50 protein-coding genes and 2 tRNA genes are annotated in these 45,487 nt (G+C 56.8%); 28 read left to right on the forward strand and 24 right to left on the reverse strand.

The window, feature by feature from the left end; genetic code table 11:
- The coding region (locus ACIQ0G_RS00740; RefSeq protein WP_397576253.1) for an ATP-dependent helicase C-terminal domain-containing protein at positions 1–1,000 on the forward strand (1,000 nt) is incomplete at its 5' end.
- Positions 1,001–1,056: 56 nt separating this feature from the next.
- Entirely contained in the window at positions 1,057–1,335 is a 279-nt protein-coding gene (locus tag ACIQ0G_RS00745) for an ETC complex I subunit (protein ID WP_324479731.1), read from the forward strand.
- Here ACIQ0G_RS00745 and ACIQ0G_RS00750 read toward each other — a convergent pair.
- Genes ACIQ0G_RS00750 through ACIQ0G_RS00765 form a run of 4 tightly spaced genes read right to left on the reverse strand, consistent with a single transcriptional unit; the run spans position 1,332 to position 3,975 of the window.
- A complete protein-coding gene (locus ACIQ0G_RS00750; protein ID WP_397576254.1) occupies positions 1,332–1,850 on the reverse strand; it encodes an NUDIX hydrolase in 519 nt (172 codons plus the stop codon). The two genes, ACIQ0G_RS00745 and ACIQ0G_RS00750, sit on opposite strands and share 4 nt — an antisense overlap.
- Entirely contained in the window at positions 1,847–2,536 is a 690-nt protein-coding gene (locus tag ACIQ0G_RS00755; protein WP_397576255.1) for a TPM domain-containing protein, read from the reverse strand. Before ACIQ0G_RS00755 ends, ACIQ0G_RS00750 begins: the two co-directional genes overlap by 4 nt.
- Before the next feature lie 11 nt (positions 2,537–2,547).
- A complete protein-coding gene (locus ACIQ0G_RS00760) occupies positions 2,548–3,345 on the reverse strand; it encodes a TPM domain-containing protein (protein ID WP_397576256.1) in 798 nt (265 codons plus the stop codon).
- A gap of 21 nt (positions 3,346–3,366) precedes the next feature.
- Positions 3,367–3,975, reverse strand: coding sequence for a LemA family protein (locus ACIQ0G_RS00765; protein ID WP_397576257.1), 609 nt, complete (start codon positions 3,973–3,975; stop codon positions 3,367–3,369).
- Positions 3,976–4,243: 268 nt separating this feature from the next.
- Here ACIQ0G_RS00765 and ACIQ0G_RS00770 point away from each other — a divergent pair, with 268 nt between their 5' ends.
- The 5 genes from ACIQ0G_RS00770 (at position 4,244) to ACIQ0G_RS00790 (ending at position 9,590) form a co-directional block, all read left to right on the forward strand.
- Positions 4,244–5,440, forward strand: a complete 1,197-nt coding sequence (locus ACIQ0G_RS00770) for a serine hydrolase domain-containing protein (RefSeq protein WP_397576258.1) — start codon at positions 4,244–4,246, stop codon at positions 5,438–5,440.
- A 144-nt stretch (positions 5,441–5,584) separates the two neighbouring features.
- On the forward strand, positions 5,585–6,694 hold the full coding sequence (locus ACIQ0G_RS00775) for a PotD/PotF family extracellular solute-binding protein (protein WP_397576259.1): 1,110 nt from the start codon (positions 5,585–5,587) through the stop codon (positions 6,692–6,694).
- 3 nt (positions 6,695–6,697) lie between these two features.
- Positions 6,698–7,609 carry an ABC transporter permease gene (locus ACIQ0G_RS00780; protein ID WP_397576260.1) on the forward strand — a complete coding sequence of 304 codons (912 nt, stop codon included), beginning with the start codon at positions 6,698–6,700 and terminating at the stop codon, positions 7,607–7,609.
- Positions 7,609–8,448, forward strand: coding sequence for an ABC transporter permease (locus ACIQ0G_RS00785; RefSeq protein ID WP_397576261.1), 840 nt, complete (start codon positions 7,609–7,611; stop codon positions 8,446–8,448). Before ACIQ0G_RS00780 ends, ACIQ0G_RS00785 begins: the two co-directional genes overlap by 1 nt.
- An 11-nt stretch (positions 8,449–8,459) precedes the next feature.
- The gene (locus ACIQ0G_RS00790) at positions 8,460–9,590 is read left to right on the forward strand and encodes an ABC transporter ATP-binding protein (protein ID WP_397576262.1); all 1,131 of its coding nucleotides are present in this window, start codon (positions 8,460–8,462) and stop codon (positions 9,588–9,590) included.
- Positions 9,591–9,618: 28 nt separating this feature from the next.
- On the opposite strand, the gene ACIQ0G_RS00795 is transcribed toward ACIQ0G_RS00790, so the two are convergent.
- From ACIQ0G_RS00795 to ACIQ0G_RS00810, 4 genes are all read right to left on the reverse strand, one after another.
- A complete protein-coding gene (locus ACIQ0G_RS00795) occupies positions 9,619–10,407 on the reverse strand; it encodes an FKBP-type peptidyl-prolyl cis-trans isomerase (protein WP_397576263.1) in 789 nt (262 codons plus the stop codon).
- 202 nt (positions 10,408–10,609) lie between these two features.
- A complete protein-coding gene (locus tag ACIQ0G_RS00800) occupies positions 10,610–12,001 on the reverse strand; it encodes an aspartate aminotransferase family protein (protein ID WP_397576264.1) in 1,392 nt (463 codons plus the stop codon).
- A gap of 209 nt (positions 12,002–12,210) precedes the next feature.
- A complete protein-coding gene (locus tag ACIQ0G_RS00805; protein ID WP_397576265.1) occupies positions 12,211–12,945 on the reverse strand; it encodes a gamma-glutamyl-gamma-aminobutyrate hydrolase family protein in 735 nt (244 codons plus the stop codon).
- A 27-nt stretch (positions 12,946–12,972) separates the two neighbouring features.
- Positions 12,973–14,133 (reverse strand): isovaleryl-CoA dehydrogenase, encoded by a 1,161-nt coding sequence (locus tag ACIQ0G_RS00810; protein WP_183941404.1) that lies wholly within the window; start codon positions 14,131–14,133, stop codon positions 12,973–12,975.
- Positions 14,134–14,218: 85 nt separating this feature from the next.
- Here ACIQ0G_RS00810 and ACIQ0G_RS00815 point away from each other — a divergent pair, with 85 nt between their 5' ends.
- From ACIQ0G_RS00815 to fdxA, 4 genes are all read left to right on the forward strand, one after another.
- The gene (locus ACIQ0G_RS00815) at positions 14,219–15,472 is read left to right on the forward strand and encodes an NAD(P)/FAD-dependent oxidoreductase (RefSeq protein ID WP_397576266.1); all 1,254 of its coding nucleotides are present in this window, start codon (positions 14,219–14,221) and stop codon (positions 15,470–15,472) included.
- Positions 15,473–15,476: 4 nt separating this feature from the next.
- On the forward strand, positions 15,477–18,236 hold the full coding sequence (locus ACIQ0G_RS00820) for a helicase-related protein (RefSeq protein WP_397576267.1): 2,760 nt from the start codon (positions 15,477–15,479) through the stop codon (positions 18,234–18,236).
- 15 nt (positions 18,237–18,251) lie between these two features.
- Complete coding sequence (locus tag ACIQ0G_RS00825; protein WP_395637197.1) at positions 18,252–18,500, forward strand: RNA-binding S4 domain-containing protein; 249 nt, start codon at positions 18,252–18,254, stop codon at positions 18,498–18,500.
- Between the two features lie 107 nt (positions 18,501–18,607).
- A complete protein-coding gene (gene fdxA / locus ACIQ0G_RS00830; protein ID WP_183941401.1) occupies positions 18,608–18,946 on the forward strand; it encodes a ferredoxin FdxA in 339 nt (112 codons plus the stop codon).
- On the opposite strand, the gene ACIQ0G_RS00835 is transcribed toward fdxA, so the two are convergent.
- Genes ACIQ0G_RS00835 through lipB form a run of 3 tightly spaced genes read right to left on the reverse strand, consistent with a single transcriptional unit; the run spans position 18,943 to position 21,221 of the window.
- Positions 18,943–20,235 carry an NADH:flavin oxidoreductase/NADH oxidase family protein gene (locus ACIQ0G_RS00835; RefSeq protein ID WP_324479748.1) on the reverse strand — a complete coding sequence of 431 codons (1,293 nt, stop codon included), beginning with the start codon at positions 20,233–20,235 and terminating at the stop codon, positions 18,943–18,945. The genes fdxA and ACIQ0G_RS00835 overlap by 4 nt on opposite strands.
- Positions 20,232–20,528 (reverse strand): hypothetical protein, encoded by a 297-nt coding sequence (locus ACIQ0G_RS00840; protein WP_397576268.1) that lies wholly within the window; start codon positions 20,526–20,528, stop codon positions 20,232–20,234. The genes ACIQ0G_RS00835 and ACIQ0G_RS00840 overlap by 4 nt, the downstream gene beginning before the upstream one ends.
- Positions 20,529–20,543: 15 nt before the next feature.
- Positions 20,544–21,221 (reverse strand): lipoyl(octanoyl) transferase LipB, encoded by a 678-nt coding sequence (gene lipB / locus ACIQ0G_RS00845; protein ID WP_397576269.1) that lies wholly within the window; start codon positions 21,219–21,221, stop codon positions 20,544–20,546.
- Between the two features lie 78 nt (positions 21,222–21,299).
- Here lipB and ACIQ0G_RS00850 point away from each other — a divergent pair, with 78 nt between their 5' ends.
- Complete coding sequence (locus ACIQ0G_RS00850) at positions 21,300–22,043, forward strand: hypothetical protein (RefSeq protein WP_397576270.1); 744 nt, start codon at positions 21,300–21,302, stop codon at positions 22,041–22,043.
- Here ACIQ0G_RS00850 and ACIQ0G_RS00855 read toward each other — a convergent pair.
- From ACIQ0G_RS00855 to petA, 8 genes are all read right to left on the reverse strand, one after another.
- Positions 22,033–22,620, reverse strand: coding sequence for a GNAT family N-acetyltransferase (locus ACIQ0G_RS00855; RefSeq protein WP_397576271.1), 588 nt, complete (start codon positions 22,618–22,620; stop codon positions 22,033–22,035). The two genes, ACIQ0G_RS00850 and ACIQ0G_RS00855, sit on opposite strands and share 11 nt — an antisense overlap.
- 6 nt (positions 22,621–22,626) lie before the next feature.
- Positions 22,627–23,484, reverse strand: a complete 858-nt coding sequence (hemF, locus tag ACIQ0G_RS00860; RefSeq protein ID WP_397576272.1) for an oxygen-dependent coproporphyrinogen oxidase — start codon at positions 23,482–23,484, stop codon at positions 22,627–22,629.
- Entirely contained in the window at positions 23,481–23,942 is a 462-nt protein-coding gene (locus ACIQ0G_RS00865) for a tRNA (cytidine(34)-2'-O)-methyltransferase (protein WP_397576273.1), read from the reverse strand. The genes hemF and ACIQ0G_RS00865 overlap by 4 nt, the downstream gene beginning before the upstream one ends.
- A 196-nt stretch (positions 23,943–24,138) precedes the next feature.
- Positions 24,139–24,714, reverse strand: a complete 576-nt coding sequence (locus ACIQ0G_RS00870) for a calcium-binding protein (RefSeq protein WP_397576274.1) — start codon at positions 24,712–24,714, stop codon at positions 24,139–24,141.
- A 138-nt stretch (positions 24,715–24,852) separates the two neighbouring features.
- Positions 24,853–24,926 (reverse strand) — tRNA-Gly (locus ACIQ0G_RS00875).
- A 121-nt stretch (positions 24,927–25,047) separates the two neighbouring features.
- Positions 25,048–25,911, reverse strand: a complete 864-nt coding sequence (locus tag ACIQ0G_RS00880) for a cytochrome c1 (protein ID WP_395628740.1) — start codon at positions 25,909–25,911, stop codon at positions 25,048–25,050.
- A gap of 18 nt (positions 25,912–25,929) precedes the next feature.
- The gene (locus ACIQ0G_RS00885) at positions 25,930–27,222 is read right to left on the reverse strand and encodes a cytochrome bc complex cytochrome b subunit (protein WP_397576275.1); all 1,293 of its coding nucleotides are present in this window, start codon (positions 27,220–27,222) and stop codon (positions 25,930–25,932) included.
- Between the two features lie 14 nt (positions 27,223–27,236).
- A complete protein-coding gene (gene petA / locus ACIQ0G_RS00890; RefSeq protein WP_397576276.1) occupies positions 27,237–27,887 on the reverse strand; it encodes a ubiquinol-cytochrome c reductase iron-sulfur subunit in 651 nt (216 codons plus the stop codon).
- 285 nt (positions 27,888–28,172) lie between these two features.
- On the opposite strand from petA, the gene ACIQ0G_RS00895 reads away from it, so the two are divergent.
- Complete coding sequence (locus ACIQ0G_RS00895) at positions 28,173–29,546, forward strand: class II 3-deoxy-7-phosphoheptulonate synthase (protein ID WP_397576277.1); 1,374 nt, start codon at positions 28,173–28,175, stop codon at positions 29,544–29,546.
- A gap of 59 nt (positions 29,547–29,605) precedes the next feature.
- Here the strand turns inward: ACIQ0G_RS00895 and ACIQ0G_RS00900 are convergent, their stop codons facing one another.
- The 3 genes from ACIQ0G_RS00900 to ACIQ0G_RS00910 all read right to left on the reverse strand — a co-directional run bounded on the left by ACIQ0G_RS00900 (position 29,606) and on the right by ACIQ0G_RS00910 (position 31,676).
- Positions 29,606–30,301 carry a response regulator transcription factor gene (locus ACIQ0G_RS00900; protein WP_397576278.1) on the reverse strand — a complete coding sequence of 232 codons (696 nt, stop codon included), beginning with the start codon at positions 30,299–30,301 and terminating at the stop codon, positions 29,606–29,608.
- A gap of 149 nt (positions 30,302–30,450) precedes the next feature.
- Positions 30,451–30,525: transfer RNA gene (locus ACIQ0G_RS00905), tRNA-Gln, on the reverse strand.
- A gap of 62 nt (positions 30,526–30,587) precedes the next feature.
- On the reverse strand, positions 30,588–31,676 hold the full coding sequence (locus ACIQ0G_RS00910; protein WP_397576279.1) for a branched-chain amino acid aminotransferase: 1,089 nt from the start codon (positions 31,674–31,676) through the stop codon (positions 30,588–30,590).
- A gap of 60 nt (positions 31,677–31,736) precedes the next feature.
- Between ACIQ0G_RS00910 and ACIQ0G_RS00915 the strand changes: the two genes are divergently transcribed.
- The 4 genes from ACIQ0G_RS00915 (at position 31,737) to ACIQ0G_RS00930 (ending at position 34,576) form a co-directional block, all read left to right on the forward strand.
- Entirely contained in the window at positions 31,737–32,246 is a 510-nt protein-coding gene (locus ACIQ0G_RS00915; RefSeq protein WP_397576280.1) for a MarR family winged helix-turn-helix transcriptional regulator, read from the forward strand.
- Entirely contained in the window at positions 32,246–32,572 is a 327-nt protein-coding gene (locus ACIQ0G_RS00920) for a phosphoribosyl-ATP diphosphatase (protein WP_397576281.1), read from the forward strand. The genes ACIQ0G_RS00915 and ACIQ0G_RS00920 overlap by 1 nt, the downstream gene beginning before the upstream one ends.
- Position 32,573: 1 nt before the next feature.
- Entirely contained in the window at positions 32,574–32,951 is a 378-nt protein-coding gene (locus ACIQ0G_RS00925) for a histidine triad nucleotide-binding protein (RefSeq protein WP_397576282.1), read from the forward strand.
- Between the two features lie 65 nt (positions 32,952–33,016).
- Positions 33,017–34,576: an amino acid permease gene (locus ACIQ0G_RS00930; RefSeq protein ID WP_397576283.1), complete on the forward strand. Its 1,560-nt coding sequence runs from the start codon at positions 33,017–33,019 to the stop codon at positions 34,574–34,576.
- A 67-nt stretch (positions 34,577–34,643) separates the two neighbouring features.
- Here the strand turns inward: ACIQ0G_RS00930 and ACIQ0G_RS00935 are convergent, their stop codons facing one another.
- Together ACIQ0G_RS00935 and radC are read right to left on the reverse strand one after the other, a co-directional pair.
- The gene (locus ACIQ0G_RS00935; RefSeq protein ID WP_397576284.1) at positions 34,644–35,897 is read right to left on the reverse strand and encodes a multidrug effflux MFS transporter; all 1,254 of its coding nucleotides are present in this window, start codon (positions 35,895–35,897) and stop codon (positions 34,644–34,646) included.
- Between the two features lie 47 nt (positions 35,898–35,944).
- Positions 35,945–36,640, reverse strand: coding sequence for a DNA repair protein RadC (radC, locus tag ACIQ0G_RS00940; protein WP_397576285.1), 696 nt, complete (start codon positions 36,638–36,640; stop codon positions 35,945–35,947).
- A 321-nt stretch (positions 36,641–36,961) separates the two neighbouring features.
- Between radC and ACIQ0G_RS00945 the strand changes: the two genes are divergently transcribed.
- The 11 genes from ACIQ0G_RS00945 to ACIQ0G_RS00995 form a co-directional block, all read left to right on the forward strand.
- Positions 36,962–37,279, forward strand: a complete 318-nt coding sequence (locus tag ACIQ0G_RS00945; RefSeq protein ID WP_324477757.1) for an AtpZ/AtpI family protein — start codon at positions 36,962–36,964, stop codon at positions 37,277–37,279.
- A 37-nt stretch (positions 37,280–37,316) separates the two neighbouring features.
- Positions 37,317–38,111: a F0F1 ATP synthase subunit A gene (locus ACIQ0G_RS00950; RefSeq protein ID WP_397576286.1), complete on the forward strand. Its 795-nt coding sequence runs from the start codon at positions 37,317–37,319 to the stop codon at positions 38,109–38,111.
- A 42-nt stretch (positions 38,112–38,153) separates the two neighbouring features.
- Positions 38,154–38,381, forward strand: a complete 228-nt coding sequence (locus tag ACIQ0G_RS00955) for a F0F1 ATP synthase subunit C (RefSeq protein WP_125229901.1) — start codon at positions 38,154–38,156, stop codon at positions 38,379–38,381.
- 58 nt (positions 38,382–38,439) lie between these two features.
- Positions 38,440–38,934, forward strand: a complete 495-nt coding sequence (locus ACIQ0G_RS00960) for an ATPase (RefSeq protein ID WP_397576287.1) — start codon at positions 38,440–38,442, stop codon at positions 38,932–38,934.
- Complete coding sequence (locus ACIQ0G_RS00965) at positions 38,927–39,571, forward strand: F0F1 ATP synthase subunit B (protein WP_397576288.1); 645 nt, start codon at positions 38,927–38,929, stop codon at positions 39,569–39,571. The genes ACIQ0G_RS00960 and ACIQ0G_RS00965 overlap by 8 nt, the downstream gene beginning before the upstream one ends.
- 110 nt (positions 39,572–39,681) lie before the next feature.
- Positions 39,682–41,619: an excinuclease ABC subunit UvrC gene (uvrC, locus tag ACIQ0G_RS00970; RefSeq protein WP_397576289.1), complete on the forward strand. Its 1,938-nt coding sequence runs from the start codon at positions 39,682–39,684 to the stop codon at positions 41,617–41,619.
- Between the two features lie 55 nt (positions 41,620–41,674).
- On the forward strand, positions 41,675–42,565 hold the full coding sequence (locus ACIQ0G_RS00975) for an alpha/beta fold hydrolase (protein WP_397576290.1): 891 nt from the start codon (positions 41,675–41,677) through the stop codon (positions 42,563–42,565).
- 62 nt (positions 42,566–42,627) lie between these two features.
- On the forward strand, positions 42,628–42,948 hold the full coding sequence (locus ACIQ0G_RS00980) for a hypothetical protein (protein ID WP_397576291.1): 321 nt from the start codon (positions 42,628–42,630) through the stop codon (positions 42,946–42,948).
- Between the two features lie 37 nt (positions 42,949–42,985).
- Positions 42,986–43,576 carry a DNA repair protein RecO gene (locus tag ACIQ0G_RS00985; RefSeq protein ID WP_397576292.1) on the forward strand — a complete coding sequence of 197 codons (591 nt, stop codon included), beginning with the start codon at positions 42,986–42,988 and terminating at the stop codon, positions 43,574–43,576.
- 138 nt (positions 43,577–43,714) lie between these two features.
- Positions 43,715–44,761: a 3-isopropylmalate dehydrogenase gene (gene leuB / locus ACIQ0G_RS00990; protein ID WP_397576293.1), complete on the forward strand. Its 1,047-nt coding sequence runs from the start codon at positions 43,715–43,717 to the stop codon at positions 44,759–44,761.
- 178 nt (positions 44,762–44,939) lie between these two features.
- On the forward strand, positions 44,940–45,487 hold a 548-nt coding region (locus ACIQ0G_RS00995), incomplete at its 3' end, for a PLP-dependent transferase (RefSeq protein ID WP_397576294.1).

The following is a 45,487-nucleotide window of genomic DNA, read 5'->3' on the forward strand; positions in this document are numbered from 1 at the left end:
CAGCGGTGCTGGCGGACAAGAACCGCTCAGCATCGGCGGCCTCATCGCCACCGCCTATCCGGATCGCATTGCCAAGCGCCGCGATAACAAAGGCGAAAAATGGATTAGCGCGATGGGGCGCGGGTTGCAGTTGGACACCGCGTCGCTTCTGGCACGCGAAGAATGGCTCGCGGTGGCCGATGTTCAAGGCGCTGCATCGGGCGCACGCATATTGTCCGCCGCGCCACTGACGGAAGCGGAGATATTTAGCCATTTCGCCGAGCGGATAACGCAGGAAGAGACCCTATCTTACGATAAGAACGCCGACCGTGTGGATGCGCGGGCGCAGCGGCGGATTGGTGCGATCGTCTTAAGCGAAGGTCGCGTGGAAAAGCCCGACCAGACGGCCGTGGCGCGTGCCCTCATGGCCGCAGTGCGCGAAATGGGTGTGGGCGCGCTGCCATGGTCAAAAGCGGCGCTCGCGCTTCGGGAGCGCGCACAATTTGCAGGCATAGCGGCGGTCAGCGACGAGGCATTATTGGAAGCGGCGGAGCAATGGCTTTTGCCGCTGCTGATGGGCGTGAACCGGCTGCGCGATGTGTCACCCTCGGCATTATCAACAGCGCTCGACAATATGCTGGGCTGGGATCAGCGCACGCGCATTGACCAAATCGCGCCAGCATCCTTTGTCAGTCCCGCAGGAACGACACATGCCATCGATTATGCAGCAGAGGCCGGGCCAACGGTTGAGCTGCGCGTACAGGGCTTGTTTGGCCTTGATAGCCATCCCACGGTTGGCGCGGAGCGCATTGCGTTGGTGTTGAGCCTGACGTCGCCTGCTGGTCGTCCCATCCAGACCACCCGCAATCTGCCAGAGTTTTGGCGGGGTAGCTGGCGGGACGTGGCCAAGGAAATGCGGGGCAGATATCCGCGGCATAACTGGCCCGATGCGCCGTGGGAGAGTGTGGCCAGCCTGAAGACGAAAAAGGCCCAAGCGCACGATGTGCCCCGCAACGCTTGACGAATCCATTGCCGTTCGGGCAAGGCAACCGCGAACATAATTTTCAGGAAATATCCATGTCTGCCCGTATTTTTCAGCGTCCCAAAAATGCCATGCAATCGGGCCGTGGCCGCACGAACGAATGGGTGCTTGAATTTCAGTCGAATGAACCGCGCAAGGCCGACCCGTTGATGGGCTGGGCAGGTTCAGGCGACACGCAATCGCAGGTCCAGTTGACCTTTCCAACGCTGGATGCCGCGCGCGCTTATGCCGACAAAAAAGGCATCGCCGCGACCTACATTCCCACACCGCCCAAGACCCTGAAGCTTCAGGCTTATGCGGATAATTTCCGTTAAAACAGCATCCCGGGCAGCATCAGCAGCTTGACGTCGACAACGCAGCCCTCGTCGCGCTTCGATTGAACGAAGCGTGGCAAATCGTGCAGGGCGACGCGATGCACGATGATATTCTCGCCATCAACACCGCCGCCTTCGCTTACTTTCGTAAGGCCATGTGCGCGCACGAGTGAAAAGCTTTCGCTGACCATGCCGGGGGATGAGAAAAACTCGCCGACGATTTCAAGCCTGTCTGCCCGATAGCCGGTTTCTTCCTCAAGCTCGCGTGCGGCCGACGTAAGCGTGTCCTCGCCTTCCTCATGGTCGCCAATAAGACCAGCGGGAAGCTCGATGCAATTAGCGCCAAGTGGTACGCGATATTGTTCGACGAGCAAGACATGGTCATCTTCGACCGCTAGGATGACGCCGGCCTTAATACCGCGCGCGCGACTGACATATTCCCATTTGCCGCGTGTCTTCGCCGTGATGAAGCTGCCTTGCCACATCACGTTTTCGACGTCTTCGTCTGCATTCATAACTGGATGAGCCTGTCGGGTAGTTCGTTGGGGTTTTCGCTGCCTTTGGGGAAATGCTCCGCCAAAACAACACCCATTTGCGCAACGGCGGCGGCAACACCCTGTCCGGGGTTGCCCGCCTTCACATGGTCAAGCAGCGCGACCATCGCATCGCCCCACACCTCTGGCGCGACCTTTGATGCAATGGCTTCGTCCGCAACGATTTCGGCCCGATGTTCCAGCATCGACAAATATAATAATACGCCGGTGCGGCCGACGGTCTTGGATTCGGTTCCGACCTTAAACAGGCTGATCGCATGGTTACGCACCCGCGCCAATTTGGTCGCTTTGGGTGTTAGCCAAAGACGCAAAGGCATCCATTTCAGGATCAGCCACGTCCCAACCCATTTCAGCGCAACCGCGGTCAACAACAATGCGACATATTCGTTGGTCGTATATTCATGGCCCCAACCACCGGTCAGGCGGTTGATGAGACCGATGTAGATGTCCGGGAAGGTCGCATAGGTTGCAAGCGCCACAAAGGCGACGCCGCTTGCCCATGCAATGCCGATGTCTTCATAATGGTCGGACAGATCGGTGACGATGGTCACGATTTCGCCGCTTGTGTGATGCTCGGCATCCGCGACTGCCGCCGTTACCAACGCGTGGTCGGCTTCGGTCATCCGGCTAATTTTAGTTAAGGCCATAACGATACTTTCTACCAACCACCCGAAGCACCGCCGCCGCCGAAGCTGCCGCCGCCTCCGCCAAAACCGCCGCCGAAGCCACCACCAAAGCCGCCTCCACCGCCGCCCCAGGATGATCCGCCACCGCCCCAGATGATGACCGGAGCCATGCCGCCGCGCCGATGCTTGCGTCCGCCGCCGTTCGTCGATCGGATCATGGGCAGAAATACAAAGAAGATCATGAACAGGATGAAGATGATCGCGCCAAACGGTATGCCTTCATCCTTGCCCTGACGTTGCTGCGCCGCTTGCGCAATTTTGGCGGCTTCGTCGGCTGGTAACTCAAGCTGTGTGACGATGCGGTCGACCCCTGCGTTGATACCGCCCGCAAAATCGCCAGCCTTGAAAAGTGGGGTGATGTCGTTGCGAATGATGGTCGATGACAGGCCGTCGGTCAGGACGGGTTCAAGACCATAGCCAACCTCGATACGCATTTTGCGTTCATTGGGCGCGACTATCAGGATGGCGCCATTGTCCTTTTCGGTCTCGCCTTTGCCATCTTGCCCAAGCGCCCATTGGCGGCCAAGCCGATATCCATAATCCGATATTTCATAGCCTTCGAGGCTGATCAATGTGGCCACCACCAATTGTCGCTTGGTGCGCGTTTCCAGCCCCTGCAACTTGGCGGTCAACACTGCTTCTTGCTGCGGATCGAGCAAGTCCGCCTGATCGACAACGCGGCCCGAAAGCGCGGGGAAGTTTTGCGCAAGCGCTGCCTGACCGGTTACGGCCAAAAGCAGCGCTGTCAGCAGGCCAAGGGCCTTTTTCATGTGTGTAATCCCAACAAGGGGTTAGTTTGCGGGGGCCATATCAAGCGTCGGTGCAGTTTCGGCACCTTGCGTGGTGGCTTGATATGGGACCATCGGTTGCGCGCCGTGAATGATCTTCGCGCCGATGATATCGGGGAAAGTGCGGATGGTGGTGTTATACGCACGCACAGCCTCGTTATAATCGCGCAAGGTGATGCGCACGCGGTTTTCCTGGCCTTCAAGCTGATCCTGTAGCTTCAGATAGCCTTCTTGGCTCTTCAACTGCGGATATTGTTCAACCGATACGAGAAGGCGCGAGAGGCTGCCCGACAATTGGTTTTGCGCAGCCTGAAAAGCGGCCATCTTGGCCGGGTTGGCCAGATCATCAGGATTGACCTGAATATTTGGCGATGTCGCGCGCGCACGGGCCTCGATAACTTCGGTCAAGGTTTTGTTTTCCTGCGCAGCTGCGCCTTTGACGACATTTGCCAGGTTGGGAATAAGGTTGGCGCGCTCTTGAAACGCGGCCTGAACATCGGCCCATTTTGCCTTGGCATTTTCCTCAGCGGTCGGAACGCTGTTGATACCGCAGCTTGCAAGAGAGAGGGCCGCAGCGGTTAATAGCAAAGATTTTACAACTTGGTTACGCATCGAAAGAGCTCCTCCAACGGGCTGTCGCCCAGATTTCAGCCGTTTAACCGGCGTGTATTACATACATAAGGCGCAGCTATGGCTTTCGCAATGTCTGCTATCGGCAATATGCCATGTTTTGCTGTCGGGCATTGTAAAGAGATGCGCTGCCCAATGAATGTGACGATAAATTCATTTCGCTTTCGCGTCATTATCTGATGTATTGCGAAGGTAGATTCAGGGGCGGCGGAAATAACGTTGCTCAAAAAATAACCACTGGGGGAGCAAGATGAAAAAATGGATACTCGGTATAATTATTGTGATCGCGGCTGCGGCTGGCGGTTTCTGGGCGAGCGCGGACAAGGATATGAAAGCGCTCATCGCCAACCTGCCGACGGACGCTAACGTGCTGTTCTGGAGCGTTGAGCAGCGCGACGCCGGTTTCCGCGCATTGGACCGCATTCCCATATTGGCGAAATCAAACATCATCAAAGCGGGTGATACGGTCTATCCCATGCCCAAGGGCGAACCGCTGACCATTGATATGGATGTTGATGCTTATATGAAGGCGCAGCGTACGGCTGGCCTCGTCATTGTCCAAGATGGCAAGATCCGTGTTGAAAAATACGGTCTCGATTTTGACGCACAGGGCAAGTGGACAAGCTTCTCTGTTGCCAAGTCCTTCACCTCGACATTGGTCGGCGCGGCCATCAAGGATGGCTATATCAAAAGCGTCGACGACATGGTCTCGGCCTATATTCCCGACCTAAAGGGTTCAGCGTATGACGACGTGACGATTGCACAGCTGCTGACGATGACGTCGGGCGTGCGATGGAACGAGGATTATGCCGATCCCAAATCTGACGTCGCATTGTTCAACCTGCACAAGCCCGAAAAGGGCATGGACGTTACCGTCAGCTATATGCGCAATTTGCCGCGTGAAGCGCCCGCCGGAACGAAGTGGGTGTATAAGACCGGCGAAACCAACCTGATCGGCGTGTTGGTCAGCTCCGCCACCAAGAAAAAGCTGTCGGATTACCTGTCGGAAAAAGTCTGGGCACCTTATGGCATGGAACAAGACGCAAGCTGGCTTTTGGGTTCAACCGGGCATGAAATCAGCGGCTGCTGCATTCAGGCATCGACCCGTGACTATGCCCGTTTTGGCTTATTCGTTATGGGCGGTGCCAAGATAAACGGGCAGAGCATATGGCCGGATAACTGGTTGGCATCTGCAACAGTCAAACATGCCGACATCGGTATGGCTGGCAGGGGCTATGGCTATCAATGGTGGACCTATGATGACGGCAGCTATGCCGCCCAAGGCATTTTCGGGCAGGGCATCTTCATCGATCCCAAACGGAATTTGATCATCGCGTCCAACAGCAATTGGCCAAAGGCGACGGATCCCGAAACCGTGGGCGAAGGGCGCGAAGCGTTCTACAAGGCGGTCCAAGCTGCGGTCGACGCCGACGCGAAAAAGCCCTGAATTCCGAACCATGTTGCGGTGCACAATAATTGCGTTAAATCGTAATAAAATTGCGCCGCAACATGCGGAAAAAAGTGTCTTTTCTAAGTCCCATTAATAGTCCAGCATGTGCATGTTACGATATGCTTCTGCTGGAGAAAAATCATGGACTTTAAGACGTTTTTACACGCGGGCAGCAACCGCCGGGCCATGTTGAAAGGGATGGGCGTTGCCGCTGTTGGTTTTTCGCTGACCGGCGCGCTTGCAGGCTGCGGTGAGAAGGAAGCGAAGAAGCTTGCCAATGGCGAAGAGGCGAAGCTGAACTTCTACAATTGGGACACCTATATCGGTGAAACCACGTTGGAGGATTATAAGGACAGCGCTGGCGTAGACGTCAACATGACGCTGTTCGCCAGCAATGACGAACTGTTCGCTAAGCTGCGCGCCGGAAACCCGGGCTATGACGTTATCGTCCCATCCAACGATTTTGTGGAGCGTATGGCCGCGGCCGATATGCTGATGCCGCTTGATCAGGCGCAAATTCCGAACTTCAAAAATGTTGCCAAAGATTATCAGGATGTTCCCTATGATCCGGCCCGCAAATATTCGATGCCATACACCTGGCTGGCGCTTGGCATTGGCTATCGCAAGTCCAAGGTAAAGGCGGTACCGGACAGCTGGAAAGTGCTGTTCGACAGCGATGAATATAAAGGCCGCATCGCGGTACTGTCCGAGGCGGGCGACATGTTCCGGCTTTACGGGAAATATATGGGCAAGTCAGTGAATGCCCTTACCGATGCCGATTTGAAGGCCATCGAAGCCATGATGATCAAGCAAAAGCCGAACATCAAAGCCTTCCACGAAGACAATGGTCAGGACTTGTTGCTTAAGGGCGAAGTCGATGTGGTGCTCGAATATAATGGCGACATTGCGCAGGCGATGGTCGAAGATTCCGACATTGGCTTTGTCATCCCCAAAGAGGGCAGCCAGCTGAACTCCGACAATCTTTGCATTCCCAAGGGCGCGCCGCATCCGAAAAATGCCCACGCATTCATCAATTATTTGCTTGATGCCGAAGCCGGCAAGAAGATCACCGAAACGATTTTGTACCCAACGCCAAATGACGCCGCAAAGGCGCTGATGCCTGACGCGTACAAGAACAATCCGGTCATTTTCCCGCCAGCAAATGTTTTGGCGAAATGCGAATATGCAAAGTTTAATCCAGAGCTTCAGCCAAAATATGAGGAGGCGTTCACCCGCGTGCGGGCCGCCTAAAATATGTCGGGGGCGCTGCAAGACTGGAAAAGCCAGAAGAAACCATTTGCCGCCGTTGTGACGGCGCCGGTATTCTGGCTCGCCCTGTTTTTTGTGGCGCCCATGGCCATTGTTTGGCTGTACAGCTTTGGGCAGAATGCCGGGCCTGCCGACATTGAAATTTCGGGCACGCTGGACAATTACAAGCGCGCGACCGAGTGGCTGTATGTATCAATTTTCCTGAAAAGCTTTGCGGTCGCGGCGCTCACCACGCTCTTGTGCCTCATCATCGGCTTTCCGGTTGCGATGGCAATTACCTTCGCCGCGCCAAAATGGCGGCCATGGCTGTTGCTTGGCATCATGCTGCCCTTTTGGACCAACCTGTTAATCCGCACTTATGCGTTGATGGCGCTGATGGGCACCAACGGATATATGAACAAGGGCTTGGCCGGATTGTGGGAAGGCGCAAGTTGGCTGCGCACGATTGTCGGCATGCAGCCGCTCGACGCGTGGACGCCCGTGCAGTTGCTCTACAACAATTTCGCGGTCGTGCTTGGGCTGGTCTATGTCCATCTGCCTTTCATGGTATTGCCGCTCTATTCTGCGCTCGACCGGCTCGACAAAAGCCTGATTGAAGCCAGCCTCGACTTGGGGGCAGGGCATTTCAAAACCTTCATGCAGATCGTGGTTCCGCTGGCCACGCCGGGCATAGTCGCGGGTGTGATGATTACCTTGATCCCTGCACTTGGCGCCTATCTCACCCCTGACTTGATGGGCGGGACAGACAGCCAGATGATCGCCAATGTTATCGAACGGCAATTCAAGCGCGCGAATGACTGGCCATTTGGCGCGGCGCTCTCGTTCCTGCTTATCTATGCAATGTTCATTCTGATCGCCTTCCAATCGATGCGTTCGAACAAAGTGAAGGAGGCGTGATGATGTTCAATCGCACCCCCATCGCGCCATTGGAATATACCAGAAAGCTGTGGATGCGCAGTTGGGTCGGATTGACCATGCTGTTTCTATACGCGCCGCTCATCATATTGATGGTCTTCAGTTTTAACGACAGTAAGCGCAATGTCGTGTGGAAGGGCTTTACCCTCAAATATTATGAGAAAGCGCTGAACAACGACAGTCTGGTGGAGGCGTTGCTCAACTCGCTCACCATCGCTGCGCTTGCGACGATCATCAGCCTTGTGATTGGCGCGCTTGCGGCGGTTGCGCTCTGGCGGTTCCGGTTTCCGTTCAAGGGGCTGGTTGAAGGGACCATGTCCCTGCCGATTATCGTTCCTGAGATTTGTTTGGGCGTCGCATTTCTGATCTTTTTTGCGAAAGTCGACTGGCCCACCGATTTGCCATGGCCGCTCAATCTTTCCGCGATCACGATTGCGCATATCACATTCTGCTTCCCATTCGTCGCCATGGTTGTGCGTGCGCGCTTGGCGAGTTTTAACAAAGAAGAGGAAGAGGCCGCAAAAGACCTTGGCGCGACGGAATGGCAGGCGTTTCGCGATGTCCTGCTGCCGCACATACGGCCGGCGTTGGTGGCGGGCGCGCTTTTGGCTTTCACGCTCAGTCTTGATGATTTCGTCATCACCTTTTTCACCAGCGGTCCGGACACGATTACCTTCCCGGTGAAGGTATATTCGATGGTCCGTTTCTCGGTCACGCCAGAGGTGAATGCCGCGTCGACAATCCTCATCCTCCTTACTGTCATCCTGACCTTCATCGCGCTGAAATTGCAGGGCGTGAAGGGCATTGCGGAAACCCATTAGAGATCATGCTTATGACCCAAGCCAAACAGCCCATCATTCAAATCCGCAATGTGTCCAAACGCTTTGGCAAGGTGACCGCTGTCGACAATATCAGTCTAGATATTCTCGCAGGCGAATTCTTCGTTTTGTTGGGACCGTCCGGCTGCGGCAAAACCACGTTGCTGCGGATGATCGCCGGCTTTGAAATGCCGACCGAGGGGCAGATCATTATCGACGGGCAGGATATGAGCCTTGTGCCGCCGAACAAGCGGCCCGTGAACATGGTATTCCAAAGCTACGCCGTTTTTCCGCACATGAACGTCACCGACAATGTCGGCTATGGCCTGCGCATATCCGGCGTATCAAAAGGCGAAATGCGCGACCGCGTTGCCGAGGCGCTTGAGCTGGTGAAACTGGGCGGATTTGAAGACCGGATGCCGGACCAGATGTCGGGCGGGCAGCGTCAGCGTGTTGCACTCGCGCGTAGCCTGGTGATGCGGCCAAAGGTGCTGTTGCTCGATGAGCCTTTGTCGGCGCTCGACGCCAAATTGCGTGCGCAGATGCAGTTTGAATTGGCTGATCTGCAGGACAAGGTCGGCATTACCTTTGTCACGGTCACGCATGATCAGGATGAGGCATTGTCGATGGCAAGCCGGGTTGCCGTCATCAACAAAGGCGAAGTTGCGCAGCTCGCGCCGCCAGCTGATCTGTATGAATATCCCGCCAATCGCTTCGTGGCCGATTTCGTGGGCTCCGTGAACATTTTTGAGGGCAAGTTGACGCTGGACGAGCCAGACAAGGCAGCCGTCGATTGCCCCGGCCTTGGCAAAATTTACCTCAATCATGGTGTCACCGGACCGCATGGCGCCGACGTCTGGGTCGCGCTGCGTCCGGAAAAGATTTACCTGCATGTGCCCGGCGAAGGCAAAGCCGTTCGCGCAGCCGCCCAAGACGCGCCCGATGGCCACAACCTCGCGCGCGGCACGATTAAGGGCATGAGCTATCTTGGCGATATCACGCTGTATGAAATCCTGCTGGAGGGCGGACAGATGATCCGCGTCAGCCGTCCGAATCTGTCACGCCATGATCAAGAGGATTTCACATGGGATGACAAGGTCAGCATGCACTGGCGTGCGGACAGCCCCGTGGTCCTATTAAGCTAGACACGACGCCCGTCCGCCGCGAACTACCTTAATTGTCAGCGGTTGGCGCAGGCCGGACATCCAACAATGTCACGATGATGTTGCTTTCGGGACCGGAATCGGCGGACTTGGGCATGCAAAAGCGATAGGTTGACCCTGCCTGCATCATTTTCAGGCCCTCGCCGAACACGGGCGATGCTTGGCTCAACGGAATTTTTTCCCATTCGCGCTGCTGCTGCACGACGCCGGTGCCAGCATCAAAAACAGTGAAGTCAACAAGCGCGATGTCGCTATCGGTCGCGCTCTTGCCCGCGCCGGCCTTGATAAGGTCAAAGCCAAGTCCGCTTGCCGTGGTTTGCGAACAACTGCGTTCTGCCACGGGAATGACTGGCTTTGGCGCTGGATTTTTGAAGGACAGCAAGTCGACTTCGAACACCAGATCTGCATTGGCCGGGATGGGGCCGGTGCCCGCTTCGCCATAGCCAAGCTTCGACGGGATGCAGAGACGGTAGCTGCCGCCAGCCTGCATCAATTGCAGACCTTGCGCAAAGCCGGGGATGACGCCGCCAACGGGGAACTGTGCATTCTGCCCGGAATCAAACTCGGTGCCGTCAGCGGTCAACATGCCCTTATAATTGACCATCACGCGCGATTCAGCGTTCGGGCGCTCGCCTTTGCCGGCCTTAATCACGGTATAGGACAGGCCTTCTGGTGTCGTGGTTGTGCATGTGAGAACGGGTGGCTTCAGCTTCGCCGCAACAGGGGCCGCGGCGTGTGCAGGCGCAAATTGAAGAAGCAGGGCAGGGGTGAGGGCCGCCGTGAGGGCGCGCTGGAGCATTTTGGATGTCATGGGGCCAAGGTAAGCATTGGATGTGGTTTGTCTAGCGTGAACACCTTACCGTAGTGCTGATCATCCAGACCCGTCACCCTGAACTTGTTTGTGCGCTGCACGCCTTCGGCTTCAGGGTCTTACTTATCGGCCGCCGCAAGTAAGATGCTGAAACAAGTTCAGCATGACGGAAATAGAAGGACTAAATATCCTACCCGATTGCGCGCAACTTCGGTTCGGCTTCATCCAGTGACGTGCGAATGATGCCAATCAAATCATCGATCTGCGATGGCGTGATAATCAGTGGCGGGCACATCACGATGCTGTCGCGGATGCCGCGGACCATCAGGCCGTTGCGGATGCAGATATCGCGCACCATTGGCCCTGCCGTGCCTTCAGCGCCGCCGAAACGCGCGCCTATGGCCTTGTCGGCAACAACCTCCACCGCGCCCAGCAAGCCAACCGAGCGGGCTTCACCGACCAGAGGGTGGTCGCTCAATGTCGCCAGCTTTTCGGCAAGATAGGGGCCGGTTTCGTTCCGGACTTTCTCAAACAGTCCCTCGCGCTCCATGATCTCGATATTGCGCAAGGCGACGGCGGATGCGACAGGGTGGCCCGAATAGGTGTAGCCATGGACGAAATCGCCACCGCTTTTGATGACCTTGACGATCTCCGCGCTTACGGCGACAGCGGAAATCGGCAGGTAACCCGACGACAGCCCCTTAGCCATGGCGATGATGTCTGGCTTTACGCCAACGGTTTCGTGGCCCCAAATATTGCCCGTCCGGCCAAAGCCGCAGATAACCTCATCACAGACCAACAATATGCCATATTTACGGCAGATTGCTTCCACCTGCGGCCAGTAATTGGCTGGCGGAATGATGACGCCGCCTGCGCCCTGGACAGGCTCACCAATGAAGGCGGCGACATTTTCCGGGCCTACTTCTAATATCTTTTCCTCAATGGCTTGCGCGCATGCTGTGCCGAAATCTTCGGGCGTCATGTCGCGGCCTTCATTGTACCAATAAGGCTGGCGGACATGTTCGATACCCGCCATCGGCAAGACGCCGGGGGCAGGGAAGCCTTGGCCGTGCATGACCTTCATTCCGCCCATGCTGACGCCCGCCACGGTGGAACCATGATAGGCATTGTGGCGGCTGATAACGATGGTGCGGCTATGTTCGCCCTTCACCTGCCAATAATGGCGTACCATCCGCAATATGGTGTCGTTGGCTTCGGAACCGGAGCTGTTGAAAAATACATGCGGCAAGCGGCCACCTGTTAGGCTCGCAATCTTTTCGGCAAGCAAGATGGCAGGTGCGTTCGCGGTTTTGAAGAAGCTGTTATAATATGGCAGCTCAAGCATTTGTTCGCGCGCAACCTCAGCAAGCTCATCGCGGCCATAGCCCGCGTTGACACACCACAGGCCGGCCATCCCGTCCAATATGCGATTGCCGTCGCCATCATGGATATAGCAGCCTTCGGCATGGGTGATGATGCGGCTGCCGCCCAGGTCTTCGATTTCCTGCCAGTCGGCTTGCGCGGGCAAATGGTGGGCGATGTCTAAACGGCGAAGTTCGGCGATGTCGTAATTGCGAGGCATGAAAAGATCTCCTTAATATTCCCCTCCCGCAAGCGGGAGGGGTTAGGGGAGGGTGGGAGCCGCAGGCGATCTATCTGATCTAGCCGTTGCAGGCCCACCCCCAGCCCCTCCCGCTTGCGGGAGGGGAGCAATAGGGCAGCGCCCGAATTCAATTCAGGGCGAAAAGCCTATCCGTGCTTGATAGCGGTTATAACGGGTCACGGTTCTGTTCACAGATTACCTCTTAACGCCTTTCCCAAAAGGTGGAAATAGGTTTGCGAATCCACGTCATTTTCCGTGCCCCATTCGGGGTGCCACTGGACCGCAAGCAAGGGGGCGCCATTGGGTCGGGCGCTATAGGCCTCGATCAGTCCATCGGGTGCGCGCGCCTCAACCGTCAGCCCATCCGCGAGCGTGCCAATACCTTGAAAATGCACCGAGTTTACGTCCAAAGCGCCTTTGGCATAGGCAGTGGACAGCATGCCACCGTCCGCAAGTTCAACAGGGTGGCGGTGGTCGAACATGGCATCGAAATCGACATCATCGGGTGCATGGTGACGGATGAGCGTATCGTTGGCGCTCGTGTCACGGCGCAATGTTCCGCCCAAGGCAACGTTGATTTCCTGAAAGCCGCGGCAAATGCCAAAGACCGGCTTGCGCGCGTCAATCATGCGGTCGACCATGGACATCGCAATCTCGTCGCGGCTGTCGTCGAAAGGACCGTCGCCGCCTTCGTCGCCATAAAGCCGCGTTGCGACATTTGAGGGGCTGCCGGTCAACAATATGCCGTCTATGCGCGGTGCGACTTCAGAGGCGGTCATCAGGTCGGGCAGTGAGGGGATGATTAACGCCGCCACATCGGCATAGGTCATGGCCGCGCGGATATATCGGTTCATCACGGCTTGAGCGACTTCGCTGCCGACCATGCGGTTACACGCGATGACACCCAATACCGGACGGCTCATTCTGCTGACTCCTGCGTCATCTCTTGCTCACGCCGCTCCGATCAGCTCCCGGCCAATCAACATCCGGCGGATTTCATTTGTTCCTGCACCAATGTCGAGCAATTTGGCATCGCGCCAGTAACGCTCGACGGGCCAATCCTTGGTATAGCCAGCGCCGCCCAATGCCTGAATGGCTTCGCCCGCCACCTTCACGGCGTTTTCGCTCGCCAACAATATTGCGCCTGCTGCGTCAAAGCGGGTGGTCTGCCCGGCGTCACATGCGCGCGCCACATTATAGACATAGCTGCGGGCAGAATTGAGCGCGACATACATGTCCGCAATCTTCGCCTGCATCAGTTGGAAACTGCCGATGGGTTTGCCGAATTGCTTGCGTTCGCGCACATAGGGCAAGACGACGTCGAGGCAGGCCTGCATTACGCCAAGCTGAAGCCCGGCGAGCACAACACGTTCATAATCAAGACCCGACATCAACACGCCCACGCCGCCATGCAGTGGGCCCATCATTTGTTCTTCGGATACAAAACAGTCGTTGAACACCAGTTCCGCCGTCGGCGATCCGCGCATCCCGACCTTGTCGATTTTCTGGCCGATGGAAAAACCCTCCATGCCTTTCTCAATCAAAAAGGCGGTGATGCCGCGCGATGCAGCCTCAGGCGCGGTCTTGGCATAAACAACCAATGTGTCTGCATAAGGCGCGTTGGTGATCCAGAATTTCGTGCCGTTCAGGATGTAACCGCCCTGAACCGCTTCGGCCTTCAGCTTCATCGACACAACGTCCGAACCGGCGCCGGTTTCGGACATCGCCAAACTGCCGACATGTTCGCCCGAAATCAGCTTGGGCAGATATTTCGCCTTTTGCTCGGGCGAGGCCCAACGCGCGATCTGGTTGACGCACAGATTGGAGTGCGCGCCATAAGACAGTCCAATGGATGCAGACGCCCGGCTGACTTCCTCAACGGCGACAACGTGTTCCAAATAGCCAAGGCCAAGGCCGCCATCTTCTTGCGCAACCGTCATGCCGTGAAGCCCAAGCGCACCCATGGCTGGCCATAATTCTTCCCGCGGAAACCAGTCATCGGCATCAATTTTGGTGGCCAAGGGCGCGATTTTATCCGTCGCAAAGCGCTTGGTGGTATCGCGGATCATGTCGGCATTTTCGCCGAGAGCAAAGTCTAAAGTCATCGCCATCCTCTGCCATTTATTTGATAGTGCCGCAAGCATGGGACTAGCCAGTTGCTGACCTTTTGCTTACCGCAGTTTTGATATTTTCTGAATGAGCGAATCTTTAACGATGCATTATGACATTCTCATCGTCGGTGGCGGCCATGGCGGTGCGCAAGCGGCCATCGCATTGCGGCAGGCAAAATTCGAAGGCAGCATCGCTATCGTCAATGCCGAACCTGAATATCCTTATGAGCGCCCACCATTGTCCAAGGACTATTTTGCGGGCGACAAGGCGTTTGAACGCATCATGATCCGGCCTGCTGCGTTTTGGGCGGAGCGTTCGGTGGATATGCTGCTCGGCCAGCGCGTGGAGACGGTGGATGCTGCCGCGCATTCCGTCACGACGTCTGACGGCACAGTCATCACCTATGGCCATATGATCTGGGCCACAGGCGGCGACCCGCGGCAATTGCCGGTCACGGGCGGTAATCTGCGCGGCGTGCATGTTGTCAGGACCCGGGCCGATGTGGATCACATGGTCGAAGGCCTGGATGATGTCGCGGACGTTGTGATTGTCGGCGGCGGCTATATCGGGCTTGAAGCCGCAGCGGTGCTGCGCAAAATGGGTAAGAAGGTGACCGTGCTGGAGGCGATGGATCGCGTGCTTGCGCGGGTTGCTGGCGAGCCGCTGTCGCGCTTTTATGAATCCGAACATCGCAGCCATGGCGTCGATCTGCGTCTGAACGTCGGCATTGCGGCGATTGAAGGCGACGAAGTCGCCACGGGCGTGCGTTTGGCCGATGACGAAGTTATCCCCGCGCAAATGGTTATCGTTGGCATTGGCATCATCCCGTCGGTTGCGCCTTTATTGACGGCGGGTGCCGCTGGCGGCGCTGGTGTTGATGTTGACGCTTATTGCCGGACATCCTTGCCAGATATCTTTGCCATTGGGGACTGCGCTGCCCATGCCAACAGCTTTGCCGGCGGCAATGTCATGCGCGTGGAATCGGTGCAGAATGCCAATGACATGGCCAATGCTGTGGCAAAAAGCGTAATGGGTGCGCTGACCGAATATCATGCGGTGCCGTGGTTCTGGTCAAACCAATATGACTTAAGGCTGCAAACCGTTGGCATCAGCGCTGGCTATGACACAACGGTGTTGCGCGGCGAACTGGACGCACGCAGCTTTTCGCTCATCTATTTGAAATCGGGCCGTGTCATTGCCCTCGATTGTGTGAACGCGACCAAGGATTATGTGCAGGGCCGCGCCTTTGTGACAGAGGGCTTGTCGCCTACGCCTGAGCAATTGGCAAACACCGAAGTTCCCTTGAAAGAACTCGCCGCCGAATTGACAGCCACCTAAACTTTTGCCTCCAGTCCGTTCAGCCCTCACGGCCATTTTAGGTCCAACGAACACCGGCAAGACCCATCTCGCTGTTGAGCGGATGTGTGCCCATTCGAGCGGGATGATCGGCTTTCCTTTGCGGTTGCTGGCGCGGGAAATCTATGACCGGTTGGTGGCGATTAAGGGCGCGCAAAATGTCGCGCTGATTACGGGCGAGGAACGGATCGAGCCACCGCAGGCGCGCTGGTATTGCTGTACGGTCGAAAGCATGCCGATCCACAAAGAATTTGCCTTCGTCGCGATTGACGAAGCGCAACTGGGGGCAGACCCCGAACGCGGGCATATTTTTACAGACCGCATTTTGCATGCCCGCGGGCGTGAGGAAACGATGATTTTGGGTTCGGAAAGCCTGCGCCCGATCATCCGGTCGCTGCTGCCCGATGCGGAGATCATCTCTCGCCCGCGCTTTTCCACGTTAAGCTATGCCGGCGCAAAGAAGCTGTCTCGCCTTCCCAAACGCTCTGCCATCGTCGCGTTTTCGATTGAGCAGGTGTATGCGGTCGCCGAAACTTTGCGCCGGATGCGCGGCGGCGCTGCGGTGGTCATGGGCGCTTTGTCGCCGCGCACCCGCAATGCGCAAGTGGCGATGTTTCAATCGGGCGAGGTTGATTATCTCGTGGCCACCGATGCGATTGGCATGGGGCTGAACCTTGATGTCGCGCATGTCGCCTTTGTCAGCCTGTCGAAATTCGACGGTTCGCGCCGGCGCAGGTTGACCGTGGCCGAAATGGCGCAAATTGCGGGCCGGGCTGGACGGCACCAACGGGACGGAAGCTTTGGCACGCTCGCGGGCGAAGGCAGCGAGTTTACCCCCGAAGAAGTGCTGGCGATTGAGGGGCACAGCTTCCCGCGGCTGGACTGGCTATTTTGGCGCGAAGCAAAGCCAAGATTTAACGACATCGGGACGCTGATCGCCGATCTTGAGAAAAAACCGGGCCGTCCGGGCCTGTTACCCGCGCCCAAGGTCATCGACCTGTTGGTACTCAAGCGCTTGGCCGAAATGCCCGATGTGAAATCGCTCATCCGGCACCCGGTTGATGTGGCGCGGTTGTGGGAAGTGGCCTGCTTGCCCGATTTCCGGCAAATGGGTGAGGAACATCATAGCCGCTTTGTCGCGTCCTTGTGGCAATATCTGGGGCAGGGCGAGCGCGTCATTCCGCACGGCATCTACGCAAATGAGCTGGCACGGCTGGATAATATCCAAGGCGATGTCGACACGCTGTCCGCCCGAATCGCAGCGGTGCGGACTTGGACCTATATCGCGCACCGGAACGATTGGCTGGCCAACCCCCCGGCAATGGCCGAACGCGCGCGGGCGCTCGAAGAAAAATTATCGGACGCATTGCACGATGCCCTGCGTCAGCGGTTTGTCGACAAACGCACATCGATGTTGCTGCGCAAAGGTGCTGGCGATGTCGGGCTGTTACCCGTTGAAATCCAGCAGGATAATCGCGTTCTTGTCGATGGCGAGGACATTGGGACTTTACAAGGATTTGCCTTTCGGGTTGACCCGGCGGCAAAAGCGGGTGACCGTAAATTATTATTGGCTGCCGCAGAACGACATCTGGCAGCGCATTTGAGACAAAAGGCAAAGGACGTATCTATGGCAGAGGATAGCGAATTCTCGCTCGCAGCCGATGGGGAGGGTAAACCTTCGATCTTCTGGAAGGATGACCTTCTGGGCACATTGACCAAGGGGCGTACGCTGCTGCAACCTGCATTTACGCCAATGAAGGCCGTCGCCGGATTGGAGGGCGATGCCCTGCGCGAGATTGTCACGCGCGCCGAAAGCTGGATTGAAAGCCAGCTGGCAAAGGCGATGGGCGGGATTGTCGGATTGCTCGACTTGGCCCAGCAAGCCGATGTCGACGGCAATGTCCGTGCGCTCGCTGTTCGGCTTGCCGATGAAGGCGGGATTGCGGGTCGGCATTATCTTGCAGACGCCATCGCCGCGCTTCCCAAGGAAGCCCGCGGTGCTGCACGCAAGGGCGGTATCGTTTTCGGCGCGCTCGATATTTATCACCACGCCGCGTTGAAACCCGCTGCCGCCAAATGGCGCGCTGCCTTGTTTGCCGCACGCGACAGCCGTGCCATGCCTGTGCTGCCACCCGAAAGCGCGGTGCATTTGAAAACATGGAATTTTGCGAACCCGTCGGAGGCCAGAAATGCGGGCTATCGCCGGATCGGTGATGAATATGTGCGTATCGATTTGGCGGAACGCGTGATCAAAAAAGCGCATGAAGCGCGCGGGCAGAACAATGTTTTTGGCATGGACATGGCCTTTGCAACCTCGCTGGGTATTAGCGAGGCCGGTTTGAAAGCGCTGATGCGCGACGCCGGTTTCCGCCCCGCTGAGGCAGTGGTTGTAGCGGAGACTGCGGCTGAAGAAACGCCCATGGTCGACGAAAGCACGCCAGTCGAAGCAACGCCAGCGCCCGAGCCTGAGGCCGCAGTTGAAGCAATAGTCGCCGACGCCGTTGGACCAGAGCAAACCGCGCCAAAAGAAACCGCGCCCGTCGTGCTGACGCATTGGCGCTGGGTGGGCTTGCCCAAACCCCGCCCGCCCGAACAGCGCAGGCCGCATGCTTCTGCAGAACGAAAGCCGCACGCGTCGGCAAAGCCGAAGGCTAAGCCCGATCGCGCGCCGCCAGCACCAAAGCCAAGTGCGCCGCCGTCTGCATTGGCTTTGCAATTGGCTGCGCTCAAAGGCCTCAAGCTCTAAAAGGTCGGGCAAGTCTTGCGGATCGACAAGCTGCTGTTCTTTCTGCGATTGGCCAAAAGCCGTTCGCTCGCGTTGAGTTGGGCAGAGGCTGGCCATATAAGGTTGAATGGCCGCCGGATCGAAAAGGGCAGCGCCGCGGTTCGCGTTGGCGATATTATCACCATGCCATTGGGCGAGGCTGTTTTGACTTTAAAGCTGCTGTCTGTCCCTGTTCGGCGTGGTCCTGCATCAGAGGCGCAGCTTTTCTATCAACGTATCGACTAAAAAATTGGCGACTCGGTGCAATCCGGCGTTGACTTCCCCCTGCGCCACGCAATAGGCAGAGGAAATGAAACGGCTAATCCGCCGTTGTGTATGGGAGAGTTCCGCCAATGACTTATGTCGTTACCGATGCCTGCATCCGCTGCAAATATATGGACTGCGTTGAAGTATGTCCGGTGGATTGCTTCTATGAAGGCGACAATATGCTCGTCATCAACCCAAATGAGTGCATCGATTGCGGCGTGTGCGAACCCGAATGCCCTGCAGAAGCGATTTTGCCAGACACCGAAAGCGGTTTGGAACAATGGCTTGAACTGAACGCAACCTACAGCGCAGAATGGCCGAATATTACTTCAAGCCGCGAGCCGCCTGCAGACGCAGACGAGCACAAGGGCGAAGAAGGCAAGTTCGACAAATATTTCAGCGCTGAGCCCGGCGAAGGCGATTAAGCCTTCGCGGCACGCCGCTCTTTAAGCCAGCTTCTTTGATAGGATTCTACTTCACGTAGAGCCTCAAAGACCGTGACGGTCGGCTTCGTCCGGCCGGTACGCCCCAGCGCGTATATCTGGCTGTAAAACCAATATTGGGTCGCAAAACCTTCAATCCCGCGCACGGCCTTTATCTTGCGTAGGCTGGATAACCACTCAGGCAACAACTTAAGCTGGTTTTCAACCTTGGGCAGCATGGCCAAGCCGCCGAGCAGCCGCTTTGGCGCTTCGGGCATCACGCATAATGGCCGCGCCAATCCGATAACATCGGCCGCCTTGTTGCGAAGCGCCTGTTCCATGGCCGATGCGCTGCGGAAACCGCCCGTGACCATCAATGGAATGGTCAACTCGCTCTTCATCGCTTTGGCAAAATCAACGAAATAGGCTTCACGTGCGAGTGTGGTTTCCGCGACGGCTTGCGTCTCTTCGGCTTCCATCCCCTCGATACCCAATAGCTTGGGCTGCTCATACGTGCCGCCCGATATCTCGATCAGATCCACGCCAGCATCCTGCAGCCAGCGGGCCACCTGAAGGCTGTCTTCAAAAGCAAAGCCGCCGCGCTGGAAATCCGCACTGTTCAGCTTGACCGAAATCGGGAAATTAGGGCCAACCAAAGTCCGGACGGTGTTGACGGTGAACATCAGGAAACGGGCGCGGTTGACGAGGCTGCCACCCCAGCGATCGGTGCGTTGGTTTGACTTTGGACTGAGGAATTGTGAGATCAGATAGCCGTGCGCTGCATGGATTTGAACGCCCGTGAAGCCGGCATTTTGGCAATGCAGTGCCGCTTGGCCGAACCGGCCAATCAGGTTTAGGATTTCATCCTCGGTCAATGCAACCGGCATTCCAAATTGTCCGCCGGGCAGGCCCAGCTTGACCGCTGACGGCGCCTTGGGGCGTGGATTGATGCCCCGCATGGTCTGGCGGCCCGCATGGCTTATCTGCGCCCAAAAATGGTTGCCATTGCGAGTCGCGGCCTTGGTCCATGATTTGAGCGCATCCATCATCGCCTCATCCGGCTGTCCGCTGAAAAAGACGTTTCCGGCCCGTTCCAGATGGTCGGCGTCAATATGGATGTTGCCTGAAATCTGGAGGCCAGCGCCTCCATCAGACCAGATGCCGTACAGGCGCTGCAACTCGGGCGTCGGCACACCTTGCGTGTCCGCTAGCCCCTCGGTCATCGCGGCTTTTGCTATTCGGTTGTTGAGTACGGCCCCACAGGGCAGTTGTATGGCGCTACTTAAGATCACTTTGGCTCGCTTGGCTCTTCAATTTTTGGTTCATCTGAACCATCGGTTTTGGGTTCATCGCTTTCTTCCGGCGTTGCTTTTTCAGCTTCTGTATCGGCACTGACGGGCATAGCTTCAACAGGTGCCTCATCGGTGGATTCGTCGGTGTTAATCATGTCGTCACTGATCGTGCCTTTTAGGCTTTCGAGATTGTCCATCCGCGTTTCGGTGACCTGATTGTCTTCTTTGCCACCGCCACATGCGGACAATGCCAGCAAGGCTGCAAAGGCAGGTGCTATGATGGTGAAACGCATATCGTCCTCAGTTCTCTATTCCGGCGCGACCGTACAATTTCCGCCCGCTTTGGCAAGGTTAATGAGAAAGTCGGGGAAGGTGGCGCGCAAGGCTGCGTCGAAGTCCTGCATTGATGCTTCAATGCCAAGGTCCGCGAGGCTTGTGACCGGATATTCGGATATCCCGCACGGGACGATGCCACCGAAATGATTCAAATCCGGCGCAATATTCACCGCAAAGCCATGCATCGTCACCCATCTGCGGATGCGCACGCCGATTGCGCCGATTTTTGCTTCCTGACCATTTTTGGTGTCGCACCATATGCCAACACGGCCCTCGGCGCGGCGTGCCTCCACCCCGAAACGGCCAAGCGCGGCGATAACCCAGCCCTCAAGCGCATGCACATAACAGCGGACATCTTTGCAATGCTTGGCAAGGTCGAGCATGACATAGCCCACACGCTGCCCCGGCCCATGATAAGTGTAACGTCCGCCGCGTCCGGTATCGAACACGGGAAATGCGGTGCTCAGCAATTCTGCCGGATCTGCGCTCGTCCCGCCTGTGTATAATGGCGGGTGTTCCAGCAACCAGATAAGTTCCCGTGCGTTTTCGTCGCGTATGGCGGCCTGCAATGCTTCCATACGGGCAACGGCTTCGGGATAGGGGGTTAGCCCTTCGGAAACGTCCCAATCAATATTGCCATCGATCTTCATGCGCGGTGCTTAGCATGGTGCAAGCCGCTTGCCACCGGATATGTCAGCCTCTACCCCGCGATCTGTCAGGGAGTGTATATGCAAAAGAAGCTTGATTATCGTGCGGTGGCAAAAGATGCGCGTGCTTCATTCGCGGCGCACCGTGAAGCCATCATCGCCATTGCGGGCTTTTTCATTTTCATGTCGAACTGGATCGCGGGCTATCTCGCGCCACCGCTCATCCTTGAAAGCTTTGACGATACGCCTAAAGTCATCGCGGCGTTCAGCGGTTATTTCGAGGCGAATTGGCCAGTCTTGTTACCGGCGATGCTTGTCACAATGTATAGCAGCCTTGCGCTTTATGTCCTGATTTCGGGGCGCAAATTGGCAAAAGTGGGCGACGCGCTTGTCATCGCGGCCGCATTGTTCCCGACATATTTGACTGCGACCATATTGACCGGCTGGGCGACATTTGCGGGGTTCTTGCTGTTCATCATTCCCGGACTTTATCTCACGGGCCGCTTTGCCGTGCTGCCCGCGGTCATCGCGCAAGATCCGGCGCTTGGCATCATAGACGCGGTGAAGCAGACTTGGGCGACAACCCGCAAATGCGGTTGGGCCATAGTGATACTGACGCTGTTTATTGCGGTGGCTATACGCCTGGTTTCCGGGATCGTTGGTGATGCCGTCGCCGGGATATGCCAAGCAATTGCGGGCGAGGGCGGCGTTCCCATCGTCCAAGCTGCGGTCAGCGCGTTTTTCGCAGCGGTTGAGGCCGTTATTTACGTTATCGCTGCAACGGCAGTTAATCGTCAGCTTGGGGCACAGACGGCTAACCAATAATGGGAACATGCGGCGCTGCATCGCGCGGGATGAGCCCGCTGATCCGCGGGTCCGCAAATGTCTCCAATTGCCGTTGATAGGCAATGAACCCGGCCTTTTGATAGAAGCTTAGCGCGGTTGGACCGTCCAGCGTGCATGTATGCACCCACATGCGCTGCACGCCCGCCTCTGCCCAGCCGAGCTGAAGCGCCATGGCCATCAACCATTTGCCATGGCCCTTGCCGCCGAGTTCGGGGATCAGGCCGAAAAAGGCGATTTCACATGCGCCATCGGTTCTGAAGTCGAGTTCCAATATGCCGACTTCAATCCCGTGCCTGTCCACTACCGCCCAAATCCGGACCTTGGGGTCGTGAATGGTCGCAATCAGCGTCTCGTCGTCCATCTCAAGGCGTGAGAACCACAGCCATGGCTCACCAATGCGGCGATAGAGCGTCCGGTATTTTTCCGCATGCGGGGCGTGCCATGGCTCTAGCCGCAAATCTGACGCAGGCAGCGCGCGCAATGGCGGACGCTTGGTCATTTCCAGCGAGGTTACAATGGCACCAAGGTCGCCATCGGCAATCGGGCTATACGGCATTTTGGGTTAATCCCAGGCGACGTCGGGCGGAAGGCTCATCAAAATCGCGTCAACATTTCCACCAGTTTTCAGGCCAAAGGTGGTGCCGCGGTCATATACAAGGTTGAATTCGGCATAGAGCCCGCGCCAGCGCCGCTGCGCTTGCTTTTCTTCGGCGGTGAATGGCTGATTCATCCGGCGGCGCACCAGCTTGGGGAAGATATCGAGGAAAGCTTCGCCGACATCGCGGGTCAGTGCAAAATTCTGGTCGAAAATGGCATCACTGCTGTTTTCGAGATGATCGTAGAAAATACCACCAACACCGCGATGCACGTTGCGGTGGGGGATCCAGAAATAATCCTCCGCCCATTTGCGATAACGTTCGTACACGTCAGGGCCATAAGGCGCGCAGGCCGCACGCAGGCGCGCGTGAAAGTCGGCCGTGTCTTCTTCATAGGGGATGGGCGGGTTGAGATCCGCACCGCCGCCAAACCAGCTTTTCGTCGTCACGAGATAGCGCGTGTTCATATGCACCGCCGGCACATGTGGATTGGCCATATGCGCGACGAGGCTGATGCCGGTCGCGAAAAAATTGGGATCTTCAGCCGCGCCATGAATGGTCTTGGCAAATTCGGGGTTGAAGCTGCCACCTACGGTCGAGACGTTTACGCCGACCTTTTCAAAGATTTTACCCTTCATCACACCGCGTACGCCGCCGCCGCCGGGCGAACCGTCATGGTCGTGGCGATCCCAAGGGATATATTCGAAAGATGCGTCTGATCCGGCTTCGCGTTCGATGGCTTCAAACGCCGCACAAATGCTGTCGCGCAGCGATTCGAACCAACTGCGCGCGGTTTGCTGCCGATTGTCGAGGACCAGAGTCATACTGCACCTTCCGGAAATTGTTGGGTCTGCCGAAGACCTTCTGCCAGCGCGATGCCAGCCGACACCGAAATGTTCAAGGACCGAAATCCAGCGCCCATGGGAATATACACGCGTTCGTCGGCGCGGGCATGCACTTCGGGCGGTGCGCCGCTGCTTTCGGACCCCATCAGGATGACATCATCGGGCCGAAAGGCGAAGGCGGGCAGGGCGGTTGACGCCTTGCTCGACATCAGCACCAACCGCGCACCGTTCAATGTTTCAAGAAACGCTGACCAGTCGGTGTGGCGCTGTATCTTTGCATGCGCGACATAATCCATACCGGCACGCCTCAAGGCACGTTCTGAAAAGGGAAAACCGCAAGGTTCAATGATGTCGCATTGGACGCAAAAGCATGCGGTTGTGCGTAATACCGCCCCGACATTGCCGGCCATGTCCGGTTGATAGAGCGCGATGCGCATGAAAACTCTCCGATGGAAACCAATTGTCGATGATTAGACCGTATGTGGCCTTCATGGCAACCGCGCCCATGGGCCAAATGTTCACATGCGGCGCCGTTAGCTTTTATATCTTAAACGACATTGTCGCGCGATTGCCGCCCTCGGCGCGATTGTGCAGCACGACATCACCGCCATGGGCCCGGTCGATGCTCCGTCGTTAGCCGCCGTTGGGCTGGGCAGGGGCCATTGGTCCGTTCCAGCGACCCTTGCGTCCGGCCTTGCGCTCGTCGGGGGTTATGCTGCCATCTTTATTGGTATCGGCTTTGGCGAAACGGGCTTCAGCGGCTGCACGGAATTCTGGCTGTGATATCGCCTTGTCACCATTGCTGTCCGCACGCGCCATTATATCCATGCGTCCGTCACGGCCACCTTCGCGCTCATGACGCTTGCCCATCTTGCGATGCTCCATGCGCTTTTTGCGTCGGTCAGCGCGGCGCTCCCCGCGCATGTCATGTGCGGCCATGAATTCAGCTTGGCTGACCGAACCGTTTTTGTCGGTGTCGATTGCGGCAAAACGCTTGGCCAACATCGCGGCCTTGTCGCCTTCATTCAGCGTGCCATCATCATTGGCGTCCATCATCTCAAAGCGCGCATCAGCAGCGGCCATGGCTTCTGCTTTGGTGATAATGCGGTCGCCGTCTTGGTCTGCCCTTCCATCGGGCGCGGCATATATTGCTGAAGCTGACATTGCTGAAAAGGCCATCAGGCCAGCATAAATTGGAAGTTTCTTCATCCTAATCGCTCCTTGTGATCGTCCGCGGGACTACAGATGTAGCGCATATAGTCTGAATATTTCGCAACAGTTTGTCGAGGCAAAGCGTGCTTTGTCGCAAACTGTAACGGCATGGGATGATTTGAAGCTGGGGAAAGTTGGAGCGGGTAAGGGGAATCGAACCCCTCTAGCTAGCTTGGAAGGCTAGTGCATTACCACTATGCTATACCCGCGACTGGCCATGGGCCGTCTTGAGCGCCGCTATTGCCATTATACGGCCCTAGCGTCAACGCCCAGATTGTAAAAGAAAGGGCCGCAAAAGCGGCCCTTTCCAAAAACTATGCTGTTTTTTTATCAATGCTTCTTGTCTGCCCAGATCGTTTTGTAGGACATCCAAGCAAGCACCGTGAAGACCAGGAGGAAGCCAAGGGCTGCCCAACCTGCGCTCTTACGGTTTTCCATCTTTGGTTCCGCAGCCCAGGTCAGGAATGCAGAGACGTCTCTCGCCATCTGTTCCTTGGTAGCCTTCGTACCATCGTCATAGGTAACCTGGTCATCGGAAACGATCGGTGCCGCCATTGCGATGTTCAGGTTCGCAAACCATGGGTTGAAGTGCAGGCCGGCAGGTGTCGCCGCTTCAGGGAATTCCTTCAGCAGTTCTTTGCCTTCTTCGTTCTTGTAGCCAGCTTGGTCACGATAGCCGAGCAGCAATGAATACACATATGCTGGGCCATTTTCACGCGCCTTTGTGATCAGCGAAAGATCTGGTGGAAGCGCGTTGTTGTTGGCCGCACGTGCTGCAACTTCGTTCGCAAATGGCGAAGGAATTTTGTCCGCAGGAATAGCCGGACGTGTCGCAGGCTCACCCGTTTCGGGGTTGATGCTTGGAACTTCGGTCTTCCATGCCTTTGCAAGCGCTTTGACCTGTTCTTCGCTGTAACCCAAGGCCGCGAAATCGCGGAACGCGACCAGATTCAAGCTGTGGCAAGCGGCGCAGACTTCAGCATAGACCTTCAAACCGCGCTGCAATTCACCGCGGTCATATTTGCCCAACGGACCGTCATGGGCAAATTTAACGGGCAAAGACTCTTCGTGGAACTCGGCCTCAACCGAAGGAACGGCTGGTTCCTTGATTGCAGTGATGACGGTGTCCCCAAGGCCGAGCAACAGCATGCCGCTGAAAAACAGGCCTACCAAAAAAGCAACTAAACGAACCATGATTATGCTTTCCCTGTTTTACGCAGCCGCTGGAAGCGGTTTGCCGGTGACAGCTTCGGTGATTGAATTTGGCAGCGGAAGCGGCCGTTCAATGCGCGAAACGATTGGCAAGATGATCAAGAAGTGGGCGAAATAATACGCTGCCGCAAGCTGGCTGAGTACAACCCACTGGGTATATGGAGGTTTGCCACCGCAATAGGTCAGGATGACGATACATGGGATCAGACCATACCAGAAGAATTTGCGGAACAATGGACGATAATGTCCCGAACGCACGGGAGACGTGTCCAGCCAAGGCAGGAAGAACAATAGCAAGATCGAACCGAACATTGCCAGCACGCCCATCAATTTAGCTGGGATGAGGATGATGCCGGTGAACGGAATGCCAAAGTCGACCGTGAACGCCTTCAAAATCGCGTAGAAGGGCAAGAAATACCATTCAGGCACAATGTGCGCTGGCGTCGATAGCGGGTTCGCCGGAATATAGTTGTCCGGGTGGCCAAGCATATTTGGTGCAAAGAAAGTGACCGCCACGAAGAAGATCAAGAAGATCCCAAGGCCGAAGCCGTCTTTTGCGGTGTAATAGGGGTGGAATGGAACCGTGTCCTGCTCACCCTTTACGCTCACGCCCGTTGGGTTTGAAGACCCTGGAATGTGCAATGCCCAGATGTGCAAGATGATGACGCCGGCAATGACGAATGGCAGCAAATAGTGCAGCGAGAAGAAACGGTTCAGCGCGGCTTGGTCTGGCGCAAAACCGCCCAAGAGCAACTGACGCAGTGGTTCACCCACCAATGGAATGGCGGAGAAGAAGCCCGTGATAACCTGTGCACCCCAGAAGCTCATTTGGCCCCATGGAAGCACATAGCCCATGAACGCAGTCGCCATCATCAACAAGAAGATGGTGACGCCCAGCAACCAGATCATTTCGCGTGGCGCTTTATATGAGCCATAGAAAAGACCGCGGAAGATATGGATATAGACCACGATGAAGAAGAAGCTTGCGCCGTTCATGTGCGCATAGCGAATAAACCAGCCCGAATTCACATCGCGCATGATGTGTTCAACGCTGTTGAACGCGCCGTCGACACTTGCATAATAATGCATGGCCAACACGATGCCGGTCACAATCTGGATCACCAAAGCGACGCCCGCAAGGACGCCGAAGTTCCAGAAGTAATTGAGGTTGCGGGGTACCGGATATCCGGCGCCGACCGCGTTATATACAAGGCGTGGCAAAGGAAGACGTTCGTCGACCCATTTGCTCACCGTACCCTGCGGTTTATATTCTTGTGCCCAAGGGAAGCTCATTGCGTTTTAGCTCCTCAACCGATTTTGACGACTGTGTCAGAAATGAATGCGAATTCCGGAACGACAAGATTTGTCGGGGCTGGGCCCTTCCGGATACGTGCGGCGGTATCATAATGCGAACCATGGCATGGGCAGAAATAGCCGCCATATTCACCCTTAACTTCCCCAGCTGCGGCACCAAGCGGCACGCAGCCCAAATGGGTGCAAACGCCAAGGGTAATCAGCCAATTTTCTTTGCCTGGCTTGGTGCGATCGGCAAGGGTTTGTGGATCGCGCAGCGAACCAACATCAACCTTGCTTGCTTCTTCGACTTCGGCAGGGGTCAGGTTGCGGATGAATACCGGCTGTTTGCGCCAACTGGTCTTAATGGCCTGACCTGGCTGGATAGCGGCAACGTCAACCTCGATTGAGGCGAGTGCGAGCACGTCCGCGCTTGCGCTCATTTGCGATACCAATGGCATCGCAACCGCTGCTGCACCTACGCCCGCGAAGCTGACCGCGGCGACGTGAATGAAGTCACGGCGACGAACGCCCGAACCTTCTGCGCCATCATGATTCTGCGTACCAGCTGCAGCTTTCGTTGCGACTGAAGCGGCCGGCGCAGCCGCCGGCTTTTTTACTGCCGGCTTTTTCGCCGTGCTTTTTGTCTTTTTGACTGTCGACATAATCTGCCCTTTTTGCGTTGCGGCGGTTAAACCGCAATAGCGTCGAAATCCCGTCTCTTCCCGAACTGAAAAGCATTTCGCCTCACAATTGGGTCGATTCAGCGGGCCTGATAGACGCCTTTAACGGCTTTTGCCAACAGGGAATTTGGCACCGCGCATACCAAATCACGCCATGGCGATTGCATTTTGCAAAACCGGCGTAAATTCGCGGCTAATGCTTGCTTCTCGCAACATATTACGCCTAAAGGGCGCGTCTTTTGAATGAATATTGTTGGAGTAGATCGCATGGCGACACCTTGGACGCCGGATAGCTGGAGAAACGCGACGGGCATTCACATGCCTGAATACAAGGATGCAGAAGCATTAGCGGTAACCGAAGAGACGCTGCGCAACTATCCGCCGCTGGTTTTTGCAGGCGAGGCGCGCAATTTGACGGCGGATCTAGCCAAGGTAGCCGACGGAAAGGCGTTTCTGTTGCAAGGCGGCGATTGCGCCGAAAGCTTTGCCGAATTTCATCCCAACAATATCCGCGATACATTCCGCGTCATTCTGCAAATGGCGGTTGTGTTGACCTTTGCTGGCAAAATGCCTGTCGTGAAATTGGGCCGGATGGCTGGCCAATTTGCCAAGCCACGCTCAACCCCCACTGAAACAATCAATGGCGTCGAGCTGCCCAGCTATTTCGGCGACATCATCAACGACATTGAATTTGTTGCCGAAGGCCGCGAGCCTGACCCGGCACGGATGATACGTGCATATAGCCAGGCTGCGTCAACGCTGAACCTGCTGCGCGCGTTCTCCAACGGTGGTTACGCCAATCTGCAGCAGGTCAATGCGTGGACGCATGATTATATGGGCCGCTCGCCATGGGCGCAGAAATATAAGGAAACGGCTGATCGCATTAGCGAGGCGCTGGCTTTCATGGAAGCCTGCGGCATTACGCCAGAAACTGTCCCGCAGATTAAGGGCACGAGCTTTTACACCAGCCACGAGGCATTGTTGTTGCCGTATGAGCAGGCAATGACACGTCAGGACAGCCTGACCGGCGATTGGTACGATACATCGGCGCACTTTCTGTGGATTGGCGATCGCACCCGCTTTGACGGTTCGGCGCATGTCGAATTCTTGCGCGGCATCGGGAACCCCATTGGTATCAAATGCGGGCCAAGCCTTGAACCCGACGCACTGTTGCGCATGTTGGATGGGTTGAACCCGTCGCGCGAAGCGGGCCGGATCACGCTGATTTCACGTTATGGGTATGACAAGGTTGAAAGCGGATTGCCCACTTTGGTGCGTGCCGTCCAGCGTGAGGGGCATCCTGTTATCTGGTCATGTGATCCGATGCACGGCAATGTCGTCAAATCCGCCAGCGGATATAAAACGCGTCCGTTCGAACGTATTTTGGCCGAAGTCCGCGGCTTCTTTGCGGTGCACCGTGCAGAGGGCAGCTTTGGCGGCGGTATCCATATTGAGATGACGGGCCAGAATGTCACCGAATGCACCGGCGGTGCGGTTGCCGTGACCGACGAAGGTTTGGCCGATCGGTATCACACGCATTGCGACCCACGGTTGAATGCCGCGCAATCGCTTGAACTCGCGTTCCTGTTGGCAGAAATGCTTAATCAGGAAATGACCGAGCGCGCGAAGAAAGCTGCATAAGCATCAATAAGCGACTGAGGGTTGGTATATCTGGCTGTGCGCTAGATGTTCGGCCGAAACTAACGCGTATTGGCAATCGTTTCCAGGCGGTAGCCGTATCCGAAGACCGTTGAAATGCGAAAGCCGTTTTCAGGCTGCAGGTGCAGCTTTGAACGCACGCGCGAGATATGCATATCCAATGTGCGCGTGGCCAAGGCCGCGGTCGTCCGCCAGATCGCCTCCATAAGATGATTGCGCGACAATGTGCGGTTGACATTGCGGAAGAAAAAGTCGGCCAATTCCAACTCTTTGGCCGTGAGCGCAATGATCTGCCCATTCACCAGGACCGTCTGTTCAATCCGGTTTAAGTGATATTTGCCATATGTCGCTTCGGTATCAAAAGCGCCACCAATTGCGCCACGGCGTAATATCGCACTGATGCGTGCGGCGATAACCGCGCGGTCTTCTGGCTTACTGATATAATCAGCGGCTCCGGCATAAAGTGCCTCGGTAATATCTTTTTTCGCAGACCGGTTGGTTATCATCATGACCGGCGGTTGCTTGGGCAGCGTCTCTTGCATCCATTTCAGAATCTCGAGCCCATCTTTGCCGGGCATGTTCCAATCGAGCATCAGCAAATCAAACGGGTCGCTGACCAAGGTCCGCATAAGTGCGTTACCATCGGTATATCCAACCGCAGCATGGCCAAGTTCTTCGACGATTGCTTTCAGATGATGAACCACTTCGGGCTCATCGTCCGCAATTACTACCCGCATATTTTGGTCCGCCCCTCAGCAAGTTGCCGAATATCGGCGCCCGTGAGAAAAACATGCCGATAAACATTGTGTTACCAGCCGTAGGCCCAAAACATTTACAATGTCTTACATGTGCGGATGAGGTGCGAAATTGGCGCGGATTGAGGAAATGGCTGGGGCGGCAGGGATCGAACCTGCGAATGGCGGCATCAAAAGCCGCTGCCTTACCGCTTGGCGACGCCCCAGCAAGCCAGCAAACTGGCCGATGTGCGCGGCTTATATCGTGCGAATCTCGTAGCGCAACAGCTTAATCGATGCGTTGCACCCAACCATGGGTGTCTGCTGCCGCTCCGCGTTGGATATCCACAAGTTTTGTGCGGATTTGCTGGGTCATTTGCCCCGCGCCGCCCGCGCCAATGGTGAAGTCGCCTTGGGTGGATTTCACTGTGCCAACAGGGGTCACGACCGCGGCAGTGCCGCAAGCAAAGACTTCAACGAGCCGTCCGGATTCGGCATCGGCGCGCCATTGGTCCATCGCGTAGCGCTCCTCACGGACGTTCAGGCCTTGCGCGCGGGCAAGCGTGAGAACCGAATCGCGGGTGATGCCTTCCAAAATCGTGCCATCGGTTGGCGGTGTCAGCAATGAACCGTCGTCGAATAGGAAAAACAGGTTCATGCCGCCAAGTTCTTCGACCCAGCGATGTTCGGCGGCGTCCAGAAAGACGACCTGGTCACAACCCTGGCGAATGGCTTCGGATTGGGCGACAAGGCTGGCGGCATAATTACCGCCGCACTTTGCTGCGCCCGTTCCGCCGCGTGCGGCACGGGTATATTGTTCCGATACCCAAATCGAAATCGCCGGTGCGCCGCTTTTAAAATAATTCCCGGCTGATGACGCGATGACCATGAACAGATATTCCGCCGATGGCTTCACGCCCAAAAACACTTCGCTGGCGATCATGAAGGGGCGCAAATAAATCGACCCGCCATCGACCGGTGGAAACCAGTCCTTATCAACTTGAACCAGTTGGCGGCACGCCTGCAGAAACATTTCTTCAGGCAGTTCGGGCATGGCAAGGCGCTTTGCCGACCGCTGGAAACGGCGGGCATTTTGTTCCGGACGAAACAGCGCCATCGATCCGTCTGCAAGGCGATAGGCCTTTAGACCTTCAAATATTTCCTGCGCATAATGCAGCACAGCCGTCGCTGGATCGAGTGTGAGCGGCGCACGCGGGCCGACTTTCGCATCATGCCAGCCTTTGGCGTCCGAATAGCGGATGGTGACCATATGATCTGTAAACACACGACCAAAACCGGGATCGACAAGCCGCGCCGCGCGTTCCGCCGCGTCAACAGGGTTTGGATTCGCCTCAAATGGAAATGCGCCGGACGTCATAGTTACTCTCGTCAGTTAGGGTCTTGCTTCGTCCTATGGGCTGGGCTTAGATACGTCAATATGGCTGCCCCATCTTCTGTATCTGTTGCGCCCACGGCGTCGCCCTTGTTTCTGCGCGAGCATGAGGTGCGGCGCGGCGTTGAGCTTTTGTTTTTCGGCTATACGCGGCTCACGCGCGCTATAGATGATGGATTGGCAGAACATGGCCTTGGCCGCGCGCACCATCGCGCGCTCTATTTCATCGCCCGCCAACCCGACCTTACGATTAGCGAATTGCTCAAAATTCTGGCCATCACAAAACAATCGCTCGGCCGGGTGCTGACCGACTTGGCGGAAAAAGGGTTGGTGGAAACGCGCACGGGGGTGGTCGACCGGCGGCAGAAGCTGCTGCGTTTGACTGCAGAGGGTGTCCGTTTTGAAGCGCAGCTATTTGACGCACTGCGCACGAGCCTTGCGTCTGCTTATGCCGCAGCAGGGCAGGAATCGGTCACAGGTTTCTGGCGCGTTTTGGAAGGGTTGATACCCGCAGAGGACAAGGCGATGGTTATCGCCCTGCAGAAGGACATTTGATGCGCGACACGCTTGCACGACTTGAAAACATAATCGCCCAGCGGTCGAACGCTGCGCCCGATAGCAGCTATGTGGCGTCCCTGTTCGCCAAAGGGCGCGGCAAAATTGCGCAGAAAGTTGGCGAAGAAGCCACCGAGACCATCATTGCCGCGCTGTCGGGAAATGCCGAACATCTTACTGCTGAAGCGGCAGACCTGCTTTTCCATCTGATGATCTTGCTTGCCGAGGGCGGCGTGGCATTTGACGATGTTCTCGCCGAACTGGACCGCAGGGACGGCGTATCCGGCCTGGTAGAAAAGGCTGCGCGCGACAATTCCGGAGAATAAGATGCCAATCGATGCGACATTGCCGTATGATGACCAGAATATTTTTGCGAAAATCCTGCGCGGGGAAATTCCCTGCAAAAAGGTTTTTGAAGATGACTGGGCGCTTGCCTTTCACGACATCAATCCGCAGGCCCCGACGCATGTCCTTGTTATTCCCAAGGGCGCTTATGTCAGCTGGGACGATTTCAGCGCCACAGCCAGCGACGCGGAAATAGCCGGATTTGTGCGCGCTGTCGGCCAAGTATCGCGCGCATTGGGTCTGGTCGAACCCGGATATCGGTTGCTCGCCAATATCGGAATGGATTCGCATCAGGAGGTTCCGCACCTGCATGTCCATATTTTTGGTGGAAAACCGCTCGGACCGATGCTTATGCGATGAAATTCAGTTGCACGGAGACTTTTAGAGGTTAGGTTCCGCGCGATACGAAATCCATCGGGGAGATTATGATGGCGATTGAGCAGCAATCCGTGATGCAGCGCATGTTCGCGCGCAAAACGATCGCACAAGTACAAAGAGAGTCGGCCAACAGCGAATTGAAGCGTTCGTTGGGCAAGTGGAACCTTCTGCTTTTGGGCGTTGGGTGCATTATTGGTGCGGGCATTTTCGTCCGTACGGGTAGTGCCGCTGCATTGCATGCCGGACCTGCTGTTATGCTGTCCTTTGTCGTTGCTGGCTTGGTCTGCGCTTTTGCAGGCCTGTGCTATGCTGAACTTTCGTCAACGCTGCCGGTTTCCGGGTCGGCCTACACCTACAGCTACACCACATTGGGTGAATTTGTCGCCTGGATCATGGGCGCGTTGCTGCTGCTCGAATACGGCTTGGCCGCATCGGTGGTGGCCGTCGGCTGGGGCGGATATGTCGTCAGCTTGCTGGCGGACTTCGGCCTTGTCATCCCGCCGCAATTTACCGGACCAACCGGACATGCGGTTATGCGTGACGGTGCGCCCCTGTTGGTTGATGGCGTTGCTGTCACCGCAATCTTCAACTTGCCAGCATTCCTCATCTGCATGTCGCTGGCGCTGTTGTTGATGGTGGGTGTGTCGGAATCGGCTAAGGTCAACAACATCATCGTTGCGGTCAAGGTCAGCGTTCTGGCTGCGTTCATTCTCGTTGGCGGATATATCGTCCTATCCAACCTGCCTGAACTGTTGGCGACGAACTGGACGCCCTTTATCCCGGAAAACACCGGCGACGGTGAATTCGGTGTCGACGGCATCATGCGTGCCGCATCGATCGTCTTTTTTGCCTATATCGGTTTTGAAGCTGTCTCGACCGCTGGTCAGGAAGCCAAGGACCCTAAGCGCGACATGCCATTTGGTATCATCGGTTCGCTGATTGTCTGCACCGTCATCTATATGCTGGTGGCTGCAATCATGACCTTGCTTGTACCTTATGCTACATTGAACGTGCCAGATCCTGTCGCGGTCGTTGTCGACAGCTTTGGTGCACAATGGGCTTGGTTGGCCAAAACCATAAAGGTCGGCGCAATCATCGGTCTGACGTCGGTTGTGCTGGTGCTGATGTACGCACAAACGCGTATCTTTTACACCATGTCCCGTGATGGCCTGTTGCCGAAGATCTTCTCCAAGGTGCATCCAAAGTTCCACACGCCTTATATCAACACATTGTTGGTGGGCACGATCACGGCTGTTGCCGCCGGGTTCTTTGACATCAACGTTTTGGGTGACATGACCTCGGTCGGCACATTGGCAGCCTTTGCCATCGTCTGCCTGTCGGTCATGTATCTGCGCCGTGCAGCGCCTGATCTGCAACGGGGCTTTTCGGTACCATTCTACCCGCTGACACCAATCCTCGGCATCTTGTCATGCCTGTATCTGATCACGACAGTGCCTTACAATGTGCTGATGTTCTTCATATACTTCCTGATCGGTGCCATCGCGCTGTACTTCGTTTATGGCATGCGCAATTCAAACTTGCAGCATGACCAGCTGACGGACGACGCACCGGAAATGGGTGAATTCCCTGGTCCAGTTGTGGACTAAGGTTACCGCTATAACGCAAAAGGGCAGGGGCGCTTCGGCGCCCCTTTTCTTTGCCTAGGTCCTGACCCTAGCTGCGCGGGTCGCTCGGAATGGGTTGTGTTGTGCGTGGGCGCGTAAAGAGCATTCCCTTTTCACTCCATAGAACCAACATCAGGGCAGTGATCCCGCAACCCAGAAAACCAAGCGTGACAGGAAGGACACTGCCGTCAAACTGCTGCCCGATGATAGCGCCGAGCGAGGCGGCCAAGCCAGTCCGCACGAACGTCTGAAACGATGACGCCGCGCCCGCGACATGACCAAAGGGTGTCATCGCAATCGACGAAAAGTTGGAACCGATAAAACCAATCATCGCCATGTTGCCCGTCAGCAACAATAGGAACAACGGCATCGACTTCGGCGCGAATTGCGCAGCGAGCACTTGCAGTGCGCCGAGTGTGATAAAGGTCAAAAGCGCGGTGTGCGAGACGCGGCGCGCACCAAAACGTTCCACAATCTGCGAATTGGTGAAATTGGACGCAGCGATGCCAATGGCAACGATAGCAAAACCAATGGTGAAAAAGTCGGCTGCATGGAACACCTTGTCGAACATCTGTTGCGAGCTGTTGAGATAGCCGAACAAAGAGCCCTGAACGATTCCGGCGCCAATCATATATCCGGCAGCATTGCGGTGCAGGACGACGGCTTTCCATGCCTTTGCCAGCGCATGGGGTTCAATCGGAATGACATTTTCGGGCGCAAGTGTTTCGGGCAGGCGCAGATATACCCAGATGGCGGCCGCCACGGCCATGAACGCCATCAGGTCGAATATCACCCGCCAGCCCGCAAACAGCAGGACCATTTGCCCGATGGTTGGCGCGATAATCGGCACGATCATAAAAATAAGGAATATAGTCGACATCCGCCGCGCCATTGCGTCGCCTTCAAACTGGTCCCGGATAACGGAGATCACCAGCACGCCCATCGCAGCGGCGAGCAAACCATGCGCGAAACGCATCGCCAGCATCATTTCAAAGTCAGGGGTGATCGAACAGGCGAGCGAAAACACAGCCGCGCCAATGATGGCAATCAGCAATATTGGCTTGCGGCCATAGCGGTCCGACAGCGGACCATAGATCAACGCGCCAATGCCGTTGCCGGCCAGAAAGACCGAAATAATATGCTGGATCTGGTTGGGATCGGAAACCTTCAGCCCCTGCGCCATCGCGGGAAACGCCGGCAACATTGCATCAATGGCCAACGCGTTGAGCGCCATCAGCGATGCCATCATGATGGTCAATTCGCGCGGGCCGATGGATTTTTTTGCAGAAGCGGGGGAGGTCATGTTGCGGCTATGGGGTAGCCGCCGCAATAATTCCACCCGCTAAATCTTTAAATCAGCCTGGCGCTCCGCATGCTGGAAAAGCCGTCTTTGCCGATGATGATGTGGTCATGCACGGTTATCCCGAACTTCTGCCCCGCCTCTGCAATGTCCCGCGTCATGGCAATGTCTTGCCGGCTTGGGCTGCTATCGCCGCTGGGGTGGTTGTGGACAAGGATGATGGCCGCTGCGCCCAAGTCCATCGCGCGCCGGATGACTTCGCGTGTGTAAATCGCGGCCTGATCGATGGAACCCTCGCTCGCGATCTCATCGCGGATCAGCATATTTTTGCTGTTGAGATATAAGGTCCGCACGCGCTCAATGGTCAGATGGGCCATGTCGGCACGCAGATAGTCGAGCAGCGCCTGCCATGATGACAAAATCGGCATCTCGCGGACGGGTGCGCTCAAAAGACGTAAGGCCGCCACTTGGACGATTTTCAGCGCAGCGACACTTGTTTCGCCCATCCACTTTTCGCGCATGATGCTGTCGGCATCGGCCGTTAACAAGGCCGACAGGCTGCCATATCGCGCGATCAGATCCTTGGCGATTTGCTTTGTGTCGCGCCGCGGAATGGCCAGTGCGAGCAAATATTCCACAAGCTCATGGTCATGCAGGCCTTCGCCTTGCTGTTCAAATAGCCGCTTGCGCAGACGCGCGCGGTGGCCGGTGCCATGATGTTCGATTTTATCCGCGCCGTCCACCATCAGCACTGTCCTTTTGCGATAATGCTCTTTTTGGAGATTTTTGCGACGGGTGCAAGTCGATTGACGCGAATCCAGCGCACCTGAATGAGACCCGAGCTGTCCGTAACAACTGAAACATGTTCAGGACGACCAAGATATAAGGGTATCAGCCGAACGACATTAGTGGACCGGGGCAGCGATGCCTCGGCCCATTCTATTGCGACGCAACATTCTTGGCGACGCGCTGTTGACTTGACGAAGGCGCTCTCCTAAAGCGCCGATGCCTAGGCGGGGTTGCCCCGATTGCGTGGCGGTTCCGTGTGTTTATTTGGATGGAATCACATGATGTCGGACAATTCCGGGCAGGATGGCAAAGGCAAAAGTGACGCCCGGCTCGTGTCGTTAGATATGCAGCTGAAAGCGGCGCGGAAAGCCGAAGCAGAACGCTCAGGTCAAGATCAGGTTCCAGCCAAAGGAATGCGGCAAGGGAACAGGGTTTTAACCGAGTTGATCGCGGGTCCTGCTGGTGGTGCTTTGGTTGGCTGGGTCTTGGACCGCTGGCTGGGTATCGCACCTGCGCTCCTGTTGACCTGCATGTTCTTGGGCATTGCAGTCGCCTTCAGGAATATAATAAAGATTTCAGCAGAGCGTCCGGACTAAACCGGGCGCTTGACGTGTATATAACAGGGTAGTGAACGTGGCAGGCGAAAGCGGCAAAATCGATCCGATGTACCAGTTCAAGATTGAGCCATTATTTGGCTCTGATCACTGGGAAATTGCAGGTCACAACGTGATGTTCACCAACTCATCGTTGTTCATGGTGCTTGTTCTTGGCGCGCTTTGGGTGTTCATGGCGGGCGGAATGAAGCGCGAAATGGTCCCCGGCCGCTGGCAGATGGCTGTCGAAGGCGTCACGGGCTTCATCAACAACATGCTGACCGCAAATGTCGGTCCCGAAGGCAAGAAATATGTGCCTTTGGTGTTCTCGTTGTTCATGTTCATCCTGATGGCGAACTTCATGGGCATGATGCCTTTTGGTATCGTCCCCGGCGTGCATCCTTTCACGATTACAAGCCATTTGACCGTCACCGCCGTGCTGGCGCTATTCAGCTTCGGTACTGTATTGGTCGTCGGCTTCTGGCGGCATGGCCTGCATTTCTTCAGCCTGTTTGTTCCGCATGGCACGCCATGGTGGTTGCTCTGGCTGATCCCGGTCATTGAATTATTCTCATTCATGATCCGTCCATTCAGCCTTGCGCTGCGTTTGTTCGTCGCAATGACCGCGGGTCACATCATGATGAAGGTGCTTGCCGGATTTGTGATTAACGGTCTGAATGCAGAAGCCGCTTGGGTGCCGCTGATTGTCAGCTTCCCGGCCTTTGTTTTGATGATTGGTATTACCCTGCTTGAACTGCTCGTTTGTGCTATTCAGGCGTATGTTTTTGCACTTTTGACGTCGCTGTACATCAACGACGCCGTCAATTTGCACTAAGATTTCAACCACTAAGTTTTATTTTTAACAGGAGTTATTATCATGGACGCAGAAGCAGCCCAAATGATCGGTGCCGGTCTGGCAGCAATTGGTGCCGGTATCGCCGCTGGCGGTGTTGGTAACGTTTTTAGCTCGTTCCTTCAGGGCGCGTTGCGTAACCCAGCAGCAGCTGACAGCCAGCAGGGCCGTCTGTTCATCGGCTTCGCCGCCGTCGAACTTCTTGGTCTGCTCGCGTTCGTTATCGCGATGATCCTGATCTTCGTTGCCTAATTGACGGTTTCGCCCCGGCAACCGCCGGGGCATTTCCTCAATAGGATGAGCGCGTAATATGCCACAAATTGCCCAGATTCTTGAAACTTATGCATCACAGTTTTTTTGGCTGATGATTGTCTTTGGCTTGGTCTATTTTACGATCGGTCATGGCATGTTGCCAAAAGTGGAAGCAACGATGGACGCACGTAATCGCAAGATTGCGGACGACCTTGCGGCTGCCGAGCTTGCGCGTGCCGAAGCGGATGATCTGGGGGATAGTGGCGAAGCAGGACTTGCTGCTGCGCGGGCTGCGGCCCAAGCCAAGGCAAGCGATGCGAAAGCAAAAGGCGCCAAAGACGCGGAGGCCCGTTTGGCGAAAGCCGATGCGGAAATCGGCGTGAAACTGGCTGCTGCGGAAGCCGCGCTTTCGGCTGCAACAGCCAAGGCAATGGCAAGCATCGAAACCGTGGCTGCGGACGCCGCTGCGGATATCGTTGCCAAGGTTTCGGGGGCGAAAGTTACCCCGGCGCAGGCCGCAAAAGCAGTGAAGGCGGTAATGTCCAATGGCTAATCCAGCAGCATCCACCGACACAGCAGCGGCAACAGCCGCCGTTGCTCCAGCAGCAGACACCGCCGCACCCGCTGCGGGGCCTACCGCCGAAGCCGCCGCGCCCGCTGCGCACGCTTCGACTGAAGCACATGGCGGCGCAGAAGAGCATGTCACGCCTTCGGCGCTTGGCTTTGACGCCTCGATGCTGGTGGCTTTGGCGATGCTTGCCGTCATCATCTTGGCAATCTGGAAAAAAGTGCCCGCGATGATCGCTGGCGCATTGGACGGACAGATTGCCGGCATTAAGCAGCAGCTGGACCAAGCAACCGCGCTGCGCGCCGAAGCAGAAAATATCAAGGTCGAGTATGAAGCAAAGGCAAAGCAGGCGGCGCGTGATGCCGATGCGATGAAGGCCTCTGCCGAAGCTGAAGCGAAGCAGATTGTTGCCCGCGCAAAGAGTGATGCAGCCGCATTGATCGAACGCCGTGCGAAGGCTGCAGAAGAAAAGATTGCTGCCGCTGAACGCGCCGCAATTGCCGATGTCCGCAATAAGGCCGCAAGTGCTGCTGCCGCTGCTGCAGCGCAATTGATCGCCGCGCATCATGATGCAAAGGCCGACGCAGCGTTGATCGATCAATCGATCGCCTCGCTGAACTAAGTTTGGTGGTTCCCGCGCAGGCGGGAGCACAACTTCCGACATATAATCATGCCGCGCATTTGCGGGAATGAGATTGTGTAGCGCACCGACGTTGCCTACATCACCCCGACATGTCCAAAGCCGACCGCCCCGATCAACCCAATGCGGCTTCTCGTTTTAACGAGGAGCAGGCGACCTATGCGGTGCGTGGTGCGGACACACCGGATCTCGAAACCGGCACAGCCGCCATCCGCAATGTGCTGAAGACCTTGCCTCTGAAACCCGGCGTGTACCGGATGCACGACGCGCGCGGCGAAATATTATATGTCGGCAAGGCGCGTGCGTTGAAGAACCGCGTCGGCAATTATGTGCAGATTGACCGCTTGCCCAATCGCCTGCGCAGAATGGTCGCGCTGACGCGTTCGATGACGATTGTGACCACCAATAGTGAGGCGGAAGCCCTTTTGTTGGAGGCGCAGCTGATCAAGCGCTATCGCCCGGCGTATAATGTGCTGCTGCGCGACGACAAAAGCTTCCCCTTCATCCTGCTGCGCGCGGATCATAAATTCCCGCGTATCCAGAAACATCGCGGTGCACGGCGGAACAAGGGGCATTATTACGGCCCCTTTGCGAGCGCGGGATCGGTCAACCAGACGCTGAATGCGCTGCAAAAGCTGTTTCTGTTGCGCAGCTGTTCGGACAGTTTTTTCAACAACCGCGACCGGCCATGCCTGTTGTATCAAATCAAGCGCTGTTCCGCGCCCTGCGTTGGCCGGATTGATGACCAATCCTATGACGGTCTGGTCGCCGATGCCAAATCCTTCCTCGACGGCAAATCCTCTGCGGTGCAGGCAAAGCTGGCGAAGGAAATGGAGGGCGCGGCCGAAGCACTCGATTTCGAACGTGCGGCCATGCTGCGCGACCGGTTGAAGGCGCTGACATTCATTCAAGGGTCGCAGGCGATTAATGCGCAGGGCGTTGGCGATGCGGATATCTTTGCCTTGGCCCACCGCAATGGCGTGATGGGTATTCAGGCGTTTTTCATCCGCGGCGGACAAAATTGGGGGCATCGTTCGTTTTTCCCGTCCCATGTTGCCGAAATGACCGAGGATGAGGTGTTCACCAGCTTCCTTGCGCAATTTTACGAAGATGTGCCGCCCGCCAAAAACATATTGCTTGACCGCGAATTGACCGAGGCGGATCTGTTGGCGGAGGCATTGTCCGAACGTGCCGAGCGCAAGATTGAAATCAGCGTGCCGCAGCGCGGCGACCGCGTCCGGCTTGTCAAACAGGCCACGCGCAATGCCGAAGAAGCGCTGGACCGGCGACTGGCGGAGAGCACGACGCAGGGCAAGTTGCTGCAAGAGGTGGCGGACCTGTTTGAACTGCCCGAACCGCCCCGCCGGATCGAGATTTACGACAATAGCCATATTCAGGGCACCAATGCGCTTGGCGCGATGGTCGTTGCCGGACCCGAAGGCTTTATCAAGGGCCAGTATCGCAAGTTCAACATCAAACAGGCCGCGACCGACGATGATTTTGCGATGATGCGTGAGGTGTTCCAGCGCCGCTTTGCGCGCGCGCAGGAAGATGATCCCGACCGCGACAGTGGGCAGTGGCCTGACCTTGTGCTCATCGACGGCGGCAAGGGGCAGATGAGCAGCGTGAAGGCGGCGCTGGAGGAAATCGGTGTCGATGACGTGCCATTGATCGCCATCGCCAAAGGCCCGCATCATGGCCGTGACGGCCGCGAAGTTTTTCACTTCCCCGACGGACGCGAATTGACCTTGCCGGTGAATGCGCCGGTCCTGTTCTACCTGCAACGCCTGCGTGACGAGGTGCACCGTTACGCCATTGGTGCGCACCGTGCGAAGCGCAGCAAGGCGATAACGGTGAGCCCACTGGATGAAGTGCCCGGCATCGGGCCCTCGCGCAAAAAGGCTTTATTGCTGCATTTCGGCACCGCGCGCGCTGTGCGCAATGCCAGCCTTGAAGACTTGCAGAAAGCACCCGGGGTGTCCGCCGCCGTGGCGCAGACCGTGTATGATTTCTACCATGCGGGCGGATGATGTGGCCTTGCAGTTGTCCAGCAGCTGATTAGAAAGGCGGGGAGGGGAGAAGTTCATGCCAAATATCCGCGCCAACAATATCGACATTTATTATGAGGAAAACGGCCCAGCCGATGGTCCGGTCATCCTGCTCGTCATGGGCCTTGGTGCGCAGATGATTGCGTGGCCCGACGAGTTCATTCACGGCCTTGTCAGCAAGGGCTACCGCGTCATCCATTATGACAATCGCGACGTTGGCCTGTCACAGTGGATGGAGGGGGCAAAGACGCCCCATCTGGTCTGGACGATGTTCAAGGCCCGAATAGGGCTGCCGGTGCGCGTTCCTTACACGCTCAGTGACATGGCGGCCGACGGCATTGGGTTGCTGGATGCGCTGGGCATCGACAAGGCGCATGTGGTCGGCGCGTCGATGGGCGGGATGATCGTCCAATTGATGGCGGCCAACTACCCCGAACGGACGTTGAGCATGACATCGATCATGTCGTCGAGTGGCAAGGCTGGGCTTCCCGGCGCGCGCGCCGATATCCAGCGTCAATTCATGGTCAAGCGCCCGCCAGACGCCAGCCGAGAGGAGGCTGTCGCGTTCGGAGCCGAGCTGGTCAGTGCGTTTTCCTTCCCCGATCCAGCGCGCCCTGAAAATGCCCACGCCGAAATGGCCGCCAAAGCGTTCGACCGGGGCTATTATCCGGTTGGCACGCGGCGGCAGTTGCTGGCGATCATCGCCGATGGCAGCCGCGTTGACCGGCTCAAGACGATTAAGGTGCCCACCCTTGTTGTCCATGGCGGGGCTGACCCGCTTGTGCCCAAAGAAGGCAGCGAGGATATCGCCCGCCACATCCCCGGCGCGCGGCTGGAGATTATCGACGAAATGGCGCATGATCTGCCTCCGTCGCAAGTTGGCCGAATGGTGGATTTGATCGCTGAGCATGCCAAGCAAGCGTACTGATGAAAATGCTGCACTGCACAATTTATACTTGCGCGCGCCGGTTGGTCGGATAATCTAAGGCGATGACGACCAACCAATTGCTGCTTGAGGCTATCGCGCTCAAAAAATGTGTGACCGCCACGTACAATAATGTGGCGATGAAGCTTGCACCGCACGTGCTCTATTCCAAGAACAACGCGCTGTTTATCGACGCGATAACGCTCGAAAAACATGGCGAGCCGCCGCGTGAGAAAAAGCTGGGCGCGTTTCATTTGCTTGGCCTCAACGATTTGAAGCTGACCGAACAATTGTTCGAAACTGACCCGTTATTCGAAGCCGACGCGGAAAAATATGCAGGCGTGACGTTGTTCATGATCAGCGGCGAACACAGCGACGCAGGATAGAGCTTCCCCTCATGCCGCAGTGTTGGCATGAGGGCGCATGGACATAACGGCATCCGCGATCATTTGTGCAGTCCGTAATCACGGCGAAACCGGCGCCATCGTGCGCGCGTTTTCCGAAGAATACGGTATGCTCGCGGGCTATGTGCAAGGCGCGCGGGGGCGGCAATTGCGGCCAGTGCTGATCCCCGGCAATGTCATCACCGGCGAATGGCGCACGCGCATAACGGGGCAGTTGGCGCGCCTGACGCCCGAACCCCTGCACAGCCGCGCACATTTGTTGGGCGAGCCGCTGGCGATTGCCGCGATTGACTGGGTCACCGCGCTGACCGCGGCAACGCTGGCGGAAGGCGTGCCTTATCCCCGCGTATACAGCGCGTGCGACGGGCTGCTGTCGGCGATTGAGCTGGCGCCTGCTGCACGCGTATGGGCGGGGGCGATTGCGCAATATGAAACCTTATTGCTGGCCGAACTTGGCTATGCCGAAGAACATGACGCCGACAGTGCGCCGGTGGCGATGATGGCGCAAAACCGCAAGCGCTTGGTCGCGCATGTTCTGGGTGACCGCCGCGCCGATGTCATGGCCGCGCGCGAACGGTTGGTGGAACGCCTGAAAAGGGCAGTTGCATAACCGCGCTGCACTTGGCAGGGGAGGCATGATTACAACACCGTGGCCCTGAGCCTGTCGAAGGGCGCTTAAAGGCATCGCCATATCGACAGGCGTGCTTCGACAGGCTCAGCACTACGGTTTCTTTTGAGGAATGCCGCCTTGTTAGTTGCCTTATTACCCGGGGACGGAATTGGTCCCGAAGTCATCACCCAAGCACGGCGCGTATTGGACGCGTTGGCGATTGACGGACTGACCTTCGAAGAAGCACTGGTTGGCGGTGCGGCCTATAAGGCGACCGGCCATCCGCTGCCCCCCGAAACGCTGGACCTTGCAAAGCGTGCAGACGCGATATTGTTTGGCGCGGTGGGCGACCCCGATTGCGATGCGTTGGAACGGCATTTGCGGCCCGAACAGGCGATATTGGGGCTGCGCAAGGAACTGTCCTTATTCGCCAATTTGCGGCCCGCGACCTTGTTCCCTGAACTTGCGGACGCCAGCGCGCTTCGTCCCGAGGTTGCCTCACAGATCGACATGGTCATCGTGCGCGAATTGAATGGTGATGTATATTTCGGCGAAAAGGGCATGCGCAAAACCGCTGATGGTAAGCGCGAAGGCTATGACATCATGTCCTATAATGAGGATGAAGTGCGCCGCATTGCCCGCGTCGGCTTTGAAACCGCGATGGCGCGCGGCAAGAAATTATGCTCGGTGGACAAGGCCAATGTGCTCGAAACCTCGCAACTGTGGCGCGATGTGGTGATTGAAACCCATGCCGAATATCCGCAAGTGGCGCTCAGCCATATGTATGTCGACAATTGCGCAATGCAGCTGGTGCGCAACCCCGGCCAGTTTGACGTGATCGTCACCGGCAATTTGTTCGGCGACATCTTGTCCGATCAGGCGAGCATGTGTGCTGGATCGATTGGCATGCTGCCCAGCGCCTCGCTCGATAGCAACCAAAAGGGCCTGTATGAGCCCATCCACGGCAGTGCGCCCGATATTGCCGGGCAGGGCAAGGCCAACCCGCTGGCGACAATCTTATCCGCCGCGATGATGCTGCGCTACTCGCTCAACTTGCCGGCGATTGCCGACCGCATTGACGCGGCCGTCGCCAAAGCACTCGCTGCGGGTGCCCGCTCGCCCGACCTTGGTGGGACGATGTCCACCAGCGAAATGGGCGACGCGGTGTTGGCTGCGCTATCATAATGACCGTAGCCCTGAGCCGACGGTGCATAGCACCGGCGAAAAGTCGAAGGGCGGCTTTGCGTTGACGCGCGCCCTTCGACGGACGCGCTCGCTGCGCAAGCGCTGCTCAGGGCTACGGAGTAACATCCTAAACATCTCCCCATTGACGCAACCCCTCTAGTCCCCGAAAAGCGAACTTATGAAGAAAACCACTGGCCAGAATCGCGAAATCACCCGGCATTGGCGTCCTGCCACTCAGGCAGTGCGCGGTGGCACATGGCGTAGCGAACATGGCGAGACGTCGGAGGCGTTGTTCCTCTCGTCTGGCTTTACCTATGATGATGCGGAAACCGTAGCCGCCCGTTTTGCGGGTGAGCAGGACGGCATGACCTATTCGCGGTTGCAAAACCCGACGGTGCAAATGCTGGAGGAACGCATTGCGCTGATGGAAGGGGCCGAGGCATGCCGCGCGCAAGCCACGGGCATGGCGGCGATGACGACGGCGTTGCTGTGCCAATTGTCGCAAGGTGACCATGTGGTCGCCGCGCGCGCAGCCTTTGGTTCGTGCCGCTGGCTGACGGATAATTTGCTACCCAAATGGGGCATCAGCACGACCACGATCGACAGCCGCGACAATGATGCATGGAAAGCGGCGATTCAGCCGAATACAAAGGTGTTCTTCTTTGAAACACCCGCCAACCCGACGATGGACATTGTCGACATGGCCTATGTCTGCGGCCTCGCCAA

This window comes from Sphingorhabdus sp., assembly GCF_044354325.1.
Taxonomy (GTDB): Bacteria; Pseudomonadota; Alphaproteobacteria; order Sphingomonadales; family Sphingomonadaceae; genus Sphingorhabdus_B.

Bases quoted from the DNA above. Each gene is read 5' to 3' on its own strand.
- radC (WP_397576285.1), bottom strand. From the start codon at position 36,640: ATGGTGGACGGCGCGGATAAAATCGAACATCATGGCACCGGCCACCGC.
- ACIQ0G_RS00775 (WP_397576259.1), top strand. From the start codon at position 5,585: ATGGACTTTAAGACGTTTTTACACGCGGGCAGCAACCGCCGGGCCATG.
- ACIQ0G_RS00915 (WP_397576280.1), top strand. From the start codon at position 31,737: ATGGCTGCCCCATCTTCTGTATCTGTTGCGCCCACGGCGTCGCCCTTG.
- ACIQ0G_RS00770 (WP_397576258.1), top strand. From the start codon at position 4,244: ATGAAAAAATGGATACTCGGTATAATTATTGTGATCGCGGCTGCGGCT.
- ACIQ0G_RS00920 (WP_397576281.1), top strand. From the start codon at position 32,246: ATGCGCGACACGCTTGCACGACTTGAAAACATAATCGCCCAGCGGTCG.
- ACIQ0G_RS00930 (WP_397576283.1), top strand. From the start codon at position 33,017: ATGATGGCGATTGAGCAGCAATCCGTGATGCAGCGCATGTTCGCGCGC.
- ACIQ0G_RS00885 (WP_397576275.1), bottom strand. From the start codon at position 27,222: ATGAGCTTCCCTTGGGCACAAGAATATAAACCGCAGGGTACGGTGAGC.
- uvrC (WP_397576289.1), top strand. From the start codon at position 39,682: ATGTCCAAAGCCGACCGCCCCGATCAACCCAATGCGGCTTCTCGTTTT.
- ACIQ0G_RS00960 (WP_397576287.1), top strand. From the start codon at position 38,440: ATGCCACAAATTGCCCAGATTCTTGAAACTTATGCATCACAGTTTTTT.
- ACIQ0G_RS00850 (WP_397576270.1), top strand. From the start codon at position 21,300: ATGCAAAAGAAGCTTGATTATCGTGCGGTGGCAAAAGATGCGCGTGCT.
- ACIQ0G_RS00760 (WP_397576256.1), bottom strand. From the start codon at position 3,345: ATGAAAAAGGCCCTTGGCCTGCTGACAGCGCTGCTTTTGGCCGTAACC.
- ACIQ0G_RS00975 (WP_397576290.1), top strand. From the start codon at position 41,675: ATGCCAAATATCCGCGCCAACAATATCGACATTTATTATGAGGAAAAC.
- ACIQ0G_RS00840 (WP_397576268.1), bottom strand. From the start codon at position 20,528: ATGCGTTTCACCATCATAGCACCTGCCTTTGCAGCCTTGCTGGCATTG.
- ACIQ0G_RS00985 (WP_397576292.1), top strand. From the start codon at position 42,986: ATGGACATAACGGCATCCGCGATCATTTGTGCAGTCCGTAATCACGGC.
- ACIQ0G_RS00945 (WP_324477757.1), top strand. From the start codon at position 36,962: ATGATGTCGGACAATTCCGGGCAGGATGGCAAAGGCAAAAGTGACGCC.
- ACIQ0G_RS00935 (WP_397576284.1), bottom strand. From the start codon at position 35,897: ATGACCTCCCCCGCTTCTGCAAAAAAATCCATCGGCCCGCGCGAATTG.
- ACIQ0G_RS00805 (WP_397576265.1), bottom strand. From the start codon at position 12,945: ATGAGCCGTCCGGTATTGGGTGTCATCGCGTGTAACCGCATGGTCGGC.
- ACIQ0G_RS00980 (WP_397576291.1), top strand. From the start codon at position 42,628: ATGACGACCAACCAATTGCTGCTTGAGGCTATCGCGCTCAAAAAATGT.
- ACIQ0G_RS00955 (WP_125229901.1), top strand. From the start codon at position 38,154: ATGGACGCAGAAGCAGCCCAAATGATCGGTGCCGGTCTGGCAGCAATT.
- lipB (WP_397576269.1), bottom strand. From the start codon at position 21,221: ATGAAGATCGATGGCAATATTGATTGGGACGTTTCCGAAGGGCTAACC.
- fdxA (WP_183941401.1), top strand. From the start codon at position 18,608: ATGACTTATGTCGTTACCGATGCCTGCATCCGCTGCAAATATATGGAC.
- ACIQ0G_RS00965 (WP_397576288.1), top strand. From the start codon at position 38,927: ATGGCTAATCCAGCAGCATCCACCGACACAGCAGCGGCAACAGCCGCC.
- ACIQ0G_RS00855 (WP_397576271.1), bottom strand. From the start codon at position 22,620: ATGCCGTATAGCCCGATTGCCGATGGCGACCTTGGTGCCATTGTAACC.
- ACIQ0G_RS00910 (WP_397576279.1), bottom strand. From the start codon at position 31,676: ATGACGTCCGGCGCATTTCCATTTGAGGCGAATCCAAACCCTGTTGAC.
- hemF (WP_397576272.1), bottom strand. From the start codon at position 23,484: ATGACTCTGGTCCTCGACAATCGGCAGCAAACCGCGCGCAGTTGGTTC.
- petA (WP_397576276.1), bottom strand. From the start codon at position 27,887: ATGTCGACAGTCAAAAAGACAAAAAGCACGGCGAAAAAGCCGGCAGTA.
- ACIQ0G_RS00815 (WP_397576266.1), top strand. From the start codon at position 14,219: ATGAGCGAATCTTTAACGATGCATTATGACATTCTCATCGTCGGTGGC.
- ACIQ0G_RS00750 (WP_397576254.1), bottom strand. From the start codon at position 1,850: ATGAATGCAGACGAAGACGTCGAAAACGTGATGTGGCAAGGCAGCTTC.
- ACIQ0G_RS00780 (WP_397576260.1), top strand. From the start codon at position 6,698: ATGTCGGGGGCGCTGCAAGACTGGAAAAGCCAGAAGAAACCATTTGCC.
- ACIQ0G_RS00790 (WP_397576262.1), top strand. From the start codon at position 8,460: ATGACCCAAGCCAAACAGCCCATCATTCAAATCCGCAATGTGTCCAAA.
- ACIQ0G_RS00880 (WP_395628740.1), bottom strand. From the start codon at position 25,911: ATGGTTCGTTTAGTTGCTTTTTTGGTAGGCCTGTTTTTCAGCGGCATG.
- ACIQ0G_RS00785 (WP_397576261.1), top strand. From the start codon at position 7,609: ATGATGTTCAATCGCACCCCCATCGCGCCATTGGAATATACCAGAAAG.
- ACIQ0G_RS00925 (WP_397576282.1), top strand. From the start codon at position 32,574: ATGCCAATCGATGCGACATTGCCGTATGATGACCAGAATATTTTTGCG.
- ACIQ0G_RS00865 (WP_397576273.1), bottom strand. From the start codon at position 23,942: ATGCGCATCGCGCTCTATCAACCGGACATGGCCGGCAATGTCGGGGCG.
- ACIQ0G_RS00755 (WP_397576255.1), bottom strand. From the start codon at position 2,536: ATGGCCTTAACTAAAATTAGCCGGATGACCGAAGCCGACCACGCGTTG.
- ACIQ0G_RS00895 (WP_397576277.1), top strand. From the start codon at position 28,173: ATGGCGACACCTTGGACGCCGGATAGCTGGAGAAACGCGACGGGCATT.
- ACIQ0G_RS00900 (WP_397576278.1), bottom strand. From the start codon at position 30,301: ATGCGGGTAGTAATTGCGGACGATGAGCCCGAAGTGGTTCATCATCTG.
- ACIQ0G_RS00870 (WP_397576274.1), bottom strand. From the start codon at position 24,714: ATGAAGAAACTTCCAATTTATGCTGGCCTGATGGCCTTTTCAGCAATG.
- ACIQ0G_RS00810 (WP_183941404.1), bottom strand. From the start codon at position 14,133: ATGGCGATGACTTTAGACTTTGCTCTCGGCGAAAATGCCGACATGATC.
- ACIQ0G_RS00765 (WP_397576257.1), bottom strand. From the start codon at position 3,975: ATGCGTAACCAAGTTGTAAAATCTTTGCTATTAACCGCTGCGGCCCTC.
- ACIQ0G_RS00745 (WP_324479731.1), top strand. From the start codon at position 1,057: ATGTCTGCCCGTATTTTTCAGCGTCCCAAAAATGCCATGCAATCGGGC.
- ACIQ0G_RS00800 (WP_397576264.1), bottom strand. From the start codon at position 12,001: ATGCCTCGCAATTACGACATCGCCGAACTTCGCCGTTTAGACATCGCC.
- ACIQ0G_RS00795 (WP_397576263.1), bottom strand. From the start codon at position 10,407: ATGCTCCAGCGCGCCCTCACGGCGGCCCTCACCCCTGCCCTGCTTCTT.